Source organism: Flintibacter hominis (genome assembly GCF_014287965.1).
Classification (GTDB): Bacteria; Bacillota; Clostridia; order Oscillospirales; family Oscillospiraceae; genus Lawsonibacter; species Lawsonibacter aceti.
In genome coordinates this window covers 1-55814 of sequence record NZ_JACOPO010000003.1, presented here as the reverse complement: position 1 = coordinate 55814, position 55814 = coordinate 1, and the positions used below count along the sequence as shown (strand labels likewise).

Genomic DNA, 55814 nt, shown 5'->3' with positions numbered 1-55814 from the left:
CACCGCAACGGGGGCGGCTGCGGTCGGAACCGCGGCCGGAGCAGGCGTAGCGGCGGGAGCAGGGGCGGCAGCCACAGGGGCAGCCGCGGCAGGAGCCGCAGGGGCGGCGGCAATATTGGTGATGCGGAAGGAGTTGGGCGCCATCCCGGACTCCTCAGCAACCGCAGCCATCATAACCGCAACCAGCTCACCCTCATCCACAGCCGGTGCGGCAGGCGCAGCCGCCGGGGCGGGCGCGGGGGCGGCTTTCTTTTGCGGAGCGGGAGCGGCAGACTTTCCCTCGATGGCGTTCACGATCTTGGAAATAACCATGATAACCAGCATCAGGATGGCCAGCATCAGGAATACCACAAGCAGACCACAAACGGCGACCATTAGCGCCTCCGGGACTGAAAGCGGTTCAAATGGATTCAGGATTGCGATATCTGCATTAGGCATAGATCATAGTCCTCCCTTAACCCAGAGTGACCAGCAGATCGTCCGTATTGACAGCGGTGCCTACCACAGCAGAAACAGCCTTGACCGTACCATCCACAGGTGCGGAAACCTCAATTTCCATCTTCATGGCCTCCAGAACCACCAGGACATCGCCTGCCTTCACGGACTGGCCCACAGAGCACTCCACCTTAAAAATGTTGCCAGGCATGGGGCTCTTGACTGCCGTCTCACCGGCGGCCACGGTGGCGGCAGGAGCCGCAGCGGGAGCAGGCGCTGGGGCGGGAGCGGGAGCGGCGGCAGGAGCAGCCACAGGGGCGGCCACGGGAGCGGCAGCCACAGGGGCGGCGGCAGGAGCAACGGCCGCGGGAGCGGCGGCGCCAGTTTTCTCCACGGTCACGCTGTAAACCTTGCCGTTCACTGTAACGTTGTAGTTCATAGCTTGTTTTCCCCTTTACAATTTATTAATCGGCCGCTTAAATACTGACACGGGTATTTCTACTCCAGTATTCACGGCTTATGGTTCTCTCCCGCCTGTTTTAGAGGCGGGAGAGAACTTAAAATCGTGGATATTATACCAGTTTTATCCGTCTTATGTCAAGGTCCGGGTAAATGAGATAAAAATATCTATATAGAAACTTTACAGCACGTCGGCAAATGCCTGGATCGCGGTGCTGGCCTGGCCAAAGTCCCGCATCTGCTGGTCCACACCCAGCTTGATGTGGGGGATGCCCGCCCCATCCAGAGCTTTCTTCAGGTAGGGATACTCCATCTCCTCGGGGTCGCAGAACTGCTGCATGAACAGGACCAGACCCTGAGCGCCGGAGTCCTTGACCAGCTTGACCACAAACTCGCCACGGCGGTTCTGGTTAGAGTGCTCATCGTACAGCAGCACGTCGTAGTCCTGATCAGCGAACTGCTGGGCCAGCGCCATCATGGGGTCGCCGGACTCAGCAGCGTCCACCAGACAGGGACGGCTCTCATGGGCCACATCGTCGGCGACAATGGCGATCTTATTGTCGTCAAAGATTTGCAACAGCTTGGGGTTGTCGCAGATGATGCCGGAGGTGACCACCTTCTTACCCTTCCAGTTGCTGGCGGGCAGCTTGGACAGCTCCGCGTTCAGCCGCTCCAGCAGATCGGTGTGCTCATCCTTCAGCATGAACCAAGAGGAGCGAAAGACTGCGGAACGGTTGACAGCGGAGATTACATCAGGGTGCTGGCCGGCCAGCTTGGCAAACTCCCTGCGGGCGGCCCGGCTGCGGTTATACACCTTGATAGCATTCCGCAACGCCTCGTCCGTAATAGGAGCGCCGGAGATCTTCTCTAACTCGTTCTTCACATGAGTGTACTGGTCCACGCAGAACTGCAGACCGAAAGCGGGCTTGCGGTGCTGAGGGTGGGCCAGGAAAATGCAGGGCAGCTTGCCCTCCATAGCCACCCGGAAGTTCTGGCTCATGGGGCGCAGGGTGTCACAAATGGTGGGGGTAATCAGGCCGTCCAGGTCGTCCAGTGTGCCATCCAGCAGCATCTCCAGCGCCAACTGGGCGATGGTGCAGTAGAAGGTGGCACAATACTCCTTGGCCTGGGCGATGGTCTTGCTGTTGCTGCCCCAGATGCCCATGGGCACCATCCCAGCGGCATAGACCAGCTCCTCAGGGGCGTAATAGGGCAGGACGCCGATGACCTTCTTACCCTGCTCCTTATAGGCCTTGATCCGACGATAGGGGTGGTCGGAGGCCTCCTTAAACTGATTCAGCAGTACCTCGATGCTCATTTCTCAGCAGCCTCCTTCGCAGCTTTGTTAGCCTCCATGGCCTCTACCAGGCCCTGGACACGGGTCTCATACTGGGCCTCGTTGAAGTTACGGGGATCGGCCTGGTCGCCGTCAAAGCCGGCGCAGGGCACACCCAGATCCTTAGTAAAGCGGCGCTGCATCTCGGCCATGTAACCGGACCAGGGCTTGCAGGAACGGTTATAGTGGACCAGCACGCCGTCCACCTTGTTGTCCCGGCAGATGCCCTCACGCCAATCCACGCCCTGCTCGATACACACAGAGTTGGGGGCCTTGCAGTAGGCGCGGACCATCTCGTCCATGTTATTGTACACGAAGCCGAAAGCGGGGGCGTACACAACGGCGGTGACGTTGACACCATGCTCCTTCAAGGGCTTGAACAGGGAGGGCAGCTTGGGCCAGCAGGGGATGCCCTCGAACATGACGCGGTACTGCTCCGGGAAGGGCGTTGTAGACTTACCCTCCTTGATGGCCTCATCCAAATCGCGGGAGAGCTGCTCAAAAGCCTCGGCAGCCTCCACACGGCCGCGGGCGGTCACAACGTCGGCCATGTGGTTGAACAGGTCGAAGCCGGAGTAAGGAGCGGGCTTGTACTGCAGATAGTCGCACACCTTCAGCCAGGCCTTGGCGGTCCGATTGGCGTTGGCGCAGGCTTCGTCAAACTTCTTCTCGTCAAACTTTTTGCCGGTCAGCTTCTCCAGATCGTGAATAGCGTTGTCAAACTGGCCGCGGATATAGGCCACATAGGTATCGTCTACTTCTACCGTATTGTTATAGGGGATATCGATCATGATCAGTGGGATATCGCACATACGGGCAATATTCTCATACCACTTGGTCATGCAGTTGCAGATGTTGTTGCAGCACAGCACAAAGTCGGGCTGAGGCATGCGCATCTGGCGGTAAGGCTTGATGGCCTCCCGGCGGAAGTTCTTATAGGCGATCTCCTTCTCGGTGGTTTCAGGCAGAGCCTCGATCTCATAGATGTCATCCAGCACGGTGTAAGGCTGCATGGTTTTGGGATCCTTCTTGGGCTTGCCAGTCTCAGGGTCGATGACCACCTTGCCGTTCTCGTCCTTCAGGGGCTTTCCGCTGTTGGGGTTGATGACAAACTCCAGCGTTTCAGGGTCAAATTTGCGGCTGGCGCGCTTGCCGGCGGCATAGGCCAGGCTGATACGGGCGTAGCCGCAGATGTCGTTGTCAAAACCCAGGTCCTCGGCGGCCTGACACATGATCTCGCCGTCCCGGTTGGCGGCGATACCGGCGGCCTGGTTTTCAGGGTACATTACGTTCAGGTCAAAGGCGGCGGCCAGCTCACAGGGGAACTTGGAGCTGGACCAGCCCACCAGCTTGCCCTCTTTCTTGGCCACACGGGCGTCGGCGTAGACGTCCTCAACGACCTTACGCAGAGCCTTTACGCCAGGACTTACTTCTTTAGCCATTGTAAATTCCTCCTTACCGGAAAATCAATTTTGCGATCGGCCGCCGAGACAGCGGCCATACTGCGTTACTTCTCTTTGAATGCGCCAATTCCGGCGATCACCAGACCGATGACCGCTATCAAAACCGCAAACTCTCCCCTGCTCATCAGGTCTCCCACAATTGGGAGCCATATCTCCGACAGCAGTAAGACCAGCGCAAACAAAATCAGCGCGATTCCAAAGAAGATCTGTTTCATCCCTTCTGCTCCTTCAGATACTTCTGATAGGCAAACAGGGCGGCGCCCAGGGCGCCGTTATACTGGGTCAGAGGCGAGGTATGGATGGTGTGGCCCAGCTGCTCCTCCAGAGCACTGACGATGCCGATGTTCTGGGCCACGCCTCCGGTCATAACTACCTGGTCCCTAATGCCCACCCGGTGGGCCAAACCGGCCACCCGGTTGGCCACAGAGTGGTGGATGCCGTTGATGATATCCCGCTTATCCGTGTCCTGAGCCAGTTGGCTGATGACCTCACTCTCGGCGAAAACCGTGCAGGTGGAGCTGATGCCCACGTTTTTGGTGGACTGGGCGCCCAGAGTGCCCAAATCCTCCACCTTCACCTCCAGCACTCGGGCCATGACGTCCAGGAACCGGCCGGTGCCAGCGGCGCACTTGTCATTCATAACGAAGTTGGTCATCACGCCGTTCTCAATCTGGAGGACCTTTACATCCTGGCCGCCGATGTCGATAACCGTGCGGACCTCAGGGAAAAGGAAGGAGGCCCCTTTGGCGTGGCAGCTCAACTCGCTCATCTGTTGATCGGCAAACTCCTCCAGGGAGTTGCGGCCATAGCCGGTAGCCAGGATATAGCTCATCTCCTCCCGTGCCTTGCCCGCGTTCTCCAGCACCTGGGAGATAGCCCGCTGGGGCCCGCTGGTGCCGGCACCCACGGGAATCAGGGACTTGGCGACGATGTCCTTGCCATCGGCCAGCATAATGCATTTGGAAGCGGTGGAACCGATATCGATCCCAAGGGTATAGATACTCATACGGTCAATTCTCCTTGTATTGCTTAGATCGGCCGGATCGCAGCGCGGCAAAAGGCCGCTCCCCCATCGATCCCATCCACACCCGCATCCGGGGACCTGCCGGCTGGGCAGCTCCCCGGCCGGATGATAGCGCAGGTGTCAGATCACCGGTGGCCCTCGTCGTAGTCCTTGATGGTCCGGGGCAGCAGCATCTGGTGGAAGGGGCAAATGCTCTCAGGATTCTGATAGCAGGAGTCGGTGAAGGCCACGATGTAGTTGCGCATCATGGGCAGGTCCACCACCTCGTCCACCAGACCGGCCTGGGCGCAGAACAGGGGCTTGGACTTGACATCGTAGTCGTCGATCAAGGCGTTCATCTTGTCGATGGTGGGCTGCAGATCCTTGCCCGCCTTCTGGTCCTTGGCCAGACGGCCGGTGTACATGGCGTTGGCGGCGGTCTTGCCGTTCATGACGTTGATCTCGGTGGCGGCGGTGCCCAGGGAGAAGGCGTTGTTGTCGTTGCCCTGGGGCCCACCCAGGACATAGTGGGCGGCGGCGGTGCCGCGGCGCAGGGTAATCTCCATCATGGGCAGCTTGCTGCTCTGGATGGAGTAGATCAGGGACTGGCCCAGGCCCAGCAGCTCGGCCACCTCGGCGTCGTCACCCACGTCGATGCCGGTGGTATCCTGAATCCAGATCATAGGCAGGCGGTCACGGGCACACAGGGTGACAAACTCGTTCATCTTGATCAGCCCCTGGCGGTACAGCTTGCCGCCCGCGCCCATAGACTGGCCGTATTTGGCCACTTTATACTCAGGGTAGTTGGGGAACACGCCCTGCTGATTGGCCACCACGCCCACCAGCAGGCCGTCCACCTTGGCGATGCCGGTGATCATCTCGGGGCCGTAGCCCTTCTTGTACTCCATGAACTGGCTGCCGTCAAACAGGCGGCCGATGACAGAGTACATATCATAGGGACGGTTCTTGTTGTTCAGCACCAGGTCGTACAGCTCGATATCGGACATGGCGGGGGACTGGGGCGCGTCCACACGGAAGAACTCCAGGTCGAAGGTGGGCAGCATATCCACATACTTCTTGATACCGGCGATGACCCCCTCCTGATCGGCGTACACCTCGCGGAAGAAGCCGGTCTGACCGTAGTGGATGGAGACGGATCCGGGAGGATCGGCACGCAGGCCCTTGGTGGCCTCGATCTGGGCCAGAGCGGCCTCCATATCCACATGGGGCTTGGGATTCATGCCGCCTACGATACCGGCGCCGCCTACGGCCATATTGGCCTTCTCATGGGCGATCAACACGGTGGGAGAGATGGAGTGGTAGCCGCCGCCGGCGGGGTTGGTGCCGTGAATGCCTACGATAACGGGAATACCCATCTGGTTCAGCTCAGAGTTGCGGTAGAAGGGGGTGCCGCCGCCCCGGCGGTTGGGGTACACCTTCTCCTGCTTGTCCAGCTCCACACCAGCGCACTCCAGCAGATAGATCAGAGGGATGCGCAGCCGCTTGGCAGTATCAGAGCCACGGAGCAGGTTATCCGCCTGACCGGGAACCCAGGTACCGGCGTGCTTCTTGTTATCGGAAGCGATGATGCAGCACCACTTGCCGTTGACCCGGCCCAGGCCCTTTACGATGGAGGTAGAGCCGTTTTTGTTGTGCTCGGGGTTGTACAGGCTGTTCAGGGGGCACCAGGTGCCGGCGTCCACCAGCAGCGCGACACGCTGCATAGCGGTGAGCTGTCCCTTGGCGTTCATGTCCTCGTCCGCCTTGCCGGCAGACAGGGCGTCTACAATATGGGCGTGGATGTCGTCCTCGATGGCCCTCAGCTCGGCCACGTTCTCGGCGTTGACCTTAACAGGCTTGCCCACCACAGGCATGTTCTGGAAATAGCGGGGCATGGAATAGTTACCCAATGTAATTTCCTCCTTTTATATCGTATCATCTCTGATGCGCGCCGTGCCACCCAGGCGACCATAAATTGTATTGGGTCGCCGACGCCCCCGATCAACACTTGTGTCGGCGGCAGTACGGGCAGGGGAACACGGTCCGAAAGAAAGCATTTCTTCCCATCAGCAACTTATTTTTTTACTCCTTGGGAACTTTAATAAAGGCCTGACCGGGATCGATCTCCTCGCGGATGACCTTGATGATCTCGGGAGAGGGGCCCTCAAAGAGCTGGGCGCGGGACACATCCACCTCGAAGCCGGTGTTCTCCTGAACCATCTCAGGGGAGGAGAAGGGATAGTAGTAGGCCAGGTACATCCGCTTGGTCTCCTCATCGAACTTCATAATGCCCAGGTCGGTGACCACCATCTGGGGGCCGCGGTTGCCAGGCAGGCCGGCGCGCTCGCGGCCGCCGGGGCCATCCATCCAGCCGCAGGAGGTAATGTAGTCGATCTTCTCCATAAAGCGGCGCTTCTGGTGCTGCATCATGATGATGGTGTTGCAGTAGGTGGCGATGCCGTTGGCGCCGCCGGAGCCGGTAAACCGGGTCTGGGGCTTGATGTAGTCACCCTTGCCGTAGATACAGGTGGAGTTCACATTGCCATAGGGGTCGATCTGGGCGCCGCCGATAAAGGCGATGAGCCGGTCCTCGTCGTGGAGCCACTCGTTGGCCTCAAACCCGATGAAGCGCACGTTGGGCCACTGGACAGCGCAGTGAGCCATAAAGCGGTTGTCACCCACAGAGCGGGGGACCTCCACAGGGGAACAGTCCATCAGCCCGCTCTCCACGATGGGGTGGCAGGAGGGGCATACCACCCGCTTGGCAAGGGAGGCGCCGATCAGTGGAAGACCGGTGCCCACAATGACGATCTGGTTCTCTTTGATGTTCTTGGCGATGGCGTAAGCCTGCATCTCCTGCTTGGTATACTTGGTATAATCAGCCATGTCTATGTACCTCCCTGTTCTTAGTGTCTGGTGGAGTAGCCCAGATGGGGCTCGTTCTTCAACCGCATCAAACGGGAACCGCCCACCTTATCCAGCAACTCATCGTGGTCCTTGACGGAGTAAACCCACTTGTCTACATAGTCCTTAAAGGTCTCAGGGATGGCGATGCCGGCGGCGGCATCGTCAGCGGCCTTCTTGGCCTTGGCGGCAGCCTCGGCCAGCTTCTCATCCTCAGGCTTGGCGGCGGCGGCCTTCTCAGCCTTGGCGGCGGCCTTGGCCAGTTGGACCTTGGCGTCCTCGGCATCCTGGTACTTAGATGCCTTGTCATACTCCTTCAAAGCATGGGAGTCGTTGTCATAGTAGTTATAGCACTGAGAGGGCCAGGCTCCATAAGGGGCGTGGACTACGGCGGAGACACATTCACCGAAGATACGGGTCAGAGTGGGGTCGCGGCGGATATACTCGTCGCTGACCAGCTCCTCACAGGTGACAATGACCTTGCGGGCAGCCACGGCGATATCCACATCGTGGAACTCGTCGCCCTCGACGATACAGGTGCCGTCGGGGCTGGCCTTCTGCACGTGGATGATGGCGGTGTCCAGCTTGGGCACAGGGACGGCCACCACCTTCTCGCCAGGCTTGAAGGGATTTTCGATCTCGACGCACTTCAGGTCGTCTACCTTGTCCATGGTCTTGCGCTGCTCCTCGCTGATGCCCCAGTATTTCATCAGGCCGGAGCCCTGCATCAGACGGACAGGCAGGAAGGGCAGGCCCAGGGAGGCGGCGTGGAGCTGGAGCATCAGGACGTCCTGGGAATAGTCCTCATAGGTCAGTTCGCCCTTCTCGATGGCAGCACGGAAACGACGGGAGACATTGGTATAGCCGGAGTTGGCGGTGTAGCAGTTGATGTACGCTTTGACGCGGCCCTCGCCAATCATCATATCCCAATCACCGCCGGCGGGGCCGGCCCAGACAGTAAAGTCCTTCTGACCCTGGCGCAGGATCTCACTCACAGCGGCATAGGGCTTGCGGTTGGTGGTGAAGCCGCCGAAGCAGATACAATCTCCGTTCTCGACGAATTTCGCCACGGCGTCATGCAAGGAATACACTTTGTTCATGGTAAAACCCCCATTACAAAAGATTTTTTCATTCGCTTCTTTTTCTCAAATTTTCAAGGTACTGATATGCGCTCTATATCGGCTATTATTTTAACACAACTGACACAAGAGGTCTATCTTTAATTTATCAAAAAGTTTGCATATCTTCGCCTGCTGTGCTATAATGCTCCTGGCCCTCTCCCCCACGCCGGCCGGGGGGCCTTCCAGGGGCGCTTTGCCCTGAGAAATGAGCCATACAAACGGAGGTTTGCCGTATGACCAATGTGGAGTTTCATCTGCAGCTCAACCACAACGACACCTGGAACATGAGCCGGCTCCATTTTCATGACCACTTCGAACTCCTCCTCCCTCTGACCAGCCCCGGCAACATCTTTGTCAACGACCAGGTGTACCCCCTTCGCCGGGGCACCCTGTACCTCATTGGGGAGAACACCCTCCACCGGACCATGGCCACCGGGGCGCACGCCAGGTATGTCCTCCACATCAGCCGTAAATCCCTGATGCAACTGTCCACCGTTCAAACCGATTTCACCCAGCTCACCCACGACTCCTTCCGCCGGGCTAACCTGAACGGTATGCAGATGACCGAGATCATCGAGCTGTTCCAGGCCCTGGAGCGCAATAAAAACGACGGTTCCTTCGGCAGCGACATCCATCAAATGGTGGCCCTGCTCAATCTGCTGATTCGGGTAGCTCCTACCTTGAATGCCGCCACTGCCGGAGAGGCCATCCACAACAAGGACTTCCTCCGGGTGGCCCCCATTCTAGATTATATCCGGGACAACCTGTCCGAGCCCCTGTCCCTGGATCAGATCGCCAGCCAGTTTTTCATCAGCAAACACTATCTATGCCGCGTCTTCAAGGCGGCCACTGGCTTCTCCGTAATGGAATATATCATCTACAGCCGGGTACTGCGGGCCCGCCAGCTTCTCCAGGAGGGCACCAGCGTCCAGCAGGCCGGGGAGTTGTCCGGCTTCTCAGACAACTCTCATTTCATCCGCACCTTTGGCCATCTCACCGGGGTCACGCCCGGCCGGTATGCCAAGGAGTATCAGAGCAGCGATCAGATCCTGCTCCGTGAAAATCTGAAGCATAGATAGGGACAGGCCCCTTTTTTTCCCGATTTTCCCAGATGAGGCCCCCACTACGGGTCAACATCTGCAAATCAGCTTCTTCTCTTCCTTTTGTCTATTTTGACCGGATATACCAAAGGGCGCTGTGTGCCGCGGCACACAGCGCCCTTTCTTTTTCAATCCCTTGGCCTTCGATAGAACTTCCCGTGGACCCGCTCAGTCCGGATGACATTGACAAAGGCTTTGGGGTCGGCCTGACGTACCTTACGGACCAGGCCCTTGCTTTCTCCCACGCTGACCACCGTATAGATCATGACGCAGGGCTCCCCATTGTACAGGCCAACCCCCTCGATCAAAGTAGCGGTATGGTGGGTATCCTGTATCTGGGCACACACGCCCCCCACCGTTTCCCGTCCCGTGACGATAAACAGGGTGGCCCGGCCGCTGTCCGGGTCCAGCAGACGGATGGTCTGAGTGCTGGTAAACTGGAAAATGATGGAATACAGGGCCCGCTCCCATCCGAAAAGCAGTCCGGCCACCGTCAGCATCACCGCATTGCCCGCCAGAATATAGTTCCAGGCATCGATATTCTTCCGTTCGGACAGGGCGATAGCAATAAAATCAGTACCTCCGCTGGTGGCTCTGGCCCGCAGGCAGAGGCTGACCGCGAAACCGGTGATCAAGCCGCCGAACACACAGATCAGCAGCAGGTCCTCTGTAATGGGGATGGTAGGCACCAGGTCAGTGAAAATGCTGACCAGGACAATACACTGACAGGAATAGAGGGTAAACTTCTTTCCCACAAACCTGAAGCTAATAGCGGCGGGCACCGCATTGAGCAGCAGATATACTGGCGAGAAGGGGATGTCTACTCCCCAAAACTCCCAAGCCGCGCGCTGGGTCAGACGGGCAAGCCCCGTAAAGCCGCCGGGAAACAGGTCGCCGGCCTGGACAAAGCTTTTCATATTGACGGCGATGATAAGCGACGCCAGCGTCACCAGGACCAGGCGGAACAGGATATCTCTGACAGGGGACCGCACCGCTTTTTCCGACATAGCCGCTTCCTCCATATTACTGGTCTATTTCACATCGGCCAATACGTCCAGGTTCTTCATAAAGTATTCCACGCCGGAATAGATGGTAGCCAGCACGATGACAGCCACACAGATATTGTTGACCCAGGGGGCGATGGGCAACAGCATCAGCACGATGCACACCATAGTGGAGGCGGTCTTTACCTTGCCGGACCAGCCGGCGGCGATGACTCTGCCTTTGTCAGCGGCCACCATACGCAGGCCAGACACCCCGAATTCCCGGATGATGACCACCAGCAGCGCCCAGCCGGGCATCTGGCCAATCTCTACAAACCAGAGCATGGCGGCGGTGACCAGACATTTGTCCGCCAGAGGGTCCATAAACTTTCCAAAGTCAGTGGTCTGGTTATAGTGGCGAGCGATATAGCCGTCCAGGGTATCGGTGAGGCTGGCAATCACAAAAATGGCCAAGGCCCAATAGTTCGCCCCAGGCACATCCAGATAGAGGACCAGCAGGAACAGCGGGATCATAACGACCCGCAGCAAAGTCAGCTTGTTGGCGGTATTCATCTTATCGTTTCTCCTCTTTTTCCGGAACATACTCTATCAATGTCCTCGAATTGGTCATCCAGGTAAGCGCAGAGGTATTCAATGACGCGGGATTCCACATAGACCTTTTTCCGTGTGTATAGTCTCCAGATCAGACACCTCAGCCGCTTTATCCTTTCTAATGACATATTTTTTCAGGCCCTTTTGTTTCAAGAGCTGGAACAGCTTATTATCGAGCAAGGACACCCAGATCACATATATGTTATCATAGCACATTATCAGCACTGGACAAAGCTGGATTCAACATAAAATCTCACTTTGATTCTGCGTCAGCCAAAATCACGCTTCATCCAGCGCCGCGTTTGTATCAGTCCTCAATTTCGCCGGTCAAATCTCCATCAGACACGCCGGTGATACGCACCTTGACAAATTCCCCCGCGGGCACCAGCCCGGCGGCGGTAAAATACACATGGCCGTCGATATCCACCGAGTCGGCATAGGTGCGCCCGACGTAACAGCCGTCCTGACTGTCAAAGCCCTCGCACAGCACTTCCATCACTGTTCCCAGGCGTTCTTCGTTGTACGAGTCCATGATCCGGGACTGGAGGTCCACCACCAGCTCTACCCGGCGGGCGGCTACCTCTCCATCCACCTGGTCCTCCATGGCGGCGGCCAGAGTGCCTTCCTCGGGGGAGAACTGAAACACACCGGCCCGCTGGATCTTTTCCTCCCGCAGGAAAGCACACAGCTCCTCGAACTCCTCCTCCCCCTCTCCAGGCAGGCCGCAGATCAGGGAAGTACGGATGACCACGTCCGGCATCGCCGCCCGCAGCTTGGCGAAGAGGGCCCGTATCTCCGCCTTGGTGTTTCGGCGGCGCATGGCCTTCAAAATGTTGTCGTTGCAGTGCTGGATGGGGATGTCCAGATAGTGGAGTATCTTGGGTTCAGAGGCAATGACCTGGATAAGCTCGTCGGTGACGGCCTCAGGATAGAGGTAGTGGAGTCGGATCCAGTGGAAGTCCAGCCGGCACAGCTCCTTCAACAGCTGGGCCAAAGTGGCTTTCTCCTCCAGGTCCAGGCCATACCGGGTAATGTCCTGGGCAATGACGATGAGCTCCTTCACCCCGGAGGCGGCTAGCTTTTTGGCCTCAGCCACCAACGACGCTACGGTACGGCTGCGATAGCGACCACGGAGTTTCGGGATGATACAGAAGGCACAGCCATTGCTGCACCCCTCGGCGATCTTTAGATAGGCGGTGTAGGGGGGCGTGGTGACAATGCGCTCGCCGTCCTCATAAGTGCGGTGGATGTTGCCGAAGTGCTCCGCCTTCTCCCCCTCCATCAGTTCCTCTACGGCGGCCACCACGTCGCTGTAGCTGCCGGTGCCCAGCATCCCATCCACTTCGGGCAGCTCGGCACGGATATCGTCGGGGTACCGCTGACTCAGACAGCCCGCCACTAACAGCTTCTTCAGCTTACCCTGGTCCTTCAGTTGAGCCAGCTCCAGGATGTTGTCAATGGCCTCGCTCTTGGCAGACTCGATGAAGCCGCAGGTATTGAGGACGGCCACATCGGCCCCCTCTGGATCGCCGGTGACGATGTGGCCCGCCTGGCGGCACAGGGCCATCATCTGCTCGGTATTCACCAGATTCTTGGCGCAGCCCAGAGACACAAACGCTACTTTATAAGTCATAGGATCGCTCCGTTTATCATTTATTTCCCCCGCCAGGCAGGGTCATCTGTAATTCCCAGAAGATAATCTGTGGAGACATGAAAATAGCAGGAAAGAGCAACCAATTTATCAATGGTCGTTCCCCGCGCTCCGCTCTCTATCGTACTAATCGCTTTGTGTGAGAGCCCAATCGCTTCTCCCAGTTCCTTTTGATTCAGGCCCGCCCGTTTTCTCAATGCAAGCAAACGGCTGCCGAACACATTTGAATTTGTCATAAATGCTCCTTGACATTTACCTTTTAGTAGACTTTAATCTACTAAAAGGTAAGAAAGGGTGTTTTATTTATGTACGATTATATCTCCGCGCTCTGCCTGGGCGAAAGCCTGCGGGATCCCCCGGTCAACCCCCTTGAGAACATACCGTCCAGCCTGAAGAAGCAGTTGGAGGGCATCGCTCCGGCTATGGGCGAGCAGTTCAACCAAGAGTTCCTGCGGCAGCTTCGGCTGGTCCTCACCCGCACGGAGCTCAAGAGCTACCGGGACGGCTTTCAGACCGGGGCCCAGCTGATGCTCTCCATGCTGGAGGACTGCTGCAGCTAGTCCAGCTCCACCTCCGCCCCGCAGCGCCCCAGGGCCTCGTTGATCTCGCTCCAGTGGTAGCCCCGGCGGGCCAGGGCGTCAGACAGCTTCTTCAGCTCCTGACGGTCAGGCGTCCTGCCCCCCAGCTTTTTGGTCAGGAAGGCGTCGATGGCCGTGGAGGAGTCCTGCGCCTGGTCGAGGGCATCCTCCCACAGCTCCCTTGGGACGCCCCGGCAATACAGCTCGTCCCGCAGCTTCCGCTCCCCGTATCCCTTAGCGGAGTAGTAGCGGACTACTTGGGCAGCGTAAGCCGCGTCGTCCAGGTAGCCCAGCTCCGCCATACGTTCACAGATGGCGGCGGCCTCCTCCTGGGTGGCCTCCCACTGGGACAGCTTTCGCTCCAGTTCCTTTCGGGACTGGGGCTTTCTTGCCAGCAGGGACAGTGCCTTCTCCTTCAGGCCGCTCCGGTGGAGAGAGGCCATCAGTCCCTCGGCCTCCTCCTCGGTCAGCTCCTTCCCGGCGCAGAGGGCAAAATCAATGATTTCGTTCTCCCCCAGACGCAGGATGGAGCCGTCCTCCAGCACAGCCAGCCACCGGCCCTGGACCCGCTTGGAGGGCTTCAACTCCTGGATGACCACTTAGTCCTCTCCATCCTCGAAATCGTCCGCAGCCACATCCACCGCCCGCCCGGCGGCCCTGGCGGCAATCTGGGCCTGCTTGCTCATCAGCTTGAAGGCGTTGGCCCGTACCTGGGCCTCAATGTCCTCGGCCAGCTCCGGGTGGTCCTGGAGATACTGTTTCACCGCGTCCCGGCCTTGCCCCAGGCGCAGCTCACCCATGGCAAACCAGGAGCCGGACTTCTGGACGATATCCAGCTTGACCGCCAGGTCCACCAGCTCGCCCCACTTGGAGATGCCCTCGCCGTAGAGGATGTCAAACTCCGCCTCCCGGAAGGGAGGCGCGACTTTATTCTTCACGATCTTGGCTCTGGTGCGGTTGCCGATGATCTCAGAACCGTTCTTCAGAGCCTCCACCCGCCGCACGTCGATACGCACTGAGGAGTAGAATTTCAGCGCCCGACCGCCGGTAGTCACTTCGGGATTGCCGTACATGACCCCCACCTTTTCTCGGAGCTGATTGATAAAAATAACGATACAGTTGGTTTTGGAAATGGAGCCGGCCAGCTTGCGCAGGGCCTGGCTCATCAGTCGGGCCAGTAAGCCCACATGGCTGTCCCCCATGTCCCCCTCGATCTCCGCCCGGGGCGTCAGAGCGGCCACGGAGTCCACCACCACCACGTCGATGGCTCCGGAGCGGACCAGAGCCTCGCAAATCTCCAATCCCTGCTCGCCGGTGTCCGGCTGGGAGATGAGCATGGAGTCGATGTCCACCCCCAAGGCCCTGGCATAGCCGGGATCCAAGGCGTGCTCCGCGTCGATAAAGGCCACCTCTCCCCCCCGTTTCTGAGCCTCGGCCACAATGTGGAGGGCCAGGGTGGTCTTACCGGAGGACTCCGGCCCGTAGATCTCGATGATGCGGCCCTTTGGAACGCCGCCAATGCCTAGGGCGATATCCAGGGACAGGGAGCCAGTAGGGATGGAGTCCACCACCACATCGGCATTCTCTCCCAGGCGCATGATAGAGCCCTTGCCATAAGCCCGCTCGATCTGGGCCATAGCGGTCTCCAGTGCCTTTTTCTTGTCAGACGCGGGAGTTGCCGACTCCACCACGGGTTTTTTTGCAGCCATGTACATCTTTCCTTTCTCGCCGGCGGCTCTCAGCCGCCGGCCTCTGTCTGTCCCATATATTACCCTTTTATCTATCCGATAAACGGTACTTTTTGTGGGGGGCGGCCCCCTGTTCTACCTCAGCTGTTGATGGTCCCCTCCACCACCCGCCAGATCCCCTGGGTATCGGCTGTGGTCTTAATGTCCTCAAAGCCGTTTCGGGCCAGGATCTCCTCCACCTCGGGCGCCTGGCCGATCCCCACCTCGAAGAGCAGGGTGCCTCCCAACCGGAGGGCGGATTTCCATTTGGCGGAAATGAAGCGGTAAAAGTCTAGCCCGTCTTCGCCGCCGTCCAGAGCCATATGGGGCTCGTAGTCCCGGACAGAGTGTTCCAGACCCAGAATGTCCGCGGTAGGTATGTAGGGGGGGTTACAGACGATGGCGTCAAAATCCCAGAGTGCGGAGCTGGGCGGCTCCATCGCGTTGACGGATAAGCAGGTGACTCTGGAGTTCAGGTCGTTGCGGCGGACATTCTGCTTACACAGCCGCAGGGCTCCCTCGGACAGCTCCGCCAGCACCACCCGGCAGTTGGGCGCATTGGCGGCCACCGCCAGCCCCACACAGCCGCTCCCGGCGCATAGGTCCAGCACTCTGGCCCCCTCGCCGGCCTCCCGTGCCTTCAAAATCCCCCGCTCGGCCAGCACCTCGGTGTCCATCCGGGGGATAAGGACATCCTGGGAGATATTGAGCGGCAGGCCATAGAACTCCCACTCGCCGATGATATAGGCCACCGGCTCCCCAGCCAGACGGCGCTGGACCAGCTCCTCTACCCGGCGCTCCAGCTCGGCGGACACATAGAGGGACATATCTCGGTACAGCTGCTCACGGCTCTTGTCCGAGGCGTAGCACAGGATTTCTCTGGCCTCCAGCTGGGCCCCCTCCACTCCGGCCTTTTTCAGCCGGGCCCTAGTATCCAGAAACAGATTGTTATAGGTGGTGGCCATACTATCACCTTCCCCGTTTATTTGTATACGGACATAGGCGCACAGGGCTCCCGTTAACAGCCGGAGACGGCCTATCAAAACCGAGCCCGCTTTCCTTTGGCGCTACCAGGCGTCCTCCCCCTGCTTCTCCGGCAGGACCAGCTCCAGGGCCCGGATGCCCACCTCGATCATGGAGTCATCCGGCTCGAAGGTAGTGAAGTTCTGAAGCCACAGGCCGGGGGCGGTAAGGAGCTTGGTCACAGGTCCGTCATGGCGGCCTGCCCAACGATTAAACTCATAGCTGATGCCCACGATAAGGGGCAGCATGGCCAGGTGGGCAAGAAAGCGTAAAATGGCATTCTCCACCGGCCAGATGGCAAAAACTACTGTGGACACTAAAATGGAGACCGCGATGACCATAAACAGGAAGCTGGTACCGCAGCGCGGGTGGTGCCGCGGCTGTTTTCTCACGTTCTCCACCGTAAGGGGCAGCCCAGCCTCATAGCAGAAGATAGTCTTGTGCTCCGCCCCGTGGTAGGAGAATACCCGTTTCATCTCCTTCATCCGGGAGCACAGGGCCAGATAGCCCACAAAAATTACGATCTTCAACAGACTCTCCGCCACGTTCCGAACCAGCATAGACGGGGTAAAAAACCGGACCGCTGTGCCCAGCAGGGTGGGCAGCAGAAAAAACAGGGCAATGGACATCCCGATGCCCAAAATCACGGCCAAGGTAGTGAAGAACGCGGTGGCCTTCTCGCTGCCCAGCCTGTTGTTGAGCCAATTTTCAAATCTGGAGGGCTCTTCTTCCTCCCCGTCCTCAGGGTAGAAATCCGCCGAAAACATCAGGGCGGTCACTCCGTTGTACATGGAGTCGCAGAAGGTGACCACGCCGCGGATCAGGGGCAGCCCCAGGATGGGATATCGGTCCCGGATCAGCTTAATATCTTTCTCCTGTATCTCCAGCTCTCCGTCCGGCCGGCGGACCACCACAGACTGCTTTTTGGGGCCCCGCATCATGATGCCCTCAATCAGAGCCTGTCCACCGCACATGGTCTTAAAACCCTTTTGGCAAGCCCCTTGTCTTTCTTGTTCTGTCTGAATCGACATTTGATTCTCCTTATGTTGGCACTGATAGAATAGGTATATCCAACTATGTCCGGGGAGCTCCCGGCAGTTTCGCCCCCTGTTCTCCAGAGGTCTCACCGTCCCATTCTGAATATTCTCCCCGATATTGTACCAGAGTTGAACGAAAATAGCAAGGTAAAATAGAACTTATGTTCTCATTTGTCCAATGGGAGCCGGATGACCACCAGGCACCCTCCCCCTTCGGCATTTCCAATGAACAGCTGTCCCTCATGCCGAACCACAATCTCCTCACACACCGCCAGACCGATACCGGAACCCCGTGCTTTAGAGCTGCCTTTATAGAATTTATTTTTAATAAATGGCAACTCTCCCTCCGGGATACCGGGTCCATAGTCCCGGATGCGGATGACGGCTTCCTCCCCCTCCCGGGCGATAGACACATCAATGCGCTTTCCAGAACCTCCATGCTTGGCGGCGTTGTCCAGCAGATTACAGAACACTTGCCGCAGCCGGTGGGGGTCCCCGGAGATCGGCAGCATTTCCTCCGGGCAGTCTGTGTACTCCAGTGCGATCCCCTCTCTACGGAAGAACTCGGTATAGGTATACACCGCGTCCTCCAGCTCTGCCTTCAGATTCAGGGGCTCCACCGACAGGGTAAAGCGGCCGTCAGAAATACGGGAGAACTCCAGCAGCTCCTCCACCATATTGGTCAGCCGCCTGGCTTCGGACAGGATGATCTCCATTCCTTTCTTCATATCCTCCGGGTCCCGCAGCTCGCCGCTCTGCATGGTTTCAGCCCAGCCGGTGATGGCGGTCAGGGGGGTACGCAGCTCATGGGACACCGAGGAGATGAACTCACTCTGGGTCTTTTCCGACTGGCGTATCTTCAGGGACATATCGTTGATGGTGTCGGTCAGCTCCCCGATCTCGTCGTCAAATTTCTTCTCGATCTGGACTCCATAGCTTCCGTCCGCAATGAGTCTGGCCGTTTCCGTGATGCTGGCCAGAGGCTCCACAATGGAGCGCACAAAATAGAGGTTGGAGAAATAGACCATGGCAAAAATGGCCAGAGCGACCACCGTGATGAGGGACACTGTCAGGATGAACTGGCGGTCGATACCTGACATGGAGGTGACATAGCGGATCAGCCCCTCGGTATGGCCCTGATAGACCACTGGGCTGCAGGCGGCAGCGATGCGCTCCCCCGTACTCGGGTCCCGCCCAATCCACGGGGTCGTCTCCTGATCCTCCAGCGCCCCCTGGATATCCGGCGTATCCGGCGTAGTTCCGGCCGCCAAGTCATTTCCTGAATAAAGAACGGCCCCCGTCTCGTCCAGGAACTGGAGCTCCAGCAGCCCCTTTTCCTCGTATTCGCTGACTGTGCGCTGGGCCACGGTACTATACTCACTGCTGGTATAGTTGCGGAAGCTGTACGCCGTGGAACTGGCCCGGCTCATCAGATCGTCGGTAGTGCCTGTATAATAGTAACTCCGCAGGCTGGCAATGAAGGTGCCCAGGGCCAGAGCTAAAATCAACAGCACTACGCCGACGCTGTTCAGCAGCCAGCGCCGACGAATGCCTCTTATCTTACCCTTATCGTGAAGTTCCATCTTTTTTGCCACTGGAGCACCTCCTTTCCCGTTTTCTGTCCCCTTATGGAGCGGTGGCAACAGTTCTTTTTCAGCATCAGCTTCCTTACGAATAGCCGCAGCCCCAGACCGTATTGACAAACACCGGCTTTGGGGCGTTGCTTTCCCATAGAGCAGGTACCCAGAAGTAAATTCCGCCTTCGGAAATTCTCCAGCCCCCTGGGCCTAAGAATTTATGGCCGGACCCGTCGAGAGGGGAGGACAACGCCCAAACGCCGTCAGGCTTAACTGCCCCACTTATAGCCGTAGCCCCAGACCGTATTGACAAACACCGGTTTTTGGGCGTTATCCTCAATCTTGATCCGCAGGCGGCGGATGTTCACGTCCACAATCTTCAGCTCCCCAAAGTAGTCTTTTCCCCACACAGTATCCAGGATCTCTTCACGGGACAGGGCCTTTCCTGGGTTCTCCATAAACAGCTTGACGATGGAATACTCCACCTGGGTCAGCTTTACCTTCTGCCCATCCTTTTCCAGTGTCCGGTTCCTAGTGTTGAGCAGAAAGGGGGGATCGCTAATCTCATCAGGGCTGGCCGCCGTCTCATCCCCGCCTGTACGGCGAAATAGGGCGTCCACACGCGCGGTAAGCTCCGCCGGGGAGAAGGGCTTGGTCACATAGTCATCCGCTCCGGTCATAAGCCCGGTTACCTTGTCCATCTCCTGGGTCCGGGCAGTAAGCATGATAATGCCGATTTTGTTGTCCATGGCCCGGATACGGCGGCAGACCTCAAACCCGTCGATGTCAGGCAGCATGATATCCAGCAGGGCCACCTTAATCCCTGGATTGGCCTTCAGTGCGGCCAACGCCTCCTCGCCGGTTCCGGCCTCTATCGTCTGGTAGCCCGCCCGCTTCAAGTTGATGACCACGAAGCTGCGAATATTCTCCTCGTCCTCCAGGACCAAAATTTTTCTCATCTCTGTTTTCCTCCGTCGTCTGTCACTGGCTATACCAGTCTGCCTGGATCGTCCTGAAATACTCCAGCAGGCTGGTCTCGTCCAAGCCGCAGTCCCAGTCGCTGTCATAGAAGGCAGCGGAATAAATCACATTCTCCTCCTCCCGGAGAACAAACCGGCCCTCTCGTGTGGATCGGGCCGCCCGGTTCAGCCCGGTCAGCCGGTAAATGCTTAGGAAGGGCACAGGCTCCTTATCCTCTCCCTGCCAAAGAGAGAAGATAACCTCACGCTGGCCGATGACCTGGTCGTTGCGGGAAATGGTAATCTTGCCCTCCCACTCCTGTGGGATGACCAGATACCAAGAATCAGTCACATTGTGATAGGTGGTCATCACATGGTCCCGCTCCCCTGTTTCCTGATACTGATACCAGTCGATCAGCCAGAAATTGGTGGCGGCATTGTCTCCGTATACCGGCAGGCGGCTGGGAGAGGGCAGCTCTATCACATAGTCGCCGTTGATGTCAGTGGGGTCCACCTCAGTATAGCCCAGCATGACTTCCCGGCTTACCCCGGTCAGCGGATCCATTGTTAGATTGGTCAGCCGCCCATTCTGATAGGAGAGCACATCGATCACCCGCCGGCCGTCGGAAAGGGTGCTGGTCACATAGAGAGCCGGTGGATAGAACTCTCCTCCCAGGTAATTGGCTCGGATACGGGTCAGGGACACGATGCCGGCAGACAATGGCACGCTGCCCAAGCTGACCATGGCTCCATCTCTCCATCCGTAGACCTCCACATGGCTGCCCACGCCAGCGGAGTCAATACGGACCACTGCTACCTCGCTCCTGGTGTCCCGGTCAATATCCAGCAGACGGTAACCACTGGAGAAGGAGGAGCCCTCCGTAGCGGCACTGCACCGAGTCAGCAGCAATTCAGTGGCCAGCAGCTCCGCCCGTTCGGCAGGAGCCGCGCCCCATACCGTGGGGCCGGCCTCCGCAGCCTCCGTTCCTCCGGACACTGGAAGCATCAGCTCGTCCAGAGTATAGACACCCAGCTGATATACGCCAGTGCTGATCTGCCAGTTGACCACCAGCTCCTTATATCCGCTGCCGTTCAGGTCCACATAGTCTATGGAATAAATGGCCGAGCCGTCCCCCTCTACCACAGCGGACACCCGGTATTCCTCTCCTATCTGGGTAAAGATAAATATTTTAATGGACTTCTCAATACTGGGGATACGCAGGAAGGTGATCGCGCTCTCCCGGGTCCCATCCCCGTCCAAATCCTGGAGCTGGATGGTGGCAGTATTGTCGCCTGCCAAGATGACTGCTGTTTCCGCACTGGCGTCAAACTCCATTTCCAGGGCGGTGCGCACCTCCTGAATGACTGCGTTCAGCTTCTCATAGCCGGCTGACTTCTCCGGCTGGCGGTAGAGGTCCTGGGGAGACTGGAACAGGCAGCCGGACAGCAGCAGCATCATCAGCGCCGCCGGAAAGAGTATCTTATACCATTTTCTCCTCATGCCCTCCACTCTCCTCTCATTTCAGCCTTCTGCCGCTTCCCATAAAAATCCTATTTATCATCATACCACAAACCCGGTAAAAAGGATATACTTTTTTATTTATTGGTTTTCTAAGCTGGCAGCGGCGGATGTCCTTGGGAACTCGCTCTCCGGTACGGCTTCCCTCTTAATGCAGCCGGTATGGATATAAAAGCAGACCACCCGCGAGATGCGGGCGGTCTGTCAGTTTACCCTCAATTCGCCTGGGGCAAGGTGATACACGCTTTGAACAGGTCCCCATCCACCTTCAGCTGGAAAATGCCCCCCTGAAGCTCAGTCAGGCTTCGGGCGATGGACAGTCCCAAGCCGGAACCCTCGGTGGTGCGGGACTCATCCCCCCGGACAAACCGCTCCATCAGACGCTCCGGCGCCACGTTCAGCGCCTCTCGGGAGATATTCTTCACCGATAGGACCACCTGTCCGTGCCCCCGCTCCAGGTCCAGGTAGATTCGGGTGCCCTCCATGGCATATTTGGCACAGTTGGACAGCAGATTATCGATGACCCGCCACAGATGACGTCCGTCAGCATAGACCCAGGTTTCCCCATCCTGAAGATTCCTTACCACGGTCAGATGGCGGGCGGCCAGCTTCTCCTCCCACTCCCCTAGGGCCTGGTCGATCAACTGGACCATACCGATCTTCTCCCGGCTGACGGACAGCACGCCGGTAGACGCCTTGGACGCCTCCACCAGATCCTCCGTCAGCTTCTTCAGCCGCTGGGATTTGCGGTCCAGCACCTCAATGTATTCCTGGGCCTTGGGGTCGGTCTGCTCCGTAGTTTTTAACAGGTTGACATAATTTATAATGGAGGTGAGCGGCGTCTTCAAGTCGTGGGACACGTTGGTAATCAGCTCCGCCTTAAATCGCTCGCTTTTCATCTTCTCATCCACAGCACTGGACAGGCCCACCGAGATGTTATTCAGGTCCTCGGCCTGGAGACGCAGGTCATGGAACATCCTGTTGGTGTCGATCTGATGCTCCAAGTCCCCTGCGGCGATAGCCCGGCTCCCTTTTCGCAGGCGGTGGAACCCGATGGCCCACCAGGCCAGAAAGAGGAACACCACACCGTTGAGGCCAAACCACAGCAGCCCCGCCAGGCCGTTGTAGCGGGCCGAGGTAAACAGCATGACATTGGCAAAGAAATAGATCAAAAAGCCCAGGAGCACCTTCCAGATGAAGGGCAGGTTGACAATCAGCTCGTGGACAGTGCGCACTGTCCACCCGACCACCCTGCACAGCAGGGTGGTCCGCGCCAACGCCCCGGCCTTAACTCGGACCACCAGGGTACGCAGCGCCAGACAGATGACCCCGACCAGCGCCGCTGTGAGCAGGGAGAGGGCCAAATATATGACCCAGAGCACCCACTGCTCCTCCTGGGAATAGAAATGGACTTGCACGATGAATTGGTACAGGTAGTCCCCAAAATAGAGGCCTCCGGCGGCTAGGGCGGTCCCCACAGTCAACAGGAAAAACCAATGGAACTCCAGGAATATCTTATCCTGCCAGGAGAGTATGATCTCCTCTTTTCCCTCCTTATGTCCCGCCGACCACAGCAGAAATAGCAGGCACAGCAGACTGGCCGCCATCAGGGACAGAGCGGCGGTACACCGGGGGCGGAAGCTCTCTAGGGCCTGGTCAAAGCTGGTGGATAGCTGGTAAAATTCGTCTGCCCGGCTCTCATCCACGTTCAGTGGGAGCCCGCACTCAATGACCATCTGTTCCACGGCGCTCTTGCCCTCAAGCTCCGCCTCACCCGGCACCTGCTCGCTCCCCTGTCCCGACACGCCGATTGAGAATACATAATCATTTTCACTGTTATAGAGGTCGTATTCTTCCTGTGTAAAATGCTCGCCCACCACAAAGGTGGAGTACCACACGGAGGACACCGTCGCAGAGAGAGTCTCCCCCTCCTTCAGATTGGTGGCCAGGACCTGGCCGCCGTCGGCGGTCTTGACCTGAAACCGAAACCAGGTGCTTTCAGCGTCCATCCGCTCCTCCAGCTCCTCCAAGCTCTCCTGGATAGACTGGACAGCCAGATAAGACAGGCTCTCCCCATTTCGTTCCAGCTGGATGGCATCCGCCACCCCGCCGGCCAGCTGGCCCTCTCGGTCTCGCAGCAAAACATAGTAGATACCCGTCTGCTGCCAGTTCTCGGCACCCACGCAGGACAGAGCGGTCAGTGCCCTGTATCCGAACCAGCTACTAGAAAAAGCAAGGGCCAGCATCAGAAAGGCAGCCGTCAGTTTAGCCCATGGGCTCTTCCGTACCGCTTCCATTCAGGCCCCTCCCTTCTCCATCTTGTAGCCCAGCCCCCACACCACCTTCAGCCAGCGGGGGTCCGCCGGGTCGATCTCGATCTTCTCCCTCAGATGGCGGATATGGACGGCTACCGTGTTCTCCGATCCGTAGGCCGGGTCGTTCCATACCTGCTCATAGATTTGGGCGGAGGAGAACACCTGGCCGGGGTGGGAGATCAGCAGCTTCAAAATGTTGTATTCAATGGGCGTCAGCGCCACGGGCTCTCCATCCACTGTGACCCGTTTGGCACTGTCATCCATGGACACCGGGCCAACGGTGATGAGGCCAGTGCTCTTTTCTGAACCTCCCAGGCTGGTATAGCGCCGCAGCTGACTCTTGACCCGGGCTATGACCTCCAGTGGGTTGAAGGGCTTTGTGATATAGTCGTCCGCCCCGATGTTTAACCCCAGTATCTTATCTGTGTCCTCGCTCTTGGCCGTCAGCAGAATAATGGGCACATTGTTCTCCTCCCGCAGCTTGGCTGTGGCTCGAATCCCGTCCAGCTCCGGCATCATGATGTCCATCAGGATCAGATGGATCTCCCTCTGCTCCACAGCCTTGAGCGCCTCTCTCCCATTATAGGCCTTGACCGTCTGATAGCCCTCACTGGTCAAATAGATATCCAGCGCCGACACAATGTCCCTGTCATCATCGCAGATCAGGATAGTATACATGGTCCCTCTCCTCCCGCTTTCCATGCTTGTTGCTCTAAGGATAACATACAGAGTTTAAGTTGCAAGTGGGAAAATATTAAGAAGTGCTTAAATTGAGCAGAACAGGGGGCGGACCAGCAAAGCCAGTCCACCCCCTGCTGTTCTTTTTTAAGACGCCTTCTCCCTCGCTTCGTCCCCGGATCGTCTTCTTCCGCCGCGCCTCCGCCGCCGGCCGCCCAGCGCCTTGCAGGAATGGAGTTGACCCTTCATGGCCTCGGAGTATGCCTGGATGGTGGCATCCGTCAGAGGTGGGAGGGACAGCCTGCCCCGGAACAGCCCGTCCTCCCCAGGGCTCATCACAAACCGAACCAAGAATCTGCCGTGTTCGCGGCAGGGGAAGGTACCGAAATAGACTCCCTCCCGTCTGGAGCGCCACTGGATGACCCAACCTTTCTCCCCGCACAGCGGGCAGCTCATCAGACGGCTGGTTCGGCTATTCAGTCCGCTCCTGGCCGTTTGAAATGGCCCGATCTCGCGGCTGCTCCCCTCCGGTTCAGAGGTCCAGGTAAATTTTTTTACCCAAGCGGGCGACGACAGCTCGTCGATAGCCGCCGGGGTGATCCACTGGCTGACCACCGCCGTATAGACGCAGTCGTTCAGCGCGTTGTGAAATTCAAAGGGCGCTGGAACGCCGCAGTATTCCACCGCCCGGTACAGAGCCACGCTCTGGCCTGTGCCCACAGTGATGGAGAACGCGCGCTGGAGGTCCCACACCTTTTTTGACAGGTCGGCCTCCATCTTCCAGTACCGGCAGTTCTGGGCCAGCACCTCCATATCGCCGCTGCCCCAGGCGCCAAATTCCCGCTCTTCGCCGCACCAATCCAGGAAGGCTCCCATGGCCTCTGGAAAGGTGGTCTCCGAATCCAGGGACCGCCGCAGCTCCGGCAGATACCTGGCCATCTGTTTCATCTTCTTGTGGACGCGGGGCCGGATAAAGGCGCAAAAGATATCTGTAATGGGGCCACCCAGCCGGTCTACCCGCACCGCGCCGATCTGGAGGACCTCGTCTAAAACGGTCTTGTCATATCCCTGGTTCCACTCCAGGTCCAAAATGATCATCCTGTCACCTGCCTGTATCTTCTGTATACGACCATACCACATCCTCCTGGAAACGTCAATGGATATCCATGGTTCACCCGTCCCGCGCCTTCGACAAGGCGGCGCGAAAAACCACCCCGGCGGCCAGCGCATAGAATGACCGGGGGTGGTTGTATTGGGTCAACTTTTCCGCGGCGGCAGCCAGGAGCTGCTGGCCATAGCCGTCATACTGGCCCTACTCCTGGCCCAGGACCAGGACAGCGGCCAGTTAGGCCGTATGTCCGCTTTTTTTACCGTGCTGGGAGATATCCTGGCCCTTTTCGCCCTCCAGCCCGACCTTGTAGAGCAGTATCAGGGGCTCTGCTCCCTGCCGGCCAAGGAGTCGGACTGCCCAGCGGACAGGAGGCAGCACCTCATCGGCTGAAAAAGTCCTGGATCTCCTCCAGCCGGTCCACAGCGTCCTGATAGCCGGCCGCCCACAGCAGCCGCAGCTTCTCCGTGTTCCGCTCTGTCCGTGAGACGCCCAGGGTGGAACGGGGCGCGATGACCAGAAGCCGGCCCTCCCGCTCCGCGCGGAAGAGCTCCTCCCGGTCCTGGTTATAGACCTGGGCCCGCTGTTCCATAGCCGCCACAAAATTGGGATATTCCCGGTACTTCTTCCGCACCAGGGGCAGCAGCTTATCTGGCCTGCGCCGGTATTCCCTGGGCCTGGTCAGCACCACCAGAACACGGTCGCAGCCCTGCTCCAGCGCCCTCCGCCATGGGATAGCGTCTCCAACACCGCCGTCCAGATAGGGCTGACCATTGATATGATAGATGGGAAACATCAGGGGCATGGCGCAGGTAGCCTGGAGCACCAGGGACTCCCGGTCCTGCCGGGGGATCTCCAGATAGTCCGCCCCGCCGGTGTTCAGGTTGGTGACCACCGCCTCCGCCTTTCCGGGATAGGCCTGAAAGGCGTCGTAGTCAAAGGGGACCAGCTCGTTTGGGATAGTCTGATAGGAAAACTCCAGACCGAAATAACTCTGATTCTTCTTATCCGCCAGATTACGCATCCCCATGTAGCGCCGGTCGGGGGCAAAGCGAGTGACCACCTCCAGATTTCTGCGGGGCTGCCGGGACAGATAGCTGACGCCGTAGGCCGCCCCTGCCGACACCCCGATGAAATAGTCTGTCATGATACCGCCCTCCAGCAGGCCGTCGCACACCCCGCTGGAAAAAATGGCACGGAGGGCCCCGCCCTCCAGGACCAGTCCTGTTTTCATAGGTTTTCCTTTCTTGACATACTAAGAGATAAGAGCATTATACCCCCTATCTCCCGTCCTTTGCAATCGAATTGACAAAAAACTCTGCCGGGGGTATGATTTTTAATATCAGGCAACTGGGACAGGCAGTGCCTATCCTCGGCTGCTTTGTATCATTTTGAATGGAGAAAGGTTGGTCATCATGGCCCGTATCTATACTGGAATCGAGCCGCTGGTGGGAGGAACACCTCTCCTGGCACTGACACGCTACGGAAAAGCCCACCACTTCACCGCCACTGTTCTGGCGAAATTGGAATACCTTAACCCAGCCGGCTCTGCTAAGGACCGGGTGGGGCTGTCCCTCATTCTGGACGCGGAGGAACGGGGTCTGCTCAAGCCAGGCGCCACCATTATCGAACCCACCTCTGGCAACACTGGCATTGGTCTAGCCTGTATCGCTGCCGCACGGGGATACAAGGTCATTTTAACCATGCCGGATACCATGAGCGCAGAGCGGCGGTCCATGCTGGCGGCCTATGGTGCCCAGCTCGTCCTCACCCCTGGCGCCCAAGGGATGCAGGGAGCGGTGGGAAAAGCCCAGGAGCTGGCCGCCTCGATCCCCGGCAGCTTTATCCCCGGCCAGTTTGAAAATCCAGCCAATCCCCGTGCCCACTACCAGACCACCGGGCCGGAGATCTGGCGTGACACAGATGGAAACGTGGATATTTTTGTAGCCACTGTTGGGACGGGTGGGACTTTGTCCGGTACTGGCCGGTATTTGAAGGAGCAAGATCCCAATATCAAGGTAGTAGCGGTGGAACCTGACGCCTCTCCCCTGCTGTCCGGGGGCCAAGCCGGCCCTCACGGCATACAGGGCATTGGGGCCAATTTTATTCCCCAGACCCTGGATTGTTCTGTCTACGACCAGGTTATCCGTGTAAGGGATCAGGACGCCTTCCAGGCTGGGCGGGAGCTTGCCCGGACCGAGGGAGTGCTGGCCGGCATCTCCTCCGGTGCCGCCCTGTGGGCGGCGGGAGAGCTGGCCCGACTGGAGGAGAACCGCGGGAAGACCATCGTGGTCCTCCTGCCCGACTCTGGGGACCGATATCTCTCCTCCCCCATGTTTGCAGACTGACCGGAGCTCCCCGCATCCGTTGCTGGATGCGGGGAGCTTTGTCTGAAAGGCAGGATCTTTTCTGGTAATTTCTGTGTTCGCATAATTTGGCTCCAATGGCAAAAGAATAGGGATACACCTAATTTTGAAGGAGGTATCCCATGAATCGCTTTCATCCGTTCCGCCGGGTCATGGCTCCCATCCTAGCCCTGGCTCTGGCCTTTACCCTGTCCCTTCCCGCCTCCGCTTTCTTCTGGAATAAAAAGGAGAGCGCCGCTGTCAACGACTTCTCCAAAAACGGGCTTATCGGCACCATCATCTCCTTCTCTCTGGAGGACTTCGCGGTCACCGGAGATAAGAAGACCCAGCTGACTGCCATCACCATCGAGAGCCTGCCTGACCCCGGCGCTGGCACACTAGTCATCGGCGGCCAGCCCCTCCAGGTAGGCACTGTAGTAGACTGTACCGCTCTGGACGGGCTCCGGTTCCAGAGCTCTCCTGTCCCCACCGTGACCACCACCACCTTTACCTTCACCCCCAGCCTCGCCCCCACGCAGGACTGCGGGCCCGTTACCGTCACCTTGTACCTTCTGGACCAGGAAAATCAGGCCCCAATCGCTCGGAATATGGAGCTGTCCACCTATAAAAACGTGGCCATCACCGGATATTTCGACGCCGTGGACAGCGAGGGGGACGCCCTGTCCTTCCAGCTCACCTCCACCCCCGCCCGGGGCGCTGTGACTCTGGCAGAGGACGGCTCCAGCCAGTTCGTGTATACCCCCTATGAGAACAAGACAGGGAGCGATTCCTTCACTTATGTAGCTGTAGACCCCGCTGGCAACACCTCCGCGGAGGCCAAGATCACTGTCCACATCGAAAAGGCCGACACCAAGGTGACTTATGCCGACATGGAGGGGAATCCCGCCCATAAGGCTGCGATTCACCTGGCCGAGGAGGGCATCTATGTGGGCCAGTATATGAACGGCCACTACTTCTTCGACCCCAAGCAGCCCGTCAGCCGGGCCCAGTTCTTGACCATGGCCATGGCCGTGTCTGGTCTGGAAGCCATGGAGGGTGTAACACTCACCGGCTTCTCTGACGACAGCGCCATCCCCACCTGGGCCAAGGGCTCTGTTTCCGCGGCTCTGAAGGCCGGCACCATCCAGGGCTCCAAAGATGAGAGCGGCGCCCCCGTCTTTGGTGCGGATACCCCGATCACTCGTGCCGAGGCCACAGTGATGCTAAACAACCTGCTGGACGTGACTGATGTGCCCGTAGAGGTATTTTCTTCTGACAGCCAGGGCCACTGGGCCTCCCAGGCCGCGGCCAACCTAGCCTCCTCCGGCGTCATCCGAATGGAGAGCACCGGCGCCGCAGCTCTATCCAATCAGCTGACCCGGGCCGAGGCGGCCGAGATGCTGGACGGGGCCATGGATGTGCTGGCTGACCGGGAGGACGGCTGGCTGCCCTGGTGAAGCTAAGTCTCCATTCGCCCCCGCTTCGCCGTGATCCCCTGACTCAGACAAAGCAGCGCCGCTGGAAGCTTCCTTCCAGCGGCGCTGTTTCATTTTGTTCTCAATCCTCGTCAGCCGCGGCGTCATAGATAGGCCGGGAGCCGGTGCTCCCCGCCTGGGGCACAGCAGACGCTCCAGCGGCAGCCCGGAAGCTGGCCCGAGACTTCTTGATCTCATCATAGGCGGCAGCCACTGCCTCCTCCGTACGACGCAGCACATCTTCGCAGTATTCGTTGGCCGACCGCTTCAGATCCCGGCTTCGCTCCTCAGTCTCCCGCTTCAGATCGTTGGCCTTCTGCTTGGCCTGGAGGGTGATGACGTCCTCCGCCAGCAGCTGGCGCGCCTTATCCTCCGCCGCCTTGCGGATGGAGTCGGCCTCGCGTTTTGCGGAGGCGACCAATTCAGCCCGGTTGGCCATCATCTTTCTGGCCTCAGACAGCTCTACCGGGAACTGGCTTCGGATATCGTCGATTAGATCCAGCGCCCGGTCCCGTTCGATCATACACTTATCACCGGAGAGAGGGACGTTCTTCGCCTCGTCAATCATCTCAAAGAGCATATCTAGCAATTCTTCTACTCCGCTTGCCATGCCATTACCCTTCCTTTCTTTCCATCTGCCCCATGCGCTGGTTCACATCGTTGACGATCTCTCTGGGGACGAAGTCCGCCAGATTGGCTCCGTAGCGGGCCATCTCCTTCACGATGGTAGAGCTGAGGTAAGTATATTTTTCACTGGAGGCCAAAAACATGGTCTCCAACTTGGGATTCAGCTTGCGGTTAATGACCGCCATCTGGACCTCCTGCTCAAAATCCGATACCGCCCGCAGGCCCTTGACCACCACATGAGCCCGACGGCGCTTGGCGTATTCCGCCAACAGCTCGTTGGAGAAATCCACCTCTACATTGGGGAAACGGGCGGTGGAGCGACGCAGCAATTCCACCCGCTCCTCCGGGGTGAACATCCCCTGTTTTTTGGAATTGACCATGACGCACACGATCAGCTTGTCAAAGCAGGCGGCAGCCCGCTTGATGATATTCAGGTGCCCCAGAGTCACTGGATCAAAACTGCCGGGATAGATGGCAGTACTCATCGTCTATCACTCCCCGCCCGGCGGCAGACTGTCAGCCTGATCTTGCCGTAGCGATACTCTCTCCCCCCTTCATAGGGGGGCGGCAGGGCGGGCAGCTCCCGTTCCGCCGCACTTTCACAGATCATTATACCATGTTCCCGAAGAATGTCAAACTCTGTGATCCGCTCCACGCTCTTCTCCAGCAGCTCCGTGTGGTAAGGCGGGTCCAACAGGATGACATCAAATTTTTCTCCGCAGGAGGAAAGGAAGGACAGGGCGTCCCCTTGGACTACCCGAGACCGCTCACTCAGGCCGGTCAGCCTCAGGTTCTCCCGAATCAGGGCGGCGGCCTCCTTTCTCATGTCCACAAAGGTACAGTGGTCCGCACCCCTTGACAGGGCCTCGATGCCCAGCTGACCAGTTCCGCCAAAGAGATCCAGCACCCTTCTGCCCTCAATCTCGAACTGGATGATATTGAATAGGGACTCCTTGACCTTATCTGTGGTGGGGCGGGTATCCATCCCCTGAAGCTCCTTCAGTCTTCTGCCTCTAGCCGAGCCGGAGATTACACGCATGTTTTTTCTTCCTTTCCTTTGCCGTACTTGGACAATGTTTCAGGCTTCTGATCCATTTTCTTCCAGAGCCTGTCTAGTATCCACATCCTCAAGTTCCCGTGGGGTGTCCACTTGGATTCGCTGACACCGTTCCCCACAGGCCTCCAGGACAGCCCGCCCACCCCGGTCGCCGGTGAGATCCAATAATCGGGGTATCAGCTCCGCAGAAAAGAGGGTGGGATTGCCTACCCTATCTCCCCAGGCGGCGGTGGCGGCCAGCAGTCCGGGCCGGGCCGCATCCAGCAGTCGGGACACAGTCCCCGCCCCCAGCCAGGGCTGGTCCGCCACGGCAAACAGCAAAAAATCCTCTGGAGCGAATCCATCCAAAGCTTGGATAGCGCTCTTTATTGTAAAGGATAATCCCTTGTCACTTTCAGGGCTATCCACAACCCTGGCGCCTAACGCGGCGGCCATCTCCCGAATCTCCAGATAACTGGAGACCACGGTCAAGGTACAGTCTTCCCGCCTTTGGACCAAATCAGCCAGCATATCCAGGCCATATCTATAAAGTGATTTTCCTTTCCAGTTGTAGAGCAGCTTGTTGCTTCCAAACCGGCGGCCGCTGCCTGCGGCCAGATAGAGGATGTGCTTACTCATCCCGGCCAAGGAGCACCTTTTCCGGCGTGATGGGCAGGGAGTGGTGCCGCAGGCCGGTGGCCCGGTACACGGCATGGGCGATAGCCGGGGCCGGCGTATTGATGACGATCTCCCCAATTGACTTTGCGCCAAAGGGGCCAGTCTGCTCATAGCTGGATTCAAATTCCACCTGAAGCCTGCCCATATCCAGACGGGTTGGGATCTTATAGCGCATGAGGGAATCCTCCCGGATACGCCCCTCCCTGTTGTAGGTCACATCCTCAAACAGTGCCATGCCAATCCCCTGAACAATGCCCCCCTCGGTCTGGACTCTGGCCAGATTGGGGTTGATGGGCGTGCCGCAGTCCACCACGGCCGTATAGTTTAAAACCTTTACAGCTCCAGTTTCTTTGTCCACCTCCACCTCGGCCATGCCTACCATAAAGGGCGGCGGCGAGATGGGGGAGGAGTGGGAAACCGTGGTCTGGACCGCTGTTCCGTTTCCGCACATGGACTTGGTAGCGATATCAAAGAGGGATACCTGGGCGGATCCGTCCAACCGACGCACCGCCTTCCTGGCGTACTCCACTTCCTCTCTGGGGCAGTCCAGCAGCTCCGCCCCAATGGCGCAAAGCCGCTCTTTTAACTCGGCACAGGCTTTCTCCACAGCCTTTCCGGTGACATAGGTGGTGCTGGAGGCATAGGAGCCGGAATCATAGGGGGAGGCGTCGGAGTCAGCGCCAAAGACAGCTACTTCATCCACCTCGCACTCCATACACTCGGCGGCCATCTGGGCCAATATAGTATCGCACCCAGTCCCCATGTCCGCGGCGCCGATGGTCAGGTTAAAAAATCCCTCGTCACTCAGCTTGATAGTGGCGGAGCCCACGTCCACCCCAGAGATGCCGGACCCCTGCATGGCCATGGCCACGCCGGCCGCCCGAATCTTTCCGCCGCCCAAATCCCGGACGGGGTACTTCTCCTCCCAGTGGAACAGCTCCTTACAGCGGGTCATGCACCGGTCCAGGGCGCAGGCGTCCGCCCGCTCGTTATAATAGGCGGGCATGACCTGCCCTTGGCGGACCATGTTCTTTTCCCTCAGGACCACCGGGTCCATTCCAAGCCGGTCAGCCAGCTCGTTCACCGCCGACTCCACAGCAAAGATACCCTGAGTGGCCCCATAACCCCGGTAGGCCCCGGCAGACTGGACATTGGTGTACACCACGTCATAAGCGAAGCGGAAGGCCTCCAGGCTGTTGGTATACAGGGGAATGGATTTGTGGCCGGACAGCCCCACTGTGGTAGGGCCGTGCTCACCGTAGGCCCCGGTATTGGATAAGGTATACACATCCAGGGCCCGGATGGTCCCATCCAGGCTGGCTCCCAAGCGCACCTTGATCTCCATCTCGTGGCGGGGAGAGCCGGCAGTCTGGCACTCCTGCCGGGTATAGATCATCTTGGCCGGCCGGCCCGTCTTCCAGGTGACCAGAGCGGGGTATACCTCAGCCACCACCGTCTGCTTGGCCCCGAAGCCGCCGCCGATGCGGGGCTTCTCCACATGGATCTTGGACTTTGGGATATCCAGAGCGTTGGCCAGAATACGCCTGACATGGAATACGATCTGAGTGGAGCTGACCACATGGAGCCGGCCATAGGGGTCCATCTCCGTATAGGTGCGGAAGGTCTCCATCATGGCCTGCTGGCAGGCTTTGGTGTGATAGGTCCCCTCTACCACGATATCACACTGGGCGAGCACCTGGTCCACATCCCCGTCCTGGCAGCTCTCGCTGGCGCACAGGTTGCGGCGGTTGTCCGCCCCCACAGGGCACAGGGACCGCCAGTCCTCCTCAGGGTGGACCAGGATCATGTTGTCCTTGGCGGTGTGGTAGTCCAGTACAGGCTGGAGGACCTGGTAGCGAACCCGAATGCGCTTCAGCGCCCGGTCCACCGCCCCTTCGTCCTCCCCGGCCACGATGGCCACAGCGTCTCCCACAAAGCGCACCCGCCGGTCCAAAATGAGGCGGTCGTAGGGGGAGGGCTCTGGATAGGTCTGTCCGGCCATCGTGAACCGCTTTTGGGGCACATCCTTATAGGTAAAGATGGCAGCCACGCCGGGAATGCTCTCGGCGTTTTCCGTGTCGATCTCCTCAATTAGAGCGTGGGCGTGGGGGCTGCGCAGCACCTTGACCACCAGACAGTTCCGTGGCGTCACGTCGTCCACATAGGCGGGCTTGCCCAGGAGGAGGGCCATGGCGTCCTTTTTCCTGACCCCCTTGCCCACGATCTTAAGCTCCTGCTGGTCCATCACGCCTTCCCTCCCTTTCTGCTGTCCAGATAGGCCCGGATGCCCCGCAATTGCCCCTCATAGCCGGAACAGCGGCACAGGTTGCCCGCCAAAAATGTCCGTATCTCCTGGTCCGTGGGGTCCGGATTCTCCCGGAGCAGGGCAATGGTATTGACAACAAAGCCGGGATTGCAGAAGCCGCACTGCTCGGCGCCCTGGTCGGCAATGTAGGTGACAAACGCCTCCGCCTCCCTCTGAAGGCCCTCCAGGGTCTGGACCGTCCGGCCATCCGCTCTGGCCGCCAGTACGCTACAGGACAAAACCGGTCTGCCGTCCAGCAGCACTGTACAGGCGCCGCAGTTGCTGGTCTCGCATCCCCGCTTCACACTGTAGCAGCCCTGGTCCCGCAAAAAATCCAGCAGCAGCGTATCCGGCCGCACCGAAGCGCTGACAGCCCTTCCATTTAGATTCAGGTTGATCTCCATATGTCACTCCACCCCTTCCAGCTTCAGCAGTCCCCGGCGGACCAAAACCGGACAGAGCGCCCTTCGGCTCTCTTCGCTGCCCAGGGCGTTTCCCCCTAGCTTCACTCGCTGGGACAGTTCAAGGGCGAATGCCTGGGCGATTTCCCGGGTAATACCTCCGGCCAGCAGGCCTCTCTCATCGCTATAGGTCCGGGCCACCATAGGACGGGCGCCCACCGCCACCCGATATTCCTCCTCCCGGCGGACAATGGCGCAGGCGAGGAGAGGAAAATCAGTGGCGCTGTTTCGCTGGGACAGGTATACCGCCCCTGTCACACCTTTGGGGACAATGACTTTGGTAAGGATGTCCCTGGAAATATGACTCTCACAGAAGTCAGCCAGCGGCATCACTCCGGCGTGATACAGCTCCACGCGGGCCCCCAGGGCCATCAGAATGGTCAGGACATCGGAAAAGCCGAAGCGTCCAAAGACGCTTCCTCCCACAGTGGCACAGTTCCGGAACTGTACCCCCACGATATGCTCCACGCTGTTAGAGATGGCCCCCCTTGTCAGCTCGTTGAGCCCAGGGTGTTTCTCCAGCTCCCGCAGGGACACCATGGCCCCTATCTCAAAGGCGTCCTCCCTCTCCGTGATCTGGTCCAGCCCTAGGCCGCACAGATCAATGGCGGCGCCCACCTTTCTGTCCTGCATCTTCAGCCAGAGCATTCCCCCCAGCACCACGTTATTGCGCTTCTGACACAGCTCATAGGCCTCCTTCAGACTTTGGGCCTTGACATACCGGTCGATGGTCAGCAAAGCGTTCCCCTCCATATCTTGATCGGCACAGATGTCCGTCATAATCCACGGGATGCCGCAGCGGCACAGCCAAATTGACTCTTGCCTGGCGGCATCATCATTCAGCGGCTATTATACCATCCTTTTTCTCCTTTGACAAACAAAAAACGACGCCCTATTAAAGGGCGCCGCTTCCCGTTCAATCGGGCAGACAGTAAAACCTGCCCTCCGCTTCCCGGCGGACACGGATGGAGGGATACAGCCTTCTCAATGCCGCCTGGAGTTCCTCCTCCCTCCGTTCGGCCACTGTAATATCGTCCACCAGCCTTCCTCCGTCCAGCAGGAGCAGCCGGTGACAGCGGTCCAAGGCCAGGGCCGGGTCATGGAGGACCATCAGGGCGCACTTTTCCCCCTCCACCATCTGAGTGATCCGGTCAAAGAGCAGGGCGGTATTGTCAAAGTCCAGGGCAGTGTTGGGCTCGTCCAGCAGCAGGATCGGGGCGTCCTGGGCTGCCAATCGTGCCAACTGGACTAGCTGGCGTTGTCCCTCGCTGAGTTGGGCACAGTCCCGGTCCAGCAGGTGATCCACTTCAAACCGGGCCGCCGCCGCCCGAACTCGTTCCCGCTCCTCTCTGTCTCCCCCGGAGAGGGGACCCGTCCAAGGGTAACGGCCCATGGCGATAACCTCCCCCACCAACAGACCGGGAAGCAGCCGTGCCCTCTGGGGGAGCAGCGCCACCTTCCGGGCCTTCCGCCTCGGGTCCCAGCCAGCACAGTCCTGTCCATCTAGGAGTACAGTCCCCTCCATCACCTTGGCCCCGCCAGTCAGGCCTCGGAGCAGCGTGGTTTTTCCACACCCATTTCTCCCTAGGACAGCGGCCAGCTCCCCCTTGCGGATAGAGAAAGAGATGTTCTGGACCACCGGCCTTTGATAGCCTGCGCTGAGGTCCCGTACCTCCAGTAGCTTATCCATCCCGGCCTCCTCTCTGCCCCACCAGCAGGGCCAGCAGTACCGGCACACCAAAACATACTGTCCAGATGCTCAAAGGCAGCTCTCCTCCACCGGCTAGGCTTCGGGCCAACAGATCGGCGGCCAGCAGGATATCTCCTCCCACCAAGGCGCACAGCGGCAGATAGGGTCCGCCCCGCCGGCCCAGGAGAAGGAAGGCGATGTGGGGGGCAATCAGCCCCACAAAGGCCACCACTCCGGCCACTGACACCACCGCCGCCACCATCAGCGTGGTCAGACCAAGCAGCAGGCTCCGCCACGGTCCAGGGGCAAGGCCCATGGTCCGAGCGCTCTCCTCCCCCATGGAGAGGATGAGCAACCGCTGCCGGAACAGAAAGATGAGAAGGGCCGGGATAAGGATGGCAGCCGCCGCAGGCCACACCTTATCCGCCGTCATAGCGGCCAGGCTGCCCATGGTCCAGAACTCAATGGCGGCCAGCTCTCCCTCCGGGTCAGCCACAGTCTTCAGCACCATCAACCCGGCATCCGCCGCCGAGGAGATGATGACCCCCGCCAAGATATAGGTCCCCGTCCGCTCCAACCCGGCCCAGCGCACCAGGGCCAGGACCAGGACCAGCGAGGCCATTCCCATTAGGAAGGCGCCTCCCATGATCTGGGCGGAGGTTCCGGCCCCCAGCACAATAGCGCAGGCCGCTCCCAAGGAAGCCCCTGAGGCTACCCCTGTCAGGTCCGGGGAGGCCAGAGGATTGCCGAACAGCGTCTGATAGACTCCGCCAGCCAGACCCAGGGCCCCGCCGGCCAGCAGCCCCATCCACACCCGCGGCAGACGGAGTGTCCACAGCACCTGGGCCTGGGTGGTCCCCTTCCGTCCCCCAGCGAGGATGTCCCATATTTCATTGGAAGAAAGGGGGAAGCTGCCCACCTGTACCGAAACTAGGACCAGAGCCGCCATTAGGACGGCTGCTATCCCCAGGGCCTTCCCACTCCGACCAAACCGTTTCACAGGCCGCATCCCCCTCCTTTCGTTACTTGGTGATCAGGCTCCCATCCAGTTGAAAGCCGTAGAAGGTCTGATAGAAGTCCTGCGCGTCGGCCACAAAGTCCGCAAAGGGATAAACGTCCTCATGGAGGACGCTGGTCAGCCACATTGTGCCCAGAATGCCGGAGGGGATGGGAGAGTCCCACTCCTCAATGCCGCTGGGCATGGCGTAGACCGCGCCGCTCTGGACCGCTGGAAGGGAGGCCAACTGGGGATCCCCTAGAATATCCTCAACCGTATACTCCGCTCCCGCTGGGATAATGACCACCTCCGGCGCCATGGCCAAGACGCTCTCATAGGATACTTCGGCCCAGTAGTCCCCCTCCAGGCCAGCGGCCACATTGGTCCCTCCGGCGCCCTCGATCAGAGAGCTCTGATACATAGCGTCCGGGGCGGCGGTAAGGTAGGAGGAGTTCCCCGCCAGATAGACCAGCGGCCTCTCCGTCCCCTCGGTGAGCTGGGCCATCCGGTCCAGCTGTTCCTCATAGTAGTTTGTCAGCTGGGCCGCCCGGTCCTCGACCCCGCAGGCCTGCCCCAGCAGCTCCAGCATAGTCACTAGTCCTTCATGGGTTTCAGGCTCCACGACCATCACCGGAAGGCCCAGCTCCTCCAGGGTATCCGCATAGTCCATCAGCTTCTTTGGCATGACCACCAGATCCGGAGCCAGAGCGGCCACCGCCTCTACATCCAGTTCTTTCATGGTGCCCACCTGGGGCTTTTCCAGCAAGGCAGAGGCCGCCATATGATAGATCGGACGGGTATCCGCCTTTTTTTCCAGACCTACCACCCGGTCGGCTACGCCCAGAGCAATCGCCGCGTAAGTGGTCACATAATAGCAGCTTACCACCGTCTGGGCCGGACCCTCCAGTTCTACCTGCCGCCCGGCCTGGTCCGTAAAGGCGACTATCCCCTCCTGCCCGCCGCTTTGGACCTCAGCGGAGCCAGTGGCCGCCCCCTGGCTCCCACTGGAAGCCGCGGGGCCGTTCTTCTGGCCACAGGCGGCCAAGGAAAGGGTCATCACAGCTGCAATGGCCAGTGCCAGCAGCCGCTTTTGAAAGTTTATCTTCATCTCTCTATCCCTCTTTATCTTTTGTCGATCTCTGGTCGGCAAATGCCGAGCGTTATTCTAACACAAGAATATCCCTTTGTCAAAAACACCCCTGCCCGTCGGGCAGGGGTGCTCTCAGCTACTGAAAATATTGTGCAAACGCCTTTTGGGCCGCCTGCTCTACTTGGGCGCACATGGCCTCATACCGCTCCAGCAGATCCCTGCCTTCCGGGGTAAGTACGGAGCCTCCTCCTTTGGGGCCGCCGGACTGGCGGTCCAGCAGGGTAAAGCCCCACTCCTTTTCCAGCTTACGCAGCAGGGTCCACGCTTTGGAGTAAGACATCCCCATGGCCTCCGCCGCCTGGTGAAGAGAACCGCCCTCCTCCACACCGCGGAGCAGCCGCATGGGGCCGGGGCCAAAGCTCTTGTCCTGCCGGTAGAGCCTCACGGTCAGATGATAGCGCAGATGCTCCATTTCTTACCCCCTTAAAATTCGATCCCAGGGCGAGCCTGTGTCCCGCGGTCAAAGGGGTGGCTGTGGCAGACCATCTCTGTTGAGTAGTGGGCCGCCTCCTTCATCCAATCCGCGGGCTCCCGGCCAGTAAGCACTACCTCACAATGCTCCGGCCGGCCCAATACAGCCTGACGGAGCATTTCCCGGTCTACCGCGCCAAGCTGCCAGGCCGCACAGGCCTCGTCCAGGATCAGCAGGTCACAGGGGACCTGGAGAGCCTGATGAAGCAGTCTGGTCTGCGCCTGCGCCAGTTCTTTTCGCTCCGCCTCCGACATCTGGAAGAAGAACCGATCTCCAGCCGCCCCAGAGTATATCCTGGCCCCCAACCGCTCTAAAGGGGACAGTTCCCCGCTCATTCCCCCTTTTAAGAACTGGACTACGGTGACTCCCATACCTTTTCCAAGGGCCCGGAGGGCCAGCCCCATAGCCGCTGTCGTTTTTCCTTTTCCCGTTCCCCAGTAAAGGTGGACCATTCCCCGCTCCATGCTTGTCCCTCCCCATTTCCGCCTGCCTCCAAAAAGCCTTCTCCGCTCCGGAAAGGGCTAAAGCGCCGTTCGCGGCACAGGCATCTCGATATCAGATTGATTTAACTACATTTTCTGAGAAAAATCAAGCTTTGTGACCGGCCGGCTAGGAACAAGGCCATCCCTCTCCTGTCTGTATCTTGTTGGAGTCCATGTTTCCTTATGAATACCGGCCCCTCCCCCGGCGCTTTTTTCCCTCGTCCGCGTACTCATAGCTGGCCAGCTCATCTGTCCGGTCGAACATCAACTTTCCCCGCTCCCACAGGCGGTAGCGGACGGTGGCGCAGAGGCTCTCGTGGATGGTCCGCTCCATCTGTCCGGAAACAGGGGCCCGGAGGGGCTGTCCGCTCTCCCGGACCAGATCCACTGATAATTCCAAATCTCCCTGTCTTAGACGCGCCCCCTCTTTACCCCACTGGACTACTTTTACTCCCTGGTAGGTGGCCATCCGGTAAGATCTGCCTCCGAACCATATCTGACAGATACAGCCGGTAAACCCTCCCACCAGAATAGGGATGTGGGCAATAGACAGCATGATGCTCCCCTTCTGGCGCTCTTGCCAGCAGCACTGCGTCCACAGGTAGGTCCTGGGGAACGACCTCCCCCTGTCCCCCTCGATATATCCCGTTCCATGGGAGAAATCCAAATACCGCCCGTTCAGGCAGAGCAGCCCCTCCAACGGGTGGGCCATACTCAGCACCGTGTGGACGCACTCCATGGCCGGCACCCGTCGAAAGGGGCCCATAATGTCTGACTCCAGCCTGGTAAACGGGCCGTAACGCAGCTCTCCTTTCAGGGAAAAATCCCCTTCCTCCAAATCCACATAGACTCCGTCCTGGGAAAACCAGTTTCCGCTGACTCGAACCTTAAACTGGTCCGCCCATGCCTGAAACGCCCGTTCTGGGAAAGAGAATATTCTAGTCTGGTCCGCAGTGATCACCTGGATGGTGGCAGAGCGTTCCCCGCCGCGCCGCTGGTGAATCGCCGGGATCAGGGCCAACTCCCCCTCCGGGCCCTGATGCTTTAGATACCAGCCCTCAAAATAGGCCCCACGCCGGCCCGGACCATGGTAGTATTCCATGCTCTCTCCACCTTTTACTCTGTTTAAGATCCATTCCCCCATAGTATATCCCCGCGGGAACAAAATATCAGCGGGACAGGAACCACGCCCCGTCCCGCCAAAGACCTATTCCATTTGAAAGTCCGCCAGATTCTCTTTGGTCACTTTCTGGTAGGAGAGCCAGACGTAGTGGTCCCCGGTCAGCTCCACAGTGTCCCCAGAGTCCTTCACACCGCTCAGTGCCAGTGTGAGGTCCAGCATCGCCCGTGCGATCCCCTCGGCGTCGTTGAGGACCGTGCCGTACAGCGTTCCCTCCGCTACGGCCTGAAGCGCCGGGGCGGTGGCGTCTACCCCCACCACCAGAGGCAGCTCCCAGTCCGTCTGTCCATAGGCGTCTATCGCGCCCAGCGCCATGTCGTCATTGTTGGCGATGACCGCCTCGATCTGGTCCCCAAATTCCTCCAGCCACTGGCCCATTTTTGTGGCGGCCGGCCCCCTCTTCCAGTTTCCGGTGTCGCTTCCCAGTTTCTCCAGCTCCACCCCAGCCTCTGACAACACCTGGATGGAATACTCGGTACGCAGCAGGGCGTCCTGGTGGCCCGGCTCTCCCTCCAGCATCACATACTGGAGGATACCGTCTCCGTTTTTATCCAGCCGCTCCCGGTCGGACAGCCATGCCTTCAGCACCAGTTGCCCCTGAAGGATGCCTCCCTCCTCCGCTCTGGCGCCCACATAGTAGAGCTGATCCCATCGCTCCATATCCTCCGCCACCGGCTGGCGGTTGAAGAAGATCAGGGGCACCCCGGCCTCCTCCGCCTTGTCAATGAGAACCGCCGCCGCGGTGCGGTCCACGATATTGACACACAGCACATCGCAGCCCCAGGTAATCAGCCGGTCCACCTGTTCCAGCTGGGTCGTCTGATTGCTCCTTCCATCAGCCACAGAGAGGTTGATCTTGATGTCCCTGGCCAGTTCCTCCTCCTGGGCGATCCGCTCCAGGTCCTGTACAATGGTGGAGATGAACGTGTCGTCTTGGGTATAAAGCGCCAGCCCCACCCGCAAGGTCTCTGTTTCCGCTCCCTTTTCTGGGCCGCAGCCAGACAGAGGCGCTATGGCTAGCAGGGCCAGCAGCAGGACGGCAACTCCTTTAAGATGTGACTGGGAAGAGTAATTTTTGGTTGTCCGGCTCATAGATGTCCTCCCCTCGGATCAGGAAAAAGGGCGGCGGCTTCATTTCGCTCCGCTCTCCCCTGGCCAGTTTGGCGGCTCCGTCCACCGCCAGATAGCCCGCGGCGTAGTCGCTCCAAGCGGCCACGGCGGACAGGGCGCCCTGATCCAGGGCCGCTACAACGGCGGCGGTCGCGCCTACGCCGTAGAGATCCGCCGAAAGCCCCTCCAGGCTTTTCACACTGGCGGCCGCTTCCGTGGCCGCCGGCTCAAACGTCATCATCTGGGCAGGGCTCAACTGCCTAAGCAGCTCGGGCAGCTGGCTCGCCAGGCTGTCTACAGAGACTGTCTCAACCTGTGTCTCCACCCCAGCCCCGGCCAAGAGATCTTTGGCCGCCGCCAGGCGCTGGGCCACAGCGGTACAGTGGGGAGCGGTGTCAAGCAAAAGCACCGTTCCACCCTTCCAATCCTCCAGTGCCGCCTGGGCCAGACTGGCCCCCATCTCAGCATTGGGGACTACCACGCTCAAATCAGCCCCCTCCAGTGGGGATTCCAATGTGACCACCGGAACGTCCCTGTCCAACTCCCCCAGGCTTTTCTCCAGCGCCGCCGGGTCCGCGGGGGCGACCACCAGAGCGTCCGCGCCCTGCTCGATCTCCCGCTGTAACAGCTCCCACTGCTCCCTGCCGTCGTTGGCGGTGGCCAGGGTCAAAAACCGCAGTTCAGCCCCCAGCTCCCCGGCCGCCTGCTCCATCCCCATACGGGTGTTGGTCCAGAAGGAGCTGTCCTGCTCCCGAATGATGACCGATAGCTCCAGCGGCTGTGGACGCCTGTGCAGTCCAGACATCTGAGGCAGCAGAAGGGTGAGCGCCACAGCGGCTCCCAGAGCTGTCAGGATGGCCAGCTGGATCAGCGCGCTTCTTCTCTTTTTCATGGCACGTCCTCCCGCTGGTACTGAGCCGCCCCGTCCTGATCCAGAGCGGGGAGGCGGATCCGCACAGTGGTCCCCTCGTCGGGTTCGCTGAATATGGTAAGCCCATATCTGTCTCCGAAGGTCAGCCTAATCCGCCGGTGGACATTCCGCACTCCAATCCCCGATCCGCTGGTGCGGATTTCGGGCCTGTCCTCATCCAGCAGAGAGGCGGCCACCTCTGGACGCATCCCCAGCCCGTTGTCCGCTACATCAATGACCAGGTCCTCCCCCTCCCGCCGGGCTGTGACGGTGATGAGGCCGTCGTCCTCCGCTGAGGCCATCCCGTGGTAGATGGCGTTCTCCAAGATAGGCTGTACAATAAGCTTCATGGTATATAGGCCATCGGTCCCAGGCAGGGCATTGATTTGTGTGGTAAATTTGTTTTTATAGCGTATTTGCTGGATATTCATATAGTGGCGGGCGTGCTCCAACTCGTCCGCCAGGGGGATGATGCTCTTTCCCCGGCTGAGAGAGATGCGGAACAGCCGGGCCAAGGAGGTGACCATTTGGATGGCCTCCTCATAGCGGCCCGCCTCGGTCATCCAAATGACGGAATCCAGAGTGTTATAGAGGAAGTGGGGATTGATCTGGGACTGGAGGACCTCCAGCTCACTTCGGCGCTTCTGCCCCTCCTGCTCGATGATGTCGTCCATCAGGTGCCGCATGGTGGACACCATGGACCGGATCGAGTGGCCCAGGCGCTGCACCTCATAGCAACCTCCCTCCTCAATCTCCACGTCCTCCCTGCCCGCCTCCAGCTCCTTGATGGACTGCTCCAGACGGCGGATAGGATCCGAGATATGGGCAGATATCCGGAAATTCAAAAAGGCCATGAGGAAGATAGAGAACAACAGCAGGGACAGCCCAAAAAGGAATATCTGCCGGGAGTCGGAGACAAACCCTCCCTCCACCGGCACGACTCCCACCAGCTTCCAGCCGGTATAGCCCACGGTCTTTACGGTCACCTGGCGGCGTTGGCCCTGGAACTCCTCGCTGTGGGTGCCATCCCGGTAGCGTGCCGCTGCCTGGTTGTTCTCCTCCTGCAGCCCGGAATAGATGAGCTGCTGCCGGGGATGGTAGATCAGCTCGCCGCTGCCGTCAATGAGATACAGGTAGCCCCCATTGGGCAGCTCCACGTTGCGGCACACCTGTTCAATGCCAGCAAAGCCCATATCCACCAGCAGGACACCCCCCTCTGTGGCTCCGTCTCGGGTCAGCTGGACATAGCGGCTGAGGGAAACCACCCACTGGTAGTGGTAGTCCGGGTCCTCGAAGAGATCCTGGACATGGGGTGTAGAGAAATGGAGGTTCTCCTTCTTCTGAAGCGCCGAGAGGAACCAGCCCGTCTGCGTCAGGTCCGCTGGCTGTTTCAGGGTGCTTAACGGAACGGCAGACACCAACCCTCCCCGCAGGTCAAAGAGGGCGATGGACACCAGGGAGTCCCGGTCGTCCTCATATAACAGCTCCATGGGTGCGGTCAGGCTGTCCCGCCCCAGGTCCGCGCTCTTGATAACCCGGTAGTACATGGTGTCGGACACCCGCATCATAGAGCGGAGATAGCTGTCCAGATTCAAATTGACCTGAGCCAGCACCCGCTGGCTGTTCTCCGCCACCAGTTCCCCGGTGGCGGAAGAAAAGCGCCAAAACAGGCTCAGGCCCATAAAGATCATCCCCACCACCGCCACCGTGGTAAAGGAGAGGGAGATAACCATTTGGATGCTCATTTTCTGGTATCGCTGGGCCCAGCGGCTGGTAAACCGCTTTAATATAGAGGTCACTCTCCCCCTCCTCTCTTTTCGTTGACCAGGTCCCCTTTCCTGGGAAAGGGGCAGCGGGCCATGGCCCGCTGTTATGCCCATCCGGCGGATGGTGTCAGCCCGTCTGTCCCGCCCTGAATTTGGAGGGGGACACACCGAACCGGCGCTTGAACACATAGCTGAAATAGTTGGGGTCAGTATAACCTGTTTGCTCCGCGATAAGGTAGGTCTTTTCCTCTGTTTCCTGCAGGAGCTGGGCGGCCCGCTCCATCCGCACCTCAGTCAGATAGGCGATGAAGCTCATCCCCACCTCCCGTTTGAAGAGGGTGGAAAAATAGGTGGGCGACAGGTGGAGATAGGAGCAAAGGGTTTCTACGCTCAAATCCCCATCCCCATAGTTCCGGGCAATAAAATCCTTGGCCCGCTCCACCGTCTTCCAGGTGGAGTCTGTCCGCTGCTGCCCCAGCAGCTCCCGCAGCTTCAGGCCGCCCTTTACCAGCCACCGCTCCAGTTCATCCAGCGAGGAAAAATCCGTGATGGAGATCGCCCCGGTAAAGCCGGACCCAAACACCCGCTCCAGCTCCACCCCGCCTCCTCTGGCTAGTTTGATCAGACAGGTCATGGTTTCCAGGAAAAACAGGTGGCACTGGGGCAAAGAGAGCCCCGCCTCGCGGACCCGGTCCATCAGTGTACGAATGGTCCGCTCCACCTCTTCTTGGCTTCCCAGCTTGATCGCCGCTGCCAGTTGGCGCTGGTCCTCCTCCTCGAAGGCCAGCCGGACCGTGTGGTCCGGCTCCATATCGCCGATATAGATGACCTGTACGCTCCCCTTCAGCACACGGTAATCCAGGGCGGAACGGGCCCCCTCGGCCGAGGAATGGAGCTCCTCCGGCCCATCGCAGGGCAAGCCCACCCCCACGGTCAGCGACATCCCCAGATAGCTGTAAGCCAGGGCACACAGCCGCCCCAGCTCCTCAATCAGGGGATATATCCCCTGATCTCCCATATGGGCCAGCAGAGCCACTGTATCATTATACAGGATGGCCCGGATGGTACAGCCCTCCAAGGCAAAATGCTCCTCCAAAAACGCCCGGACAGACAGGAGGAGCAGTTCATCCCGCTCCGGCTTTCCCGCTTCGTTGAGGCAGTCCACCTGGACTAGCGCCGCCGCCCAAGTCCCCTGAGGCAGTTCAATCTCGTATCGGCCCGCCCGCTCCTGAATCAGATCAGCCCGTATCTGTCCATCCAGCAGCCGGGCGTAGAACATTTCACGCAGCACGGGCAGGCTCTCCTCATACCGGCGGCGGAGGGTCTCCATATCCCGCCGCTCCAGCCGCTGCCGGTCCAGCTGGTCCTTCAGCTTGTTCAGCACATCCATCAGCTCAGGGGCGTTGATGGGCTTCAGGATATATTCGGATACGTCCATACCGATGGCCTGGCGGGCGTATTCAAAATCGTCAAAACCGGAGAATACTACTAGTTTAGCCGCCGGAAGGGACTGTTTCAAGCGGCGGCACAGCTCCAAGCCATCCATAAATGGCATTTTGATATCAGTGAGGACCACGTCCGGCCTGAGCTGCTCGGCCAGCTCCAGGGCCTCCTGGCCGTTCTCTGCCTCGCCCACCAGGGCGAAGCCCAGACTGCTCCAGTCGATCTTGCGGCTGATGCCGGCGCGGATCTCCTCCTCGTCGTCGGCCAGCAGCACACGGTAGGGCTCCATAGTGACCCCTCCTTTGGAAAGAGTATAGCACAGGTCTGCCAAGCTATTCAAGGGCCTCCCTTCTTTCCCACAGAAGAAAGGCGCCCGTCCGCCGTGTGGTGGATGGGCGCCCAAAAGGCCAGAGGAACGTGCGGTAGAAATTACTTTTTCACCAGATATTTGCGCATATCCAGAGCGCAGGCAAAGAGGATGATCCCGCCCTTGATGGCATACTGCAGATTCTGGTCCATGCCCACCAGAGGCAGGGCCACGAAAATCAGGCGCAGCATGATAACACCGATGACGATGCCGCTGATCTTACCGATGCCGCCTACAAAGGACACGCCGCCAATGACGCAGGCCGCGATGGCGTCCAGCTCGTAGTTGACGCCGGTGTTGGCGGTGTTGGAGGCGATACGGGCGGACTCCACGAAGCCGGCCCAGCCGTACATGGCGCCAGCCAGGGCAAAGACGGCGATGGTGGTGGCAAACACGTTGACGCCGGACACACGGGCGGCCTCCTCATTGGCGCCCAGGGCAAACATGTTCTTTCCGAAGGTCGTCTTGTTCCAGATGAACCACATCAGAACGGTCAGCAGCACAGCGTAGATCACATAGTTGGGGATCTGAATGGATCCGAAGGTCAGCAGAGGGGGATTGCCCACCACGAAGTTGCGGTAGCCCTGATCCAGACCGGAGATGGCCATGCCGTTGTTGTTGCCCTGCTGAACATATAGCAGAAGGATAGTGTACAGGATCAGCTGGGTCGCCAGGGTGACGATGAAGGGGTGCAGCTTGAACTTAGCCACAAAGAAACCGTTAAAGGCGCCGATCAGAGCGCCGATGCCCACCACGATCAGGATGACCAGGGGGATGGGCAGGGTGCCGATATTGGGCCACATCTTGTTGGCGGCGTCGCTGGCCTGGAGCAGGGAGGCGGCCACACAGGCGGTGATGCCCACGGCCCGACCGGCGGACAGGTCGGTGCCGGTCAGCACGATGCAGCCGGCGATGCCCAGCGCCACAGGCAGATAGGCCGCGGTCAGGGACAGCAGGTTGACCAGAGAGCGGGGGGCCAGGAAAGAAGGCTGGGTGATCGCCACATAGGCGGCCACCGCCAGCATAATGATGATCAGGGCATTGTTCAGCAGGGCGTTGCCGACCTGCTTGGCGTCAATGCCTTTCGCCTTGGCGGCGAGCTGCTTGGATTCGTTACTCATGAATCGTTTCCTCCTCTTTACACATACTTCGCCGCCAGGGTGAGGATCTCCTCCTGGCTGGTGTTCTTCGCGTCTACCTCACCGGCTACCTGACCGCCGGACATGACGATGATGCGGTCGCATACGCCCAGCAGCTCAGGCATCTCGGAAGATACCATAATGACCCCCTTGCCCTCGTTGGCCAGGTCGATGATGAGTTGATAGATCTCGTATTTGGCTCCCACGTCGATGCCACGAGTGGGCTCGTCCAGCAGAAGGATCTCCGGCTTGGTCAGCAGCCAGCGGCCGATGATGACCTTTTGCTGATTGCCACCGGATAGAGAACGGATCTGGGTCCTCTGGCTGGGCGTTTTGATGTGCATGGCCTGGATGGCCCAGTCGGTGTCCTCTTTCATCTTCTTGTCGCTAAGATAGGCCAGACGGCCAAAGCCCACCAGGTAATTTTTGATATTGGAGATGACGGTGTTCTCCTTGATATCCCGAATGCCGAAGATGCCGGTGGCCCGGCGCTCCTCGGTAAGGAGGGCAAAGCCGTTTTTGATGGATTCTCTGGGGGTCCGGTTCTGAATCTGCTTACCGTGGAGGGTAATAGTTCCCCCCTGTCGGGTCATGGCGCCGAACAGATTTTCCAGCACCTCGGTCCGGCCGGAGCCGTCCAGACCGGCGATACCCAGCACCTCACCCTTTTTCAGTTGGAAAGTAGCGTCCTTCAGCCGGGTATATTTTCCCGCAATATGCTGGACGTCCAGGATCACCTCTCCCGGCTTGTTGGTCTTGGGCGGGAAGCGGTTGGTCAGCTCACGGCCCACCATCAGCCGGATGATCTCGTCCATGGTCAGCTCCTTGGCTGGCTTGGTAGCCACCCAGGTGCCGTCCCGCATAATGGTGACATCATCACTGATCCGCAGAATCTCCTCCATCTTGTGGCTGATATAGATGATGCCGCAGCCCCGGTCCCGCAGCATATTGATGATCCGGAACAGGTGCTCCACTTCAGTCTCTGTCAGGGAGGAGGTGGGCTCGTCAAAGACGATAATCTTGGAATTATAGGATACTGCCTTGGCGATCTCCACCATCTGGCGCTGGGAAACGGGCAGCGTGGACATCACAGCATTGGGGTCCACCTCTACCTCTAAGGTCTCAAAAATCTCCTTTGTGCGCTGGTCCATTATGCGCTCGCTGACCACAAATCCGGCTACTTTAGGATACCGGCCCAGCCACAGGTTGTCCTTCACCGTGCGGGTCAGGGCCTGGTTCAGCTCCTGGTGCACCATGGCCACACCATTCTCCAGGGCCTCTTTTGAGCTTCTGAAATTGATCTCCTTGCCGTCCAGCGTGATGGTACCCGCGTCTCTGTGATAGATGCCGAACAGGCACTTCATCAGGGTGGACTTACCGGCTCCGTTCTCCCCCATCAAGGCATGGACTGTACCAGGACGGACAGTAAGATTGACGCCGTCCAGCGCCTTGACGCCCGGGAATTCCTTGCAGATGCCGCGCATCTCCAGCAGTGCTGGCTGCTCCATATTGTTCCTCCTCTCTCTTGGTGAAGCTTCCGCTTCATACGCGCCCGGTACAGGCCGCGTCTCAAGCGGGAGCTTCACTTGGAGAGCGGGGCTGCCATCCGGCAGCCCCGCTCGCTTTGGGTCGTTTCTATTGGGGCCGATTCAGCTTTGCCACCAGTCCTTAGTCCTGGGTAGTAGCGTCATACATGGCGTAAGGCACGCGGATCTTAGCCACATCAGCGTCAATGGTGAAGGAATCGGTATTGGCCATCAGCTCAACGCCGTCCTGAACGTTCTTGACCAGGGTGACGATGGTGGAGGCCATGCCCACGGCGTCCTGCTTGATGGAACCGGTCATGTTGCCAGCCTTGATCAGAGCCTTGGCGGAGTCGGTGGCGTCAACGCCGAACACGGGGATGATGGTGGTGCCCTCGCCGTTGTTATAGCCCACGTTCTGCAGAGCGGCGATAGCGCCCTCGGCCATACCATCGTTGTTGCAGATGACCAGCTCGATCATGTTGTTGTTGCCCTCGTTATAGGAGCCCAGCAGAGACACCATGTAGTCGTTGGCAGCCTGAGCGGACCACTTGCCGGCCTGGTCAACCAGGTACTTGGTGGAAGCGGAGGCATCGTAGTAAGCCAGCTCGGGCTTGCCGCCGGCAGTCAGGATGGCGTTGGCGTCCTCAACGGCGAACTGGGTGCGGGCCTCAGCCTCAGCGTTGGCCTCCTGGCCCTTGAACATCACATAGGAGATGGTGCCGTCGCCGTTCAGGTCCACGGCGTCGTAGTTGGCCATCAGGTAGTTGCCGATCATCTCACCCTGCATATGGCCGGCGTCGGGGGCGTTGGTACCCACGAAGGCGCACTTCTCATAGCTGTTGATCACCTCATTGTCGGCGACCTCGCGGTTGAAGAAGATGACGGGGATGTCAGCGGAGCGGGCGGCCTCAACGATATCCTTGGCGGGATCGGAAGTGGAGGTCTCCACGATGTTGACGATCAGAAGATCGGAACCGGCGGTGATGGCGGTGTTGACCTGGTCAGTCTGGGTGGGCTGGGAGCCGGCGCCGTCCCAGTTGTTGGGCTCAATGCCCAGGGCCTTCAGCTGCTCGTCCATGGACGCACGGACGCTGGAGATATAGATATCGGAGAAGTCATAGTAGAACACGTCTACCCGCATATCGCTGGCGGGAGTGGCAGTCCCCTGAGAGGTGCTGCCGGCGGCGCTGCCAGCAGAGCTGCCGGCGTTGCTGTTCGAGCTGTTGTTGTCCTTGCTGCCACATCCGGCAAACAGGCCGATCATCATGACAGCGGCCAGAGCAAGTGCAAGCTTCTTTTTCATTGTTATTCCTCCTGTTTCGTTCAGTTGGCGTCTTACGTAGACTCGCTGAAAAAACCGACGTTTCTTTCAGCGTCCTTATTCTAATCGTTTCTCGCCGCAAAAACGATAGAAAAAACTACGAACTTCTATAAAAAAACTTGGTTTCGTGAGCAAACAAGAGAAAAATTTTCCGAAAAAAGACGAACCCAGCCCTTTTACCCTTACAGTATACCCCTCATTTCTCCTGCCTTACACCACAAATTGAAGCAATAAAAAAGACGGCCTTGAACAGGTCGTCCTTCGTGCAGGGGAATTAAAGCAGATCAGACTGATCAGGGTGCTCCTTGAACCACTTTGCCGCGTAGCTACAGGTTGCCTTGGCACGCAGGCCCTCCATCCGGATCTGCCGCACGGCAGCATCCAGCAGCTGGCCGGCCACCCCCTGTCCCCGCAGGGACTGGTCTACAAAGGTGTGGTCAATGTCAGCCACCCCCTCTGAAACGGGGAATGTGACCTCTGCCACCAGCTTTCCCTGTTCATCCAAGGCAAAAATGCGCTCCCGCTCATGCTGAAACTCCATATCCATCACCTCTTAAAAGGTAGTATACCTTACTTTCAGATAGAAGGCAAGACAGGACCATCTTTCTTTTTTTGCTTTCAAAATAAAAAAATAAAAAAATTCTATTGACAATTTTCTATCCTCTGCTATAATAACATTCGTGCTTGCGACAGCAGGCACAAATAGCGGGATTGTGTAAGGGTAGCACGACAGACTCTGACTCTGTTTGTGAGGGTTCGAATCCTTCTCCCGCTGCCAAGCTAAAATTCCCTGAAAGTGCTTTATTTCCAGTGCTTTCAGGGAATTTTTCTTTCTCCTTCAAAGGCAGAGAAAATATCTTTTTAGTGCCTGTTTGTGCCTTTAAGTGGTGGAAAATGTGGTGGAAAAGTATTTTTACTTTACAGAATAGTCCGCCCCCAATTTTGAGGGCGGACTTTTTTATCTTACGATGTACTTATAATACTTCGCCAGTTTATCGGGACCAGCGTCCTTGTCGTCCAGGAATGCTTTCGCCATATCGACATAGAAGTCGATCTTATCCCCGACTCCGAATTTCTTGGCCACTTTAACATAATCGGAATAGATCATATTGAGTGCGGCCCAAAATTCGTAGGGATCATAACCTAGACTCCGTTGTGCCATGACCTGTTTTGCCTGGTCGAATGTCCAATGGGCTCCATTTGTTCCATCCTCATTCTCCATGTGGCTGGTCCACTCATCGGCCATTTGCTGGTCAAACTTTGGGGAATAATTGCTGTCAGAATATCCACTCATAGCACGATGGCCAGGAATGTGGTCCATCTCTCGATACTGAGGCACGCTCGCATCGGAACTTCCCATTTGTACCCAGTCACGATTGAACCCGATTGGACGGCCCTCGTATCTATCGTTTATCGGCCAATGCTGGTTCTCGTCAAAATGGCCCATGGGTTGGTCATGGTAGGGAAGATAGCGCCCCATATCAGGCCCATACATATCAGACCTGGGCGCAAACCGTCCGTCTGAATATCTGCGATATCCTCTGTCCTCCGGTTCCATCATTGCGGACATTGGGGCATACCGTCCATTGTCGTAGTGCTCACGGCCAGTGCGGTCGCGGAAGCGGTCCTCTACCCGGTCAGGATACGGATAGCGGTCTTTAGCCCGCCAATCATCATACTCAAACCCGAAATGGCGGCCTTTTTCTTTCCCCTGGTTCATCAGAAGCATTTTAGTAGATCGTTTCATACTGTATCCCTCCTTTATGTCGCAGGGGCAGCGGCGGTCCCACCGTCAATGCTGGAAAGGTTGTTGCTGGGGGAGCAGCAGGGAGCGCCCAGCATACGGAACGAGCCGCCGGTGGGAGTAGTAACCACACAGACAGAGTAGCGGGTGCGGGTACGAATACCACATGCGGTTACCTGAGCACAGCTACGCTTGGTCAGCGGGTAGAGCGTTGTCCCGGTCCCGATGGTGATATATACCGGAGCATTGATAGTGGCAGTTTCAGGGATTGCCTGGGCCACAACAATACAATACTTCTCTCCGTTGTTGTAGGCCCCAGCCGGAAGGTTGATCTCCAGATTCCCACCAGTAAAGACGACAGCCTGTGAGAGCACAAGCCGGTCACAGAGCTTACATACAGGTTTGCAAGACATATATTTTACCTCCAAAAATCAGGGGCGGCAGACTGTTGCCCACCGCCCCGAAATAGTCACGGCAGAGCCGGAAATTTAAAGTGGTCGAAATCGACCAGTTTAGCAGCCACAGCCGCAGCCGCTGTTATAGGCCCCGCAGTAGGGATAAGGGGCGGGCACCTGATAGGCAGGCACGGGCATGGGATTGATGCGCCGGATCAGTTCAGAGGTCTGAGCGTCCAGAGTGGCAGTCAGATAGCTGTTCTGGTTAGCCTGAGACGCAGCCAGCTTGAGGGACTGATTCTCAGCCTGGAGGGAATCAATCTTGCTCTGAGTCAGGAAATCCAGGATGGCACGGGTGTTGGAATTGTTGTTTTCCAAAATATCGCGGGTGCTGCCCTGGATAGTGTTCTGAATGGCGCAGGTGTTGGTGGCCATGTTGTAATTCACACCGTCAATGGCCCGCTGGGTCTGGCAGCAACAATCCTGAGCCTGCGCGGCCATGTTGCACATCTGGGACTGGATGCCGTTGAAGCCCTGAAGCAGAGCAACATTGGTGTTATTGAAGCCGTTGGTGATGCTGTTGTTTAGGGCATAGGTGCTGTCACAGATGCCCTGCTGAATAGCAGAGATGCCGCGCTCCACACCGTTGAAGGCAATGGCCTCGTTTACATCGGCACGGGTAGCAAGGCCCTGGAGACCAGGATCAGTGCTGGCACCGCCACCGCCGAAGCCGCCGAAACCGCCTCGGCCCCAGCCAAAGATCATGGCGAAGATGATGATAGCCCACCAGCCGTCACCGCCCCAAAAGCCGCCATTGTTACAGTTTCCGCCGTTGGAATCGCTGCCCAGCGCATAGCCAGTCGCAAAATCGTTATCCATTGTATATACTCCTTTATCAGTTATTACATCGGGGCCGTACGCTCCCCGGATGTTTCCAAAGAGCGGTTTTTATCAAGACCCGAAAACTGATAAAGTGATTTATTTACTTAGGCAATGTGAGCCCCATCTGTCTGGCCATTTGGTCAAGATCCACGCCCCGCTCTTTTGCCATGTTTTCCGCAATCTGGCGGAGCTGCTGCGGATTCTTTCCCTGAATCAGCCGCATAGCTTGGGCGGCCTGTGGATTCTGTCCAGCCATCTGTTGAAGCATTTGCATGGGATTTCCGCCGTTCCGTGCCATCTGGAGCATTGCCATCATTGGATTATTCATCATTGGAGGCATCATTCTTTTTCACTGCCTTTCCAGTAGGTTTTTTCAACCTATCAACCTCGTCCTTTAAATTTTGTACTGTGTCCTTCATGTCTATAAACTCATCCAGCGGGGCAAAGGCCGCTACCTGAGTGGGTACCTGTTCCTGTTTCTCTCTAGGCGTGTCGAGCTTAAATTCAAACACATCAGCCGACCCACTGTTGGTATTGAACCGCTTCATGTAGACCACACTATGAGCAAGGTCCGGGAAAAACATGGGGGCACCCATAAAGTCCACTGGGACACCCAATGCTTCCTCTTTGGAGGCAACAGGACGGCAGAAAAAGTTGGGCTGTGTGTTTGTACTCCCAACTGTCTGGGCGGACTGTACAGGCTGTGGAACGGGCTGCTGCATAGGTTGGTAGACCTGCGGAGCGGGCGCAAACGGAGTTACAGGGTTGTAGCCGCCGTAAGCGGGGTATGTATAATTAGGAAATCCGGCCATCGGCTGGCACCCCCTTCCTTGCTTCTACCTCATTCAGATACTTTTCCAAACCATAATCATCCCCCTGTGCCCGAAACCACATAATGGTTTCCCTGGCGCAATCGGGCCGGATGCCAGCGGCAATCAATCTCTCTACCGGGGTCATATATCACACGTCCTTTGTATAAAAATAAGGAGTCCGTGAGGAGGGCGGCGACGTGTACCAACCCTTGATCCTCACGTCCTCCATGTCTATATTGTCGCATAAAAATTCCCCGGCTGGGTACGGTCCCAGTCGGGGTTGTGTACGTTTTATGTACGGTTTGTGTAGAGCTTGGCGGATACATTTTTCACCCGTTCCAAAATATGTTTAAGGTGGTCTCCCACCGTGGCCCTGCGCCATCCCAGCTCCGCCGCAATATCCATTTGACACCATTTGTCAATAAGATATCGTCTGGCGATCAGTTCATCGTCCCGGTGGAGTGCGGCCTCGTGGATGGCCTCCTCCAGTTGAGAGCGCAAGAGCTTATCCAGCGGGTCAGGCAGCTTCACTCTTGCGCTCATTGGTTCACGTCCTTTTTACAGATTCGATACTACTGTTGCCAGCTCCTGCCTTGTCACAAAGTCCTGGGGCCGCTCAATGCTTCCGTTGACTTCGTCCATGCGACCAGCGTCAATGGCTTTGTTGATATAGGGGACAGCCCACTGGCTGGCTGGCTGTGTGCCCAGCTCCCGCCGATAGCGGTCCATGTACTCCTTCCACTGCTCGTATGTCACAGTTTCATCCTCTCCTTCCATCCACCGGGCTACATCCGCCCGGAAATCATCCATGGTCTTGCCGAATTTAGGGAACCAGTGAAGGACATCACCGTGGTTACTGGCGATCCCTCTGCGGTAGCCCTCCTGATGGCAGATTACCACTCCGTCAGCCAACGGGTCCAGGTTATACTCTTTGCAGAGAGAGGCGGTCAGCTCCACGGCCTCCTGGTACACCGCCTTAAAATAGCTGGCATCCTCCAGGCCGTCCTCGCAGATCTCAAAGGAAATGTGGGTATCATTTGCACTGCCGTTCTTCCCTCGGCCACAGTGCCAGCCACGGCGATTCCATGGAAGGGTCTGCACTGTCCCCACCAATCCGTCGGCAAATCTGCCTACAAAGGCGTGGGCGCACTTTTCCAGTCCGGGCCTGTCCCAATCATTCCCGTACTGATTCCGGCCAATTACATCATCTCCGGGCACATAGCGGGCCACAGAGGGGTTATTAGCCCCCGTCGAGTGTATCATTATTCCCAGCGGCCGGATGGTCCTCCCGGCCCTGTAACAGTCGTTCTTGGTCAAATACTGTTTTCGTAATCTCATGGTCTTCCTCCATTGACATATCAGGGCGTGTGCTGTAATATGCGGATAAGGGAGTGATAAAAATGCATGATTACAAATTGCTTTGCCACTTTTTGAGGCAGGCAGAAACTGCTTTCAGCCTATCAGTGGACACAAACCAGGAATTTTCTGCACTAGCAGACAAGTTCGAGTCCGGCAACGCCACAAACGAAGACCGGGAAATGGCCCTCAGAATCCTGACAAATGCCAGGGAGAACTTTTCCTCCATGCCGGACAGTGAGGAGAAAATGACTGGGATGTTAGAGACCGCCCTGATTATTCAACAGCTAAATATGGAGCTAAAGGCACCCTGATTGGGTGCTTTTTTATTATTCTCTTTCCGCTTCCTCTTTGGCGGCCTCATCCTCCGCCACGCCAGTAGCCACGGCGGCCTCAAACGCCTCCTTGTCAGGGAAGGCGGCGGCCAACTCCGGCCCATGGCGGCCAGTAAACTCACGAATCTCCTTGGCCTCCTCGTGGGTAATCTCAGGGTGCTTCTTCAGGAGCATGGGCATGCCTACGGTAGCCAAATCGGGGGCGTCGTTCTTCTCAGTGAT

Annotated in this window: 60 protein-coding genes and 1 tRNA gene (1 of these 61 running past the window's edge); 7 read left to right on the top strand and 54 right to left on the bottom strand. The window is 58.4% G+C overall.

Features of this window, described 5'->3' with window-relative positions:
• From H8S11_RS14340 to H8S11_RS05420, 9 genes are all read right to left on the bottom strand, one after another.
• Positions 1-438 carry the 5' portion of an OadG family transporter subunit gene (locus tag H8S11_RS14340; protein WP_147571199.1) on the bottom strand. The gene continues 222 nt to the left of window position 1, outside the view, so 438 of the gene's 660 nt are visible here — the first part of the coding sequence; the start codon lies at positions 436-438; its stop codon lies off the left edge, out of view.
• A 16-nt stretch (positions 439-454) separates the two neighbouring features.
• A complete protein-coding gene (locus H8S11_RS05455; protein WP_147571200.1) occupies positions 455-874 on the bottom strand; it encodes a biotin/lipoyl-containing protein in 420 nt (139 codons plus the stop codon).
• A gap of 201 nt (positions 875-1075) precedes the next feature.
• A complete protein-coding gene (hgdB, locus tag H8S11_RS05450; protein WP_186852476.1) occupies positions 1076-2212 on the bottom strand; it encodes a (R)-2-hydroxyglutaryl-CoA dehydratase subunit beta in 1137 nt (378 codons plus the stop codon).
• Complete coding sequence (hgdA, locus tag H8S11_RS05445; protein ID WP_147571202.1) at positions 2209-3672, bottom strand: (R)-2-hydroxyglutaryl-CoA dehydratase subunit alpha; 1464 nt, start codon at positions 3670-3672, stop codon at positions 2209-2211. The genes hgdB and hgdA overlap by 4 nt, the downstream gene beginning before the upstream one ends.
• A gap of 65 nt (positions 3673-3737) precedes the next feature.
• Positions 3738-3908: a hypothetical protein gene (locus H8S11_RS05440; protein WP_186852475.1), complete on the bottom strand. Its 171-nt coding sequence runs from the start codon at positions 3906-3908 to the stop codon at positions 3738-3740.
• A complete protein-coding gene (hgdC, locus tag H8S11_RS05435; RefSeq protein WP_147571203.1) occupies positions 3905-4699 on the bottom strand; it encodes a (R)-2-hydroxyglutaryl-CoA dehydratase activase HgdC in 795 nt (264 codons plus the stop codon). The genes H8S11_RS05440 and hgdC overlap by 4 nt, the downstream gene beginning before the upstream one ends.
• 143 nt (positions 4700-4842) lie before the next feature.
• Positions 4843-6591, bottom strand: coding sequence for an acyl-CoA carboxylase subunit beta (locus tag H8S11_RS05430; protein WP_340405806.1), 1749 nt, complete (start codon positions 6589-6591; stop codon positions 4843-4845).
• Between the two features lie 187 nt (positions 6592-6778).
• Complete coding sequence (gctB, locus tag H8S11_RS05425; RefSeq protein ID WP_147571205.1) at positions 6779-7582, bottom strand: glutaconate CoA-transferase subunit B; 804 nt, start codon at positions 7580-7582, stop codon at positions 6779-6781.
• Between the two features lie 20 nt (positions 7583-7602).
• Positions 7603-8700: a CoA transferase subunit A gene (locus H8S11_RS05420; protein ID WP_147571206.1), complete on the bottom strand. Its 1098-nt coding sequence runs from the start codon at positions 8698-8700 to the stop codon at positions 7603-7605.
• Between the two features lie 254 nt (positions 8701-8954).
• On the opposite strand from H8S11_RS05420, the gene H8S11_RS05415 reads away from it, so the two are divergent.
• Entirely contained in the window at positions 8955-9800 is an 846-nt protein-coding gene (locus tag H8S11_RS05415; RefSeq protein WP_147571207.1) for an AraC family transcriptional regulator, read from the top strand.
• A 149-nt stretch (positions 9801-9949) separates the two neighbouring features.
• Here H8S11_RS05415 and H8S11_RS05410 read toward each other — a convergent pair whose 3' ends face one another.
• The 4 genes from H8S11_RS05410 to H8S11_RS05395 all read right to left on the bottom strand — a co-directional run bounded on the left by H8S11_RS05410 (position 9950) and on the right by H8S11_RS05395 (position 13303).
• Positions 9950-10828 (bottom strand): YitT family protein, encoded by an 879-nt coding sequence (locus H8S11_RS05410; protein WP_147571208.1) that lies wholly within the window; start codon positions 10826-10828, stop codon positions 9950-9952.
• Positions 10829-10852: 24 nt separating this feature from the next.
• Positions 10853-11377, bottom strand: a complete 525-nt coding sequence (pgsA, locus tag H8S11_RS05405) for a CDP-diacylglycerol--glycerol-3-phosphate 3-phosphatidyltransferase (protein ID WP_147571209.1) — start codon at positions 11375-11377, stop codon at positions 10853-10855.
• 346 nt (positions 11378-11723) lie between these two features.
• The gene (gene rimO, locus H8S11_RS05400; RefSeq protein WP_186852474.1) at positions 11724-13049 is read right to left on the bottom strand and encodes a 30S ribosomal protein S12 methylthiotransferase RimO; all 1326 of its coding nucleotides are present in this window, start codon (positions 13047-13049) and stop codon (positions 11724-11726) included.
• A 20-nt stretch (positions 13050-13069) separates the two neighbouring features.
• The gene (locus tag H8S11_RS05395; RefSeq protein WP_147571211.1) at positions 13070-13303 is read right to left on the bottom strand and encodes a helix-turn-helix domain-containing protein; all 234 of its coding nucleotides are present in this window, start codon (positions 13301-13303) and stop codon (positions 13070-13072) included.
• A gap of 69 nt (positions 13304-13372) precedes the next feature.
• Between H8S11_RS05395 and H8S11_RS05390 the strand changes: the two genes are divergently transcribed.
• A complete protein-coding gene (locus H8S11_RS05390; protein ID WP_186852473.1) occupies positions 13373-13627 on the top strand; it encodes a hypothetical protein in 255 nt (84 codons plus the stop codon).
• Here the strand turns inward: H8S11_RS05390 and H8S11_RS05385 are convergent.
• The 10 genes from H8S11_RS05385 to H8S11_RS05340 all read right to left on the bottom strand — a co-directional run bounded on the left by H8S11_RS05385 (position 13624) and on the right by H8S11_RS05340 (position 25578).
• On the bottom strand, positions 13624-14244 hold the full coding sequence (locus H8S11_RS05385; RefSeq protein WP_147571212.1) for a regulatory protein RecX: 621 nt from the start codon (positions 14242-14244) through the stop codon (positions 13624-13626). The genes H8S11_RS05390 and H8S11_RS05385 overlap by 4 nt on opposite strands.
• Positions 14245-15354: a recombinase RecA gene (gene recA / locus H8S11_RS05380; RefSeq protein ID WP_186852472.1), complete on the bottom strand. Its 1110-nt coding sequence runs from the start codon at positions 15352-15354 to the stop codon at positions 14245-14247.
• A 119-nt stretch (positions 15355-15473) separates the two neighbouring features.
• Positions 15474-16337, bottom strand: coding sequence for a peptide chain release factor N(5)-glutamine methyltransferase (gene prmC, locus H8S11_RS05375; protein ID WP_147571214.1), 864 nt, complete (start codon positions 16335-16337; stop codon positions 15474-15476).
• A gap of 102 nt (positions 16338-16439) precedes the next feature.
• Positions 16440-17426, bottom strand: coding sequence for a DUF1385 domain-containing protein (locus tag H8S11_RS05370; RefSeq protein ID WP_243200949.1), 987 nt, complete (start codon positions 17424-17426; stop codon positions 16440-16442).
• A gap of 173 nt (positions 17427-17599) precedes the next feature.
• A complete protein-coding gene (locus H8S11_RS05365; protein WP_366460762.1) occupies positions 17600-19027 on the bottom strand; it encodes a sensor histidine kinase in 1428 nt (475 codons plus the stop codon).
• Between the two features lie 251 nt (positions 19028-19278).
• Positions 19279-19968, bottom strand: a complete 690-nt coding sequence (locus H8S11_RS05360; RefSeq protein ID WP_147571216.1) for a response regulator transcription factor — start codon at positions 19966-19968, stop codon at positions 19279-19281.
• 22 nt (positions 19969-19990) lie between these two features.
• On the bottom strand, positions 19991-21469 hold the full coding sequence (locus tag H8S11_RS05355; protein WP_186852471.1) for a VCBS repeat-containing protein: 1479 nt from the start codon (positions 21467-21469) through the stop codon (positions 19991-19993).
• Positions 21470-21702: 233 nt separating this feature from the next.
• On the bottom strand, positions 21703-23784 hold the full coding sequence (locus H8S11_RS05350; RefSeq protein ID WP_147571218.1) for a sensor histidine kinase: 2082 nt from the start codon (positions 23782-23784) through the stop codon (positions 21703-21705).
• Positions 23785-24480: a response regulator transcription factor gene (locus H8S11_RS05345; RefSeq protein ID WP_147571219.1), complete on the bottom strand. Its 696-nt coding sequence runs from the start codon at positions 24478-24480 to the stop codon at positions 23785-23787. It abuts the gene before it with no gap.
• Positions 24481-24627: 147 nt separating this feature from the next.
• Positions 24628-25578, bottom strand: a complete 951-nt coding sequence (locus H8S11_RS05340; protein WP_186852470.1) for a 3'-5' exonuclease — start codon at positions 25576-25578, stop codon at positions 24628-24630.
• Positions 25579-25732: 154 nt separating this feature from the next.
• Between H8S11_RS05340 and H8S11_RS05335 the strand changes: the two genes are divergently transcribed.
• The gene (locus H8S11_RS05335) at positions 25733-25981 is read left to right on the top strand and encodes a hypothetical protein (protein ID WP_186852469.1); all 249 of its coding nucleotides are present in this window, start codon (positions 25733-25735) and stop codon (positions 25979-25981) included.
• On the opposite strand, the gene H8S11_RS05330 is transcribed toward H8S11_RS05335, so the two are convergent.
• On the bottom strand, positions 25971-26822 hold the full coding sequence (locus H8S11_RS05330; RefSeq protein WP_186852468.1) for a patatin-like phospholipase family protein: 852 nt from the start codon (positions 26820-26822) through the stop codon (positions 25971-25973). The two genes, H8S11_RS05335 and H8S11_RS05330, sit on opposite strands and share 11 nt — an antisense overlap.
• A gap of 181 nt (positions 26823-27003) precedes the next feature.
• On the opposite strand from H8S11_RS05330, the gene cysK reads away from it, so the two are divergent.
• Positions 27004-27936 (top strand): cysteine synthase A, encoded by a 933-nt coding sequence (gene cysK / locus H8S11_RS05325; protein ID WP_186852643.1) that lies wholly within the window; start codon positions 27004-27006, stop codon positions 27934-27936.
• Between the two features lie 140 nt (positions 27937-28076).
• Positions 28077-29390, top strand: a complete 1314-nt coding sequence (locus H8S11_RS05320; protein ID WP_186852467.1) for a cadherin-like domain-containing protein — start codon at positions 28077-28079, stop codon at positions 29388-29390.
• A gap of 100 nt (positions 29391-29490) precedes the next feature.
• Here H8S11_RS05320 and H8S11_RS05315 read toward each other — a convergent pair whose 3' ends face one another.
• The 21 genes from H8S11_RS05315 to H8S11_RS05215 form a co-directional block, all read right to left on the bottom strand.
• Positions 29491-30018, bottom strand: coding sequence for a hypothetical protein (locus H8S11_RS05315; RefSeq protein WP_147571224.1), 528 nt, complete (start codon positions 30016-30018; stop codon positions 29491-29493).
• A gap of 4 nt (positions 30019-30022) precedes the next feature.
• Positions 30023-30520, bottom strand: a complete 498-nt coding sequence (coaD, locus tag H8S11_RS05310) for a pantetheine-phosphate adenylyltransferase (protein WP_186852466.1) — start codon at positions 30518-30520, stop codon at positions 30023-30025.
• Positions 30517-31110: a 16S rRNA (guanine(966)-N(2))-methyltransferase RsmD gene (gene rsmD, locus H8S11_RS05305; RefSeq protein WP_366460867.1), complete on the bottom strand. Its 594-nt coding sequence runs from the start codon at positions 31108-31110 to the stop codon at positions 30517-30519. The genes coaD and rsmD overlap by 4 nt, the downstream gene beginning before the upstream one ends.
• Positions 31111-31113: 3 nt before the next feature.
• Entirely contained in the window at positions 31114-31710 is a 597-nt protein-coding gene (locus tag H8S11_RS05300) for a nucleotidyltransferase family protein (RefSeq protein WP_186852464.1), read from the bottom strand.
• Entirely contained in the window at positions 31703-33994 is a 2292-nt protein-coding gene (locus H8S11_RS05295; protein ID WP_186852642.1) for a xanthine dehydrogenase family protein molybdopterin-binding subunit, read from the bottom strand. Before H8S11_RS05295 ends, H8S11_RS05300 begins: the two co-directional genes overlap by 8 nt.
• Entirely contained in the window at positions 33994-34458 is a 465-nt protein-coding gene (locus tag H8S11_RS05290; RefSeq protein ID WP_147571228.1) for a (2Fe-2S)-binding protein, read from the bottom strand. The genes H8S11_RS05295 and H8S11_RS05290 overlap by 1 nt, the downstream gene beginning before the upstream one ends.
• Before the next feature lie 3 nt (positions 34459-34461).
• Positions 34462-35295: an FAD binding domain-containing protein gene (locus H8S11_RS05285; RefSeq protein ID WP_243200948.1), complete on the bottom strand. Its 834-nt coding sequence runs from the start codon at positions 35293-35295 to the stop codon at positions 34462-34464.
• A gap of 136 nt (positions 35296-35431) precedes the next feature.
• Positions 35432-36205: an ABC transporter ATP-binding protein gene (locus H8S11_RS05280; protein ID WP_186852463.1), complete on the bottom strand. Its 774-nt coding sequence runs from the start codon at positions 36203-36205 to the stop codon at positions 35432-35434.
• Positions 36198-37205, bottom strand: a complete 1008-nt coding sequence (locus H8S11_RS05275) for a FecCD family ABC transporter permease (protein ID WP_240287874.1) — start codon at positions 37203-37205, stop codon at positions 36198-36200. Before H8S11_RS05275 ends, H8S11_RS05280 begins: the two co-directional genes overlap by 8 nt.
• Before the next feature lie 22 nt (positions 37206-37227).
• Complete coding sequence (locus H8S11_RS05270; RefSeq protein WP_207721922.1) at positions 37228-38310, bottom strand: ABC transporter substrate-binding protein; 1083 nt, start codon at positions 38308-38310, stop codon at positions 37228-37230.
• 118 nt (positions 38311-38428) lie between these two features.
• Complete coding sequence (locus tag H8S11_RS05265) at positions 38429-38764, bottom strand: winged helix-turn-helix domain-containing protein (protein ID WP_186852461.1); 336 nt, start codon at positions 38762-38764, stop codon at positions 38429-38431.
• An 11-nt stretch (positions 38765-38775) separates the two neighbouring features.
• Positions 38776-39288, bottom strand: a complete 513-nt coding sequence (locus H8S11_RS05260; RefSeq protein ID WP_186852460.1) for a cob(I)yrinic acid a,c-diamide adenosyltransferase — start codon at positions 39286-39288, stop codon at positions 38776-38778.
• 199 nt (positions 39289-39487) lie between these two features.
• Positions 39488-40408: a tocopherol cyclase family protein gene (locus H8S11_RS05255; protein ID WP_186852459.1), complete on the bottom strand. Its 921-nt coding sequence runs from the start codon at positions 40406-40408 to the stop codon at positions 39488-39490.
• A 105-nt stretch (positions 40409-40513) separates the two neighbouring features.
• A complete protein-coding gene (locus H8S11_RS05250; protein WP_147571233.1) occupies positions 40514-41578 on the bottom strand; it encodes a galactose ABC transporter substrate-binding protein in 1065 nt (354 codons plus the stop codon).
• Positions 41535-42488, bottom strand: coding sequence for a sugar ABC transporter substrate-binding protein (locus H8S11_RS05245; protein WP_186852458.1), 954 nt, complete (start codon positions 42486-42488; stop codon positions 41535-41537). Before H8S11_RS05245 ends, H8S11_RS05250 begins: the two co-directional genes overlap by 44 nt.
• The gene (locus H8S11_RS05240) at positions 42485-44251 is read right to left on the bottom strand and encodes a cache domain-containing sensor histidine kinase (RefSeq protein ID WP_240288908.1); all 1767 of its coding nucleotides are present in this window, start codon (positions 44249-44251) and stop codon (positions 42485-42487) included. Before H8S11_RS05240 ends, H8S11_RS05245 begins: the two co-directional genes overlap by 4 nt.
• A gap of 148 nt (positions 44252-44399) precedes the next feature.
• The gene (locus H8S11_RS05235; protein WP_186852456.1) at positions 44400-46004 is read right to left on the bottom strand and encodes a response regulator; all 1605 of its coding nucleotides are present in this window, start codon (positions 46002-46004) and stop codon (positions 44400-44402) included.
• Positions 46005-46144: 140 nt separating this feature from the next.
• Positions 46145-47203, bottom strand: coding sequence for a galactose/methyl galactoside ABC transporter permease MglC (locus tag H8S11_RS05230; RefSeq protein ID WP_147571236.1), 1059 nt, complete (start codon positions 47201-47203; stop codon positions 46145-46147).
• A 17-nt stretch (positions 47204-47220) separates the two neighbouring features.
• Positions 47221-48729 carry a sugar ABC transporter ATP-binding protein gene (locus tag H8S11_RS05225; protein WP_147571237.1) on the bottom strand — a complete coding sequence of 503 codons (1509 nt, stop codon included), beginning with the start codon at positions 48727-48729 and terminating at the stop codon, positions 47221-47223.
• A gap of 160 nt (positions 48730-48889) precedes the next feature.
• The gene (locus H8S11_RS05220) at positions 48890-50050 is read right to left on the bottom strand and encodes a galactose ABC transporter substrate-binding protein (protein WP_186852455.1); all 1161 of its coding nucleotides are present in this window, start codon (positions 50048-50050) and stop codon (positions 48890-48892) included.
• A 292-nt stretch (positions 50051-50342) separates the two neighbouring features.
• Positions 50343-50609, bottom strand: coding sequence for a GNAT family N-acetyltransferase (locus tag H8S11_RS05215; RefSeq protein WP_186852454.1), 267 nt, complete (start codon positions 50607-50609; stop codon positions 50343-50345).
• A gap of 163 nt (positions 50610-50772) precedes the next feature.
• On the opposite strand from H8S11_RS05215, the gene H8S11_RS05210 reads away from it, so the two are divergent.
• Positions 50773-50846 (top strand) — tRNA-Gln (locus H8S11_RS05210).
• Positions 50847-51026: 180 nt separating this feature from the next.
• Here the strand turns inward: H8S11_RS05210 and H8S11_RS05205 are convergent.
• The 8 genes from H8S11_RS05205 to H8S11_RS05170 all read right to left on the bottom strand — a co-directional run bounded on the left by H8S11_RS05205 (position 51027) and on the right by H8S11_RS05170 (position 55239).
• Positions 51027-51815, bottom strand: a complete 789-nt coding sequence (locus tag H8S11_RS05205) for a DUF7841 family protein (protein WP_186852453.1) — start codon at positions 51813-51815, stop codon at positions 51027-51029.
• A gap of 14 nt (positions 51816-51829) precedes the next feature.
• Complete coding sequence (locus H8S11_RS05200) at positions 51830-52225, bottom strand: hypothetical protein (RefSeq protein ID WP_186852452.1); 396 nt, start codon at positions 52223-52225, stop codon at positions 51830-51832.
• A gap of 99 nt (positions 52226-52324) precedes the next feature.
• Positions 52325-53086, bottom strand: coding sequence for a hypothetical protein (locus H8S11_RS05195; RefSeq protein ID WP_186852451.1), 762 nt, complete (start codon positions 53084-53086; stop codon positions 52325-52327).
• Between the two features lie 103 nt (positions 53087-53189).
• Positions 53190-53405: a hypothetical protein gene (locus H8S11_RS05190; protein ID WP_186852450.1), complete on the bottom strand. Its 216-nt coding sequence runs from the start codon at positions 53403-53405 to the stop codon at positions 53190-53192.
• A gap of 4 nt (positions 53406-53409) precedes the next feature.
• Positions 53410-53901 carry a hypothetical protein gene (locus H8S11_RS05185; protein WP_186852449.1) on the bottom strand — a complete coding sequence of 164 codons (492 nt, stop codon included), beginning with the start codon at positions 53899-53901 and terminating at the stop codon, positions 53410-53412.
• Positions 53885-54046 carry a hypothetical protein gene (locus H8S11_RS05180; protein WP_186852448.1) on the bottom strand — a complete coding sequence of 54 codons (162 nt, stop codon included), beginning with the start codon at positions 54044-54046 and terminating at the stop codon, positions 53885-53887. The genes H8S11_RS05185 and H8S11_RS05180 overlap by 17 nt, the downstream gene beginning before the upstream one ends.
• 146 nt (positions 54047-54192) lie before the next feature.
• Positions 54193-54444, bottom strand: a complete 252-nt coding sequence (locus H8S11_RS05175) for a hypothetical protein (protein WP_186852447.1) — start codon at positions 54442-54444, stop codon at positions 54193-54195.
• Between the two features lie 15 nt (positions 54445-54459).
• Positions 54460-55239, bottom strand: a complete 780-nt coding sequence (locus H8S11_RS05170; protein WP_186852446.1) for a peptidoglycan recognition protein family protein — start codon at positions 55237-55239, stop codon at positions 54460-54462.
• Between the two features lie 125 nt (positions 55240-55364).
• Here H8S11_RS05170 and H8S11_RS05165 point away from each other — a divergent pair, with 125 nt between their 5' ends.
• Complete coding sequence (locus H8S11_RS05165; protein WP_186852445.1) at positions 55365-55571, top strand: hypothetical protein; 207 nt, start codon at positions 55365-55367, stop codon at positions 55569-55571.
• Between the two features lie 15 nt (positions 55572-55586).
• Here the strand turns inward: H8S11_RS05165 and H8S11_RS05160 are convergent.
• On the bottom strand, positions 55587-55814 hold a 228-nt coding region (locus tag H8S11_RS05160; RefSeq protein WP_186852444.1), incomplete at its 5' end, for a hypothetical protein.

Coding starts and splice junctions, on each gene's coding strand:
- H8S11_RS05455 (WP_147571200.1), bottom strand. CDS start 874: ATGAACTACAACGTTACAGTGAACGGCAAGGTTTACAGCGTGACCGTG.
- hgdB (WP_186852476.1), bottom strand. CDS start 2,212: ATGAGCATCGAGGTACTGCTGAATCAGTTTAAGGAGGCCTCCGACCAC.
- hgdA (WP_147571202.1), bottom strand. CDS start 3,672: ATGGCTAAAGAAGTAAGTCCTGGCGTAAAGGCTCTGCGTAAGGTCGTT.
- H8S11_RS05440 (WP_186852475.1), bottom strand. CDS start 3,908: ATGAAACAGATCTTCTTTGGAATCGCGCTGATTTTGTTTGCGCTGGTC.
- hgdC (WP_147571203.1), bottom strand. CDS start 4,699: ATGAGTATCTATACCCTTGGGATCGATATCGGTTCCACCGCTTCCAAA.
- H8S11_RS05430 (WP_340405806.1), bottom strand. CDS start 6,591: ATGCCCCGCTATTTCCAGAACATGCCTGTGGTGGGCAAGCCTGTTAAG.
- gctB (WP_147571205.1), bottom strand. CDS start 7,582: ATGGCTGATTATACCAAGTATACCAAGCAGGAGATGCAGGCTTACGCC.
- H8S11_RS05420 (WP_147571206.1), bottom strand. CDS start 8,700: ATGAACAAAGTGTATTCCTTGCATGACGCCGTGGCGAAATTCGTCGAG.
- H8S11_RS05415 (WP_147571207.1), top strand. CDS start 8,955: ATGACCAATGTGGAGTTTCATCTGCAGCTCAACCACAACGACACCTGG.
- H8S11_RS05410 (WP_147571208.1), bottom strand. CDS start 10,828: ATGTCGGAAAAAGCGGTGCGGTCCCCTGTCAGAGATATCCTGTTCCGC.
- pgsA (WP_147571209.1), bottom strand. CDS start 11,377: ATGAATACCGCCAACAAGCTGACTTTGCTGCGGGTCGTTATGATCCCG.
- rimO (WP_186852474.1), bottom strand. CDS start 13,049: ATGACTTATAAAGTAGCGTTTGTGTCTCTGGGCTGCGCCAAGAATCTG.
- H8S11_RS05395 (WP_147571211.1), bottom strand. CDS start 13,303: ATGACAAATTCAAATGTGTTCGGCAGCCGTTTGCTTGCATTGAGAAAA.
- H8S11_RS05390 (WP_186852473.1), top strand. CDS start 13,373: ATGTACGATTATATCTCCGCGCTCTGCCTGGGCGAAAGCCTGCGGGAT.
- recA (WP_186852472.1), bottom strand. CDS start 15,354: ATGGCTGCAAAAAAACCCGTGGTGGAGTCGGCAACTCCCGCGTCTGAC.
- prmC (WP_147571214.1), bottom strand. CDS start 16,337: ATGGCCACCACCTATAACAATCTGTTTCTGGATACTAGGGCCCGGCTG.
- H8S11_RS05370 (WP_243200949.1), bottom strand. CDS start 17,426: ATGTCGATTCAGACAGAACAAGAAAGACAAGGGGCTTGCCAAAAGGGT.
- H8S11_RS05360 (WP_147571216.1), bottom strand. CDS start 19,968: ATGAGAAAAATTTTGGTCCTGGAGGACGAGGAGAATATTCGCAGCTTC.
- H8S11_RS05355 (WP_186852471.1), bottom strand. CDS start 21,469: ATGAGGAGAAAATGGTATAAGATACTCTTTCCGGCGGCGCTGATGATG.
- H8S11_RS05350 (WP_147571218.1), bottom strand. CDS start 23,784: ATGGAAGCGGTACGGAAGAGCCCATGGGCTAAACTGACGGCTGCCTTT.
- H8S11_RS05345 (WP_147571219.1), bottom strand. CDS start 24,480: ATGTATACTATCCTGATCTGCGATGATGACAGGGACATTGTGTCGGCG.
- H8S11_RS05340 (WP_186852470.1), bottom strand. CDS start 25,578: ATGATCATTTTGGACCTGGAGTGGAACCAGGGATATGACAAGACCGTT.
- H8S11_RS05330 (WP_186852468.1), bottom strand. CDS start 26,822: ATGAAAACAGGACTGGTCCTGGAGGGCGGGGCCCTCCGTGCCATTTTT.
- cysK (WP_186852643.1), top strand. CDS start 27,004: ATGGCCCGTATCTATACTGGAATCGAGCCGCTGGTGGGAGGAACACCT.
- H8S11_RS05320 (WP_186852467.1), top strand. CDS start 28,077: ATGAATCGCTTTCATCCGTTCCGCCGGGTCATGGCTCCCATCCTAGCC.
- H8S11_RS05315 (WP_147571224.1), bottom strand. CDS start 30,018: ATGGCAAGCGGAGTAGAAGAATTGCTAGATATGCTCTTTGAGATGATT.
- coaD (WP_186852466.1), bottom strand. CDS start 30,520: ATGAGTACTGCCATCTATCCCGGCAGTTTTGATCCAGTGACTCTGGGG.
- H8S11_RS05300 (WP_186852464.1), bottom strand. CDS start 31,710: ATGAGTAAGCACATCCTCTATCTGGCCGCAGGCAGCGGCCGCCGGTTT.
- H8S11_RS05295 (WP_186852642.1), bottom strand. CDS start 33,994: ATGGACCAGCAGGAGCTTAAGATCGTGGGCAAGGGGGTCAGGAAAAAG.
- H8S11_RS05290 (WP_147571228.1), bottom strand. CDS start 34,458: ATGGAGATCAACCTGAATCTAAATGGAAGGGCTGTCAGCGCTTCGGTG.
- H8S11_RS05285 (WP_243200948.1), bottom strand. CDS start 35,295: ATGACGGACATCTGTGCCGATCAAGATATGGAGGGGAACGCTTTGCTG.
- H8S11_RS05280 (WP_186852463.1), bottom strand. CDS start 36,205: ATGGATAAGCTACTGGAGGTACGGGACCTCAGCGCAGGCTATCAAAGG.
- H8S11_RS05270 (WP_207721922.1), bottom strand. CDS start 38,310: ATGAAGATAAACTTTCAAAAGCGGCTGCTGGCACTGGCCATTGCAGCT.
- H8S11_RS05265 (WP_186852461.1), bottom strand. CDS start 38,764: ATGGAGCATCTGCGCTATCATCTGACCGTGAGGCTCTACCGGCAGGAC.
- H8S11_RS05260 (WP_186852460.1), bottom strand. CDS start 39,288: ATGGAGCGGGGAATGGTCCACCTTTACTGGGGAACGGGAAAAGGAAAA.
- H8S11_RS05255 (WP_186852459.1), bottom strand. CDS start 40,408: ATGGAATACTACCATGGTCCGGGCCGGCGTGGGGCCTATTTTGAGGGC.
- H8S11_RS05250 (WP_147571233.1), bottom strand. CDS start 41,578: ATGAGCCGGACAACCAAAAATTACTCTTCCCAGTCACATCTTAAAGGA.
- H8S11_RS05245 (WP_186852458.1), bottom strand. CDS start 42,488: ATGAAAAAGAGAAGAAGCGCGCTGATCCAGCTGGCCATCCTGACAGCT.
- H8S11_RS05240 (WP_240288908.1), bottom strand. CDS start 44,251: ATGAGCATCCAAATGGTTATCTCCCTCTCCTTTACCACGGTGGCGGTG.
- H8S11_RS05235 (WP_186852456.1), bottom strand. CDS start 46,004: ATGGAGCCCTACCGTGTGCTGCTGGCCGACGACGAGGAGGAGATCCGC.
- H8S11_RS05230 (WP_147571236.1), bottom strand. CDS start 47,203: ATGAGTAACGAATCCAAGCAGCTCGCCGCCAAGGCGAAAGGCATTGAC.
- H8S11_RS05225 (WP_147571237.1), bottom strand. CDS start 48,729: ATGGAGCAGCCAGCACTGCTGGAGATGCGCGGCATCTGCAAGGAATTC.
- H8S11_RS05220 (WP_186852455.1), bottom strand. CDS start 50,050: ATGAAAAAGAAGCTTGCACTTGCTCTGGCCGCTGTCATGATGATCGGC.
- H8S11_RS05215 (WP_186852454.1), bottom strand. CDS start 50,609: ATGGAGTTTCAGCATGAGCGGGAGCGCATTTTTGCCTTGGATGAACAG.
- H8S11_RS05205 (WP_186852453.1), bottom strand. CDS start 51,815: ATGAAACGATCTACTAAAATGCTTCTGATGAACCAGGGGAAAGAAAAA.
- H8S11_RS05200 (WP_186852452.1), bottom strand. CDS start 52,225: ATGTCTTGCAAACCTGTATGTAAGCTCTGTGACCGGCTTGTGCTCTCA.
- H8S11_RS05195 (WP_186852451.1), bottom strand. CDS start 53,086: ATGGATAACGATTTTGCGACTGGCTATGCGCTGGGCAGCGATTCCAAC.
- H8S11_RS05190 (WP_186852450.1), bottom strand. CDS start 53,405: ATGATGGCAATGCTCCAGATGGCACGGAACGGCGGAAATCCCATGCAA.
- H8S11_RS05185 (WP_186852449.1), bottom strand. CDS start 53,901: ATGGCCGGATTTCCTAATTATACATACCCCGCTTACGGCGGCTACAAC.
- H8S11_RS05180 (WP_186852448.1), bottom strand. CDS start 54,046: ATGACCCCGGTAGAGAGATTGATTGCCGCTGGCATCCGGCCCGATTGC.
- H8S11_RS05175 (WP_186852447.1), bottom strand. CDS start 54,444: ATGAGCGCAAGAGTGAAGCTGCCTGACCCGCTGGATAAGCTCTTGCGC.
- H8S11_RS05170 (WP_186852446.1), bottom strand. CDS start 55,239: ATGAGATTACGAAAACAGTATTTGACCAAGAACGACTGTTACAGGGCC.